This is a genomic window from Mesorhizobium sp. dw_380 (assembly GCF_018588885.1).
In the GTDB taxonomy this organism is placed as follows: Bacteria; Pseudomonadota; Alphaproteobacteria; order Rhizobiales; family Rhizobiaceae; genus Mesorhizobium.
The window spans coordinates 1-56,230 of record NZ_JAFFIW010000016.1; the positions used below are offsets into that span (position 1 = coordinate 1).

The window sequence follows — 56,230 nt, forward strand, 5'->3', positions numbered from 1 at the left end:
GCAGTAGGGCAGTAGGGCAGTAGGGCAGTAGGGCAGTCATTCGTAGCTGTCTTCCAGCACAAGACATCTTTCACCTACTGCCCTACTGCCCTACTCCCTTATTGCCTTCCTATTCGCCAGGTTTGCGCACCAGATAGGTGTCCATGATCCAGCCCTTTTTCCGGCGGGCTTCCTCTCGGACTTTTTCGATTTCGGCGCCGACATCACTGATGCGGCCGGAGATGGTGATCTCGTCCGGGGTCCCGAGATAGGCGCCCCAATGGATGGTGACATCCTGGTCGGCCAGCGTGTTGAAGGCGCATTTGCCGTCCAGCATGACGATCGCGCTGCCGGCATTGTCCGGCATGCCCTCCTCGGCAAGCCGGCGGCCGGTGGTGACGAGGACGGAATCGCCGATGCGATTCAGCGCCATTTTATGGCTGGCGGCCAACGCCTGGATGGCTGTGATGCCGGGGATGACCTCCAGTTCGAAGCTGACATTGCCTCTCAACCGCACACGCTCGAGGATGCGCAGGGCGCTGTCGTAGAGCGAGGGATCGCCCCAGATCAGGAAGGCGCCGCGGCCGTCTTCGGCAATCTCGTCGCGGATCAGGCCCTCGTAGATGGCGGCGATGGCTTCGTGCCAGTCATCGACGGTCGAGCGGTAGGAGGGCGCCGGCTCGGCGCGCACCGGCACGTCGAATTCGACGCGGCGCGATTTCGGGTTGGTGACGAAGCGGTCGCAGATCTCACGCCGCAATTCGGCAAGGTCGGTTTTCCCAGCGCCCTTGTCGGGGATGAACAGCACGTCGGCGCGGTTCAGGCCTGATATGGCCTGGACTGTCATGTGGTCGGGATTGCCGGCGCCGATGCCGATGACGAGAAGCTTGCGCATGGGGCGAACTCCTGCCCGATCGCAACCTGTTAGTCCAGACCGCTGCTGCGTGTCCAGACTGCTACTGCGTGTCCAGACCGCTACTGGGTGTCCGGACCGCTGCTGGGTGTCCGGACCAGTGTGGCGCACTCACGCTAGCGGAAGGGCTTTGAAACGCCACGTTGAAACGGCTAGGGTCATCAGGACATTCTCGCCGAGGGAGGGCTTTCATGTTGCGATATGTTCTGGCCGCGGTGCTGGCCTTCTCCGCCGCGCCCGCTTTTGCCAATGACTCGGTCGCCGAGCTCGGCACCGGCGGCCTGATCCTGTCGCGCAACGATGCGGTCGCGATGCAAAGCGAGGACCTCTTCATCTCGCCCGAAAAGGTGACGGTCGACTACGTCTTCCACAACAACACCGATAGGGATGTCGATGCGATCGTCGCCTTCCCGATGCCCGACATTTCGGGCGATCCCGAGGAGATGCCGGCGATCCCGGAAAACCAGAGCGACAATTTCCTCGGCTTCGAGGTGACGATCGACGGCGTCGCGGCAAAGCCTCAGCTCGAACAGAAGGTGTTCGCGCTCGGCATCGACATCGGCGCCGATCTCAAAGCGCAGAATGTGCCGTTCAACCCGTTCGGCGCCGCCGCCAAGGCGGCCCTGGCGAAGCTGCCGCAAGCGGTAGCCGAAGACTGGGCCAATCGCGGCATCATCATCGGGGACACCGCCGATGACGGCAGCGGCATGAAATCCACCTATACGCCGTTCTGGCAATTGCGCTCGACCTATTGGTGGCGCTCGACCTTTCCCGCCAACAAGGACGTTCATGTCTCGCACCGCTACAAGCCGAGCGTCGGCGGCACGTCATCGGTCAGTTTCTTCTATGAAGGCAAGTTCCAGGGCACCCAGTATGCCAACTACAAGACCCGCTACTGCATGGACGACGCTTTCGAGAATGCGGTGCGCAAGGCGGCGAAGGACAATCCCGACGGCTATCCGAAATACTACGAAAGCCGCATCGCCTATATCCTGACCACCGGCGGCAACTGGGCGGCGGGTACCATCGGCAAGTTCAAGCTGACCATCGACAAGGGCAACCCGAAGGCCCTGGTCTCATTCTGCGGTGACAATGTCAAAAAGGTCGGGCCGACGACCTTCGAGATGAGCGCGCAGGATTTCTATCCCGAGCATGACATCGACATCCTGTTGCTCGAACCGTCGGACAGCAATGGCGGAGATGCGAACTGATGCATGTCGCGATCTACGTTGCCATCGCCGAGAATGGCGTGATCGGCCGGGAGGGTGGACTGCCGTGGCGGCTCTCCACCGACCTGAAGCGCTTCAAGGCCGATACGATGGGCAAGCCCGTCATCATGGGCCGCAAGACCTATGAAGGCATTGGCCGCCCGCTGCCGGGCAGGCTGAACATCGTCGTCACGCGTGACAAGGCCTGGCGCGCCGAAGGTATAGAGGTGGCGCATACGCTGGAAGCGGCGATCCAGCTGGCGACGGTGCGCGGACGCTGCATGGCTGGCGTGGACGAGGTCTGCGTCATCGGCGGCGGTGAGATCTATGCGCAGGCGCTGCCGCTGGCCGACCGGCTGCACGTCACCCATGTGCTGGCCGCTGTCGAGGGCGACGCGCATTTCCCGCCGATCGACCCTCGGACATGGCGCGTGGTCAGCTCGCAGGATGTTCCGGCCGGGGAAAAGGACAGCCACGCGACGCGCTATTCGGTTTACGAGCGCCGCGCCGAGATACATTGAAAGACAAAAGGCGTATTGAAGGACGACAAAGGGTCGCGACCGGCCCAAATCGATGACGTTGGCAGCGCATCGCGTTGAAAGCGTGCCTTGGCGTCCCTATAGAAGAACGATACTGGATTTGCGCCGTAATGCCGGCGCTTGAGGGAATTCCAAGCGAAAGGACATTCATGCCCTGGAACGACAAAGGTGGCGGAGGCGGCGGCCCGTGGGGCGGCGGCAACAATCAGGGACCCTGGGGGCAGGGGCCGAAGGGACCGAGCGGCCCGCCGGGATCGCCTCCCGACCTCGAAGACATCATCCGCCGCGGCCAGGACAGGCTGCGGCGCGCGCTGCCCGGCGGTGGCGGTGCCAGTCCGGCCGTGTTCGGACTGATTGCGGCGGTGCTTGTCGTTCTGTGGGCGTTCCAGGCGGTCTACACCGTGCAGCCTGACGAGGTCGCGGTCGAACTGCGTTTCGGCAAGCCGAAGCCGCAGCTGTCGCAGCCGGGCCTGCATTTCCACTGGTGGCCGCTTGAAACCGTCGAGACGGCCAAGATTTCCGAGCAGCTCGTCGACATTGGCGGCGGCAACACCAGCGGCAATGGCCTGATGCTGTCGGGAGACCAGAACATCGTCAACGTGCAGTTTTCGGTGGCCTACCAGGTCTCGGATCCCCGGGCTTATCTGTTCGACGTCTCCGACCCGGATGGCATGCTGCGCCAGGTCGCCGAAAGCGCCATGCGCGAAGCCGTCGGCCGCAGGCCGGCACAGGACATCTTCCGTGACGACCGCCAGGGCATAGCGGCATCGGTGCGCGAGATCATCCAGACGACGCTCGACGGCTACAAGGCCGGCCTGCAGGTCAATGCCATTTCGATCGAGGATGCGGCACCGCCACGCGAAGTGGCCGACGCCTTCGACGAAGTGCAGCGCGCCGAACAGGACGAGGACAAGTTCGTCGAGCAGGCCAACCAGTACTCCAACCAGAAGCTCGGCCAGGCGCGCGGCGCGGCCGCACAGGTCCGCGAAGACGCGGCAGCCTACAAGAACCGTGTGGTGCAGGAGGCCGAAGGTGAGGCGCAGCGCTTCATCTCCGTCTACGACGAATACGCCAAGGCGCCCGATGTAACGCGCAAGCGCCTCTATCTGGAAACCATGGAGAAGGTTCTGAAGGACTCGAGCAAGGTCATCGTCGAGCAGGGCAACGGGCAAGGTGTCGTCCCCTATCTGCCGTTGCCGGCCCTGCAGCAGAAAGCGCCGGCTCCGGCTGCGCTTGGCGCGAACACGGGAGGCAGCCAGTGATGGGCAACCGTCTTCCCGTAATCGCCGTCATCGCGGCGGTCATCTTGTTCCTGATCTATTCGTCGGTTTTCGTGGTCAATGCGCGCCAGCAGGCGCTGGTGCTGCGCTTTGGCGAGATCGTCGACGTCAAAACCGCACCCGGCATCTACTTCAAGGCGCCGTTCTCGTTCTTCGATGCCGACACGGTGCAGCTGATCGAGAACCGGGTGCTGCGCTTCGACCTCGACAACATCCGCGTCCAGGTTTCGGGCGGCAAGTTCTATGAAGTCGATGCCTTCATCGCCTATCGCATTTCGGATCCGCGCGTGTTCCGTGCCGCGGTGTCGGGCCAGATCGAACTCGCCGAAGCGCGGCTCAGGACCCGTCTCGACGCTGCCTTGCGCCGCGTCTACGGTCTGCGCGACTTCGAGGCCGCGCTTTCGGAAGAGCGCGCGGTGATGATGCGCGAAGTGCGCGATCAGCTCCGGCCCGACGCCACATCGCTTGGCCTGCAGATCGAGGATGTCCGCATCCGCCGCACCGACCTCACGGCTGAGGTCTCGCAACAGACCTTTGACCGCATGAAGGCCGAGCGTCTGGCCGAGGCCGAAAGGCTCAGGGCACGCGGCAACGAGGCGGCGCAGCGCATCCGGGCACGCGCCGACCGCGAAGTCGTCGAGATCATCGCCGAAGCGCAGAAGGAGTCCGAAATCCTGCGCGGTGAGGGTGAGGCCCAGCGCAGCGCCACCTTCGCGCAAGCCTATCAGCGCGACCCGGCCTTCTTCGATTTCTACCGGTCGATGAACGCCTACGGTTCGGCGCTGGACAACACCGGCACGACCATGGTGCTGTCGCCAAGTTCGGAGTTCTTCCGCTACTTCCGCGACCCCGACGGCAAGGAAGGGCCGGCGAGACCGCCAGCGCCCGCACCGGCAACGGCACCCGCCGCGCCGACGACACAACCCAGCACCGGCCAGTAGCCGCCGGTGCAGGATTTCTTCGCGGCAATAGGCCTGGTCCTCGTCATAGAGGGCTTGGTCTATGGCGGCTTTCCCGGCTTCGCGAGGAAGCTCGCCGGCGAGGTGCTGTCGATGCCGGAGAATGCCTTGCGGATCGCCGGGCTGGTCGCGATCGTCATCGGTGTCGGCATCGTCTGGCTGGTGCGGGGCGGGTGAGGACGGCCGGTTTTCGTCCTCGGCATAACGGAGGATTTATCCATGGCCGTTAGTCCTAGCCGCAAACGTGCCGTATTTTTTGCCAACATGGCGCAACGCGGTATTTTCGCCGTTGCGCTTTCTCTTTCAGAATACCGGGAGGCTTCTCCATGACATCCACACTCCTTTTGCGCGCGGCACGGCGGACATTCATCGCTGGCACGGCAGCGCTTCTTGTCGGCGCCGTCGCCGTTCCGTCCTTCGTGACGCCGACATTGGCGGCCGACGGGCCGGCATCGGTGGCCGACCTGGCGCAGGGCCTGCTCGGCGCGGTTGTCAACATCTCGACCTCGCAGACGGTGAAGGGCACGGAAGGGCCGGGTGCCGTGCCGATGCCGCAGCTTCCCGAAGGCTCGCCGTTCCAGGACTTTTTCGACGATTTCTTCAAGAACCGCGGCGGTGACAAGGACAATAGCGCGCAGAAGGTGCAGTCGCTGGGATCCGGTTTCGTCATCGACGCCGAACAAGGCATCGTCGTCACCAACAACCACGTGATCGCCGATGCCGACGACATCGAGGTCAATTTCTCCGACGGCGTCACGCTGAAGGCGACGCTGGTCGGCACCGATACCAAGACCGACGTCGCGGTGCTGAAGGTCGATCCGAAAGGCCATAAGCTGACGGCGGTGAAGTTCGGCGACTCCACCAAGATGCGCGTCGGCGACTGGGTTATGGCGATCGGCAATCCTTTCGGTCTTGGCGGCACGGTTACGGTCGGCATCGTTTCGGCGCGCAACCGCGACATCAACTCCGGCCCTTATGACGATTTCATCCAGACCGACGCGGCGATCAATCGCGGCAATTCGGGCGGACCGCTGTTCAACAGCGCCGGCGAGGTCATCGGCATCAACACCGCGATCATTTCGCCGTCCGGCGGCTCGATCGGCATCGGCTTCTCCATCCCCTCGCAGCTCGCCGCCGGAGTTGTCGAGCAGCTGCGCCAGTATGGCGAGACGCGGCGCGGCTGGCTCGGCGTACGCATCCAGCCGGTGACGGATGACATCGCCGAGAGCCTCGGCATGGCGACAGCCAAGGGAGCGCTGGTGGCCGGCGTCATCAAGGGCGGTCCGGTCGACAACGGCACCATCCAGGCCGGCGACGTCATCCTCAAGTTCGACGGCAAGGACATCCACGAAATGCGCGACCTGCCGCGCGTCGTCGCCGAAAGCCCGGTCGGCAAGGCCGTCGACGTGCTGATCGTGCGCAAGGGCGTCGAGCAGACGGTGAAGGTGACGCTCGGCCGGCTCGAAGACGGCGAGAAGCTCGCCAGTGGCGAGAGTGGCAAGACCGACCAGGACAAGGGCGGCGACAAGGCTCCGGCCGTTTCGGCCGCCTCGGTGCTTGGCATGACCGTCGGCGAACTCAATGACGAGACGCGCAAGAAATTCGGCATTGCCGCCGATGTCTCCGGCGTCGTCGTCACCGACGTGGCCAAGAACTCCGCCGCCGCCGAACGCGGCATTCAGCCTGGCGAGGTGATCACGGAGATCGCGCAGGAATCGGTCGCCACGCCCAAGGACGTGATGGACCGGATCGGCGCCTTGAAGGAGCAGGGGCGCAAGAATGCGCTGCTGATGCTGGCGTCGAAGACCGGCGAACTCAGGTTCGTGACGATCCGGATGGATTGAGTTTTCAATCCGGCGATAAAAAAGGCGGCTAACCAGCCGCCTTTTTTATCGCCTGCCACTCGGCGCGCGTCAGCCTGTAGAACACATGCCGCTTGAGCGCGGGATGACTGTCGGGAATGCCGGGATGGTCGAAGTCGGCCGAGGGATCGGCGCTCATGCCGAGGCGTTCCATGACGGCAGTCGAGCGCCGGTTGTTCTCGACGGCGAAAGAGACGATCTCACCAAGTCCGAGCGTTTCGAAACCGTAGGCCAGCCAGGCTTCCGAGGCGTCGGTGACATAGCCCTTGCCCCAGAATTCCGGTGCCAGCCGCCAGCCGATCTCGACCGTGCCGGACGGCAGGAACGGCAGGTGATCGGTTCCGGTAATGCCGACAAAGCCGATGCATTGACCGGTGGCGATGATCTCGGCAACGGCGAAGCCGTAGCCGTCTCGTTCAATGGTGGCCCGCAATTCGTCCATCTTGGCGTCCGCCTGGGCGCGGTCGCGGCGGAACGGGAAGAATTCCATGACGCGCTCGTCGGAGTTGATGCGATGGAAAAGCTCACGGTCGCGATCTTCCCAGTTGCGTAGAATCAGGCGCTCGGTACGCATTGGTTTCATTGCACGAATTCTTCCTGGCGATAGCCCTGCAGATAGAGCAGTGCGGTCAGGTCACCATGGTCGATGCGAACCTTGGCTTGCGCCGCCACGCTTGGCTTGGCGTGCAGCGCCACACCGGTTCCGGCGAGGCGGATCATGTCGAGATCGTTGGCGCCGTCGCCAACGGCAATGGCATCAGCCGGCGTCAGGCCGAGACGGGCCGTGATTTCGAGCAGCGCATCGGCCTTGGCGGCGCGGCCAAGGATCGGCTCGCCGACCAGCCCGGTGAAGCATCCGTCCTGTTCAAGCAGGCGGTTGGCGCGGTTCTCCTGGAACCCAAGCATGGCCGCGATGCGCGTGGTGAAGACTTCGAAGCCGCCCGAGACGAGTGCCGTCCAGGCGCCGTTGGCGAGCATGGTCTGGACTAGTGCGCGGCCGCCCGAGGCCAGCGTCAGCCGATTGGCGACGATGCGGTCGACGACGGCGACTTCGAGCCCCTTCAGCAGCGCTACCCGCTCGCGCAGCGCCGGCTCGAAGGCGATCTCGCCGTTCATCGACCGCGCAGTGATGGCGGCGACATGATCCTTGAAGCCGATCTCGTCGGCCAGTTCGTCGATGCATTCCTGGTCGATCATGGTCGAATCCATGTCGGCGATGAGGATTTTCTTGCGACGCGTTTCACCCTGCTGGACGATCACATCGATCGGCTCAGCGGCCAATGCGGCGCGCAGGGCAGCCGTGATGCCGGCGGTGTCAGCTTCTTGTGGCAGGACAAGATCGCAGGCAATGCCTTCGGCCAGCCAGACGACAGCGCTTGCGCCCACCGACCGTGAGGCCATATTCGCAAGCGACGGGGACAGAGCGCGGTCAGCGGGACGGGAAACAAGCGTGGCAATGAGCGACATCGGGAATTCCGGCACGGATGCGGACCAAGGCCGCGTGAAGAACGCGATCCTGATAGCCGGGCCGACCGCCAGCGGCAAGTCGGCACTGGCGCTCGGCCTGGCCGAACGCACAGGCGGCGTCATCGTCAACACCGATTCCATGCAAGGCTATTCGGTTCTCGACGTGCTGACCGCCAGGCCTGAGCCGGCCGAGCTGGCACGAGCGCCGCATTTTCTCTACGGCCATGTCCATCCCGGCAGCGCCTATTCGACGGGCGCCTGGCTGCGCGATGTGATGAAACTCATCGACGACGGAACGCTGTCGCGGCGGCCAGTCTTCGTCGGTGGCACCGGCCTCTATTTCCGCGCGCTGGCCGAGGGTATTTCGGAAATGCCGGACATTCCGCCGCGCATCCGCGACCGCTGGCGCTACGAGCTGAAGGAGCAAGGCGCCGTCAAGCTCCACGCCCTGCTGCTGCGCGAGGATTCGAGAGCCGCCATGCAACTGAAGCCAACCGACAGCCAGCGCATCGTGCGGGCGCTCGAAGTGCTGGACGCCTCCGGCCGGTCGATCCTGGATTGGCAGGCCGAGCGCGGCCGGCCGCTTATCGACAGGCAGACGGCGCATTTCCTGGTCATCGAGCCGGATAGGGCGGCGCTGGTCGACCGCATCGAAAAGCGCTTCGACCAGATGCTGGACAAGGGCGCGCTGGAGGAAGTCAGGCAACTCGCGGCGCTTCATCTCGATCCGGACCTGCCGGCGATGAAGGCAATCGGGGTTCGCGAACTGCAGGCCGCGATGGCCGGACAGTTGAGCTTTCCCGAGGCGATCGAGCGCGCCAAGATCGCAACCCGGCAATATGCCAAGCGGCAGGCGACCTGGTTTCGGCATCAGCTGGGGCCGGAATGGCAAAGGCTGCGTCCGGGTGACGATCTCGAAACCACGATCCAAGCAATTGTTGCTAATGCAACTTAAAAAGTAGACACGATGGGAAGTATTCCCGCCGAAGTTGTCTAAATTAACCCTCCGTAAGGCGGCCCGTGCCATAAGGTCTGTGGGCACTTTTCCATTGGGGAGCAGATGCGTTTCCATAAGGCGGAATCCGCTTTTTTCGTCTTTATTTTCGTGATCCTGGCCGCTGGCCTGGTGACGCTGCACGCCTATGGGCTCTTGCAATCCTTCGCCACCGAACTCCATACGCAGTCAGGCATGGACAAGGTCATCTACCTCAACAAGCTGCTGTTCGCGACGGGCGTGCTGCTTGCGACCGCGCTGTTTTTCGGCATCTTCTTCATCTATCCCCTGATCCGCAAACAGGCGACGGAAGAAGGCAAGCTGCGCGCCATGACGGTTTCGCTCAGCGCCCGCTCCGAAACCCTCGAACACGCCGCCCTGACAGATGGCCTGACCGGCATGCAGAACCGGCGCTATTTCGACGATGCGCTGAAGGAATATCTCGAGGAGTTCCGGCGCATCGAGAAGCCGGTCGGGCTGATGATCCTCGATCTCGACCACTTCAAGCAGGTCAACGACACACACGGCCACGACGTCGGCGATGAGGTGCTCAGGGCCGTCGCCAGCTGCCTCAAGGACATGACACGCTACCACGATGTGGTGGCACGGCTGGGCGGCGAGGAGTTTGCCGTGGTCACGCCCAACATGGAGGCTGAGCTGCTGGCCAAATTCGCCGAGCGCATCCGCAGGGCGATCGCCAACATGTCGATCCTCTCGGGCAATGTCCGGCTCAAGATCACGACCAGCGTCGGACTTGCCGTCTGGGACCGCAAGGAAACGGCCGAGGAGTTTTATCGCCGCGCCGACCGCCAGCTCTACGAGGCAAAGAGGCAAGGCCGCAACCGCGTCTGCGCCTAAAATCCCGAAGAAGAATTCATGAGGCCGGTTGCCTGACGCGGCTTTCTCGACTTCCGGCCTTCGCCGGCCGAAGCACTTATGGGAGGGTGTGGCCAGTTAAGGCTACGGCCGGCGTAGGCCGGTGCTCACGGACTGAATGTCCGCTCCGCTCCGGCTTCTCGAAAACCCCGCCATTCAATCCGGCCTGATGAATTCCCTTTCGGGATTTACCCAAGCTGGTTTGACGATGCGGAGTCCGGGAAGCTTGGTGCGGCTTCCGGATCGGTCGTTAGAGAGCTTGCAGGCTCAATCGTTCTGGGGACGCATGCCGAAGGTGGCGGGCTTCAGGCCGTAGCGCATGTCGAAATCGTCGTCCGATTGCACGCTGGCGGCTGGCGGCTTGCGGTAGTCGGGGTCGCCGGCCTGCCGGCCGGCATCGACCACCTCGGCGAAGGCCATCGCCTGCTGCTGCGGTTTGGGCACGTTGCGCAGCCGCTCGACGATCGCCACCAGGTCGACATCGTCGCCGCTTGTCGACGAAACGGTCTCTTCGCGCTTGGATGTGCCGGGAAGCAGGTGGCTGGGCAGTCTTTCGAACTTCAGCCGCATGGTCGTGGCCACCCCTTCACCGAAGGCGATGGCTTCGCGCTGGCCCATGGACGACAGGAACGCAAGCGTGGAGGCGGACGAGTCGGCAATGGCCGAGCGGATGATCGCCTGGTCCTGCTCATTGGCGAGCCGCATGGCGAAGAAGGTCGAGCATTGCGACAGGATGGTCGGGTCAAGCTCGCCCGGACGCTGCGTGACGACGCCGAGATAGCAGCCATATTTGCGGCCTTCCTTGGCGATGCGCGACAGGGCGTGCCGGGTCGGCGCGAAGCCGAGACGCGGATCTGCCGGCATGTAGCGATGCGCTTCCTCGCACAGAAACAGCAGTTGCAGCTTGCCCTCGCTCCACAGAGCGAGATCGAAGGCCAGGCGCGCCAGCACCGAACAGACGGAATTGACCACTTCGGAGGGCATGCCGGCCATTTCGAAGCAGGTCACCGGCCGGCCGTGATGCGGCACGCGGAAGATGTTGCCGATCGTCTCGTGGATTGTGTCTTCGATCAGGCGAGAATTGAACATGAAGCGATAGCGCGGATCGGCGGCCGCCGATTCGATACGGGTCTTCAGCGATTTGAGCGTCGGGCGCTCGTTCTTGCTTTCGAGCATGCCCGTGCGCTCGTCGATCTGCTTGAGCAGGTCCGCGATGCGATAAGGTACTGGCGTATCGGCGGTCAGCGCATCATTGCCGCGCCTGAGGTAGGCACCCGAATTCGGGTTGCGGTAGAGGTTCTTGGCGAGCGGGATGAGGTCGCGAAGAGCGTCGATCTCTTCCGGCACCGTTTCACGCCCGCGAAACAGCACCTCGGCGAATTCCTCGAGCTTGAACATCCAGAACGGCAGGTCGAGCGTCTTGGAATCGACCCTGACGCAGTATTCGGGCAACGAGCCCGCGAACTCGTTGTGCGGGTCGAGGATCAGGATGCGCAGGTCGGGCCGCGCGGCGATCGATTTGCGCAACAGCAGCGAGACAGCGGTGGACTTGCCGACGCCCGTGGTGCCGACAATGGCGAAATGGCGCGCCAGCGTGTCGTCAATGGCGATGTTGGCGGCAATCGCCTCGTCCTGCGACAGCGAGCCGATGGTGATGGAATGGCGGCCGGCCAGATCATAGACGGCCTGCAGGTCGCGGCTGCGGATGCGGTGGGCGACGGCGCCGATATGCGGATAGGTGGTGATGCCGCGGTCGAAGATCGGCCTGGCGCCGGGCTCGGCTGGGTCGCGAACTTCGCCAATCAGCTCGATGCTGACCTCGATGGCGTTCTGGCCCTCGTTGCTCCAGGCGCGGTCCGATTTGCCGATGGCGTAGACTAGGCCAACGGTCCGCGTCGTGCCCAGATTGATCGAAATCATCTTGCCGACCGTCCACAGGCCGGTGACGGCGCCGTCGACGTCGTCGGCATAGGCGCTGATGGTGGCGCGCGCGCCGTCGCATTGCACGACATTGCCCAGGATGCGCCGGTCGTTCTGTTCCGCGTTGCGGCGCTCCTGCGATGTCGGTTCTCCGACGGAAGCTTCGCGTTCGACAAACATGGACAGGCCAATCCCCATTTCTCTGGAACATCGAGCCTACCGGAACGGGGTTAAGGTCGGATGAGGTCGGATGGTGTAGAGACGATTAAGGGCCTGTTGAAAATTGTCGCAAAAGGGCTCTTCTCTCACGCCTGCGTTTCGCTATAATGGACGAATGGATGATATAGCGAACGACATTTCCTCAACCATTGGCAAGCGGATCCACGCCGAAAGGATCATGCGGGACTGGTCGCTGGCCGAGCTGGCCGAGCGGTCCGGTGTTTCCAAGGCGATGCTGAGCACGATCGAGCGCGGCATGACCAGCCCGACAGCCGCCCTTCTGGTGCGCATTGCGGCGGCCTTCGGCATGACGCTGTCGACCCTCATCGCCCGGGCGGAATTGCAAGGCGGCGGGCTGCTGCGCGAGGCCGACCAGCCGGTGTGGCGCGATCCCGATACAGGCTATGTCAGGCGGCATTTGTCGCCAGCGGGCGACATGCCGCTCGAACTGATCAAGGTCCATCTGCCTGCCGGCGCCAAGGTCAGCTTGCCCGCGGCTTCCTACGCCTTCATCAAGCAGCAGATCTGGCTGATTTCCGGGCGGCTCGAATTCACCGAGGGCGATGTGGTGCACAGGCTCGCCCCCGGCGACTGCCTGGCGCTCGGCGCGCCATCGGATTGCACCTTCCATGCCCTTGAGGGGGGCGCCGACTATCTCGTCGCGCTGGTCAGGGGCTGAGATCATGGCGCGACGGCCAAAGCGCTCCCACAATGGGGGGCCGCCTCTTGATGACTATAAGGGACCGCCTTGGGGCAAGGGTGATCCCTATATCTTCCTGGCCTGGCAGGCCGCCCACGCCAAGGCATGGAAGGCGCCGAGCCGCGACGTCATGCTGATGCGCATGGACAAGGCCGAACGGCTGGGCCTGACCTATGAGGAGTACACGCTCGAAATCCTCGAGCGCGGACGCCATCTCGGGCAAGAAAACACCGAGCGCATCAGCGCCATCAAAGCCGCGCGCAAACGACGGCGCGTGCGCCATCTCGACTGACGCCAGCACGTTCACGACCCCATTCACCATTTCCTGAGGAACAGGCATGAATTCCATCGAAGTTGGAGCCCTGAGCGCAAGCGCGGAAACGCTGGCGATGCTGACCGATCTGCTGGTCGAGACAGTCGCCGCCGGCGGTTCGGTCAGCTTCATGCATCCGCTGGCACCGGAAGCGGCAAGCGCATTCTGGGAGCGATCGCTGGCCGCGGCGGCAAAGGGTGAAAGGGTGGTGCTCGGGGCCTGGGACGGCAAGGTCCTGGTCGGCACCGTCACCTTGCTGCTCGACTGCCCACCGAACCAGCCGCACCGGGCCGAGATCGCCAAGCTGATGACGCGCCTCGACCAGCGGGGCAGGGGCGTCGGAACGCGCCTGATGCGGGCCGCCGAACGTCTCGCCGTCGAGCAGGGGCGCACGCTGCTGGTTCTGGACACGGCGACAGAGGAGGGCGCTTCAGGCCTTTACGAAAAACTCGGCTTCACGCTGGCCGGCGAAATTCCGGATTATGCGCTGAAGCCGCATGGTGGGCTGACCGGCACACTGATCTACTGGAAGCGCATCGGCGCCGCGTCGCGATAGCCCGCCCCGGTCAGGCCAGATCGGCGAGGCGCCTCAGCAGCCACTGGCGAAAATCCTGCTCGGCACTGGTCAGGCGCGCGGCCGGTGCCCTGGTCAAAAAATGGCCTGACGTGCTGGAAAGCTCGAAATTGGAAAGCGGCACCAAGGTCTTGCGCCTGAGCGCTGCGTCGACCAGCGGCCGCGATCCCAGGAGCACACCGGCGCCGGCGGTCGCTGCTTCCATCGCCGCGACGAAACTGTCGAAGCGGTGCGACCGTTGGGGGTGGCCGGCCAAGCCGGCAGCCGCGAACCATTCCGCCCACATCTCGCGCGCGCCGGCGACCAGAAGCAGCGGCAGGGATGTCCAGTCGGCCGCACCGGCCAGGGCCGGACTGGACACAGGTACAAGCCGCTCGGCCGTCAGCCTGTCGGCCTCGCGTCCGGGAAAGGACCCGTTGCCGAAACGGATGTCGAGCGCGGAGCCGGGTAGATCATAATCGGTCGGCCGGTGGATCGTCACAAGGTCGAGCTGGACGCGCGGCAGCGCCTCGGCGAGATCGGGCAATGCCGGGACCAGCACCAGCAGGGCGAAGGAGATCGGCACCCGGATCGAGACGGTCTGGACGGCGCGCGGCTCGAACAGTTCCGCCGTGCTGTTGCCGATGGTGGCGAAGGCCGACTGGATGTGGGGCAGGTAGGCCGCGCCCTCCGGCGACAAGGTGACGCCGCGCGCCAGCCGTGAGAACAGACGTGTCTTCAGCCGCTCTTCCAATAGGCGGATATGCTGGCTGACGGCGGCCTGGGTCAAGCCGAGTTCACCGGCTGCCGCCGTGAAATTCGACAGCCGTGCCGCGGCCTCGAAACTGCGCAGCCAGTCAAGCGGAGGCAAAGCGGGGGTGGGTCTCCGAGCCATTAGCAATTCGCGGTCATTGGCCAAAAAATGATAATTTGAGTTATGCCTTCCGCAGGACCAACATGCAATCGAAACCCACGGATCTAGCCGTGGGCAGCAAGCGGACAGGAATGGATCCATGCTCACCCACGCGCTGATCGGCGACGAAGGCAGAACAATCGAACTTGGCTGGCAGGGCGGGAGGCGCACCCGTTTTCACGCCATGTGGCTGCGCGACAATGCGCTGGACGAAAAGACGCGCAGTGCCGGCAACGGCCAGCGGCTCATCACCATCCTCGACATTCCCGCCGAGACGAGGATCGGCGCGGCCGCGATCAAAGGGGGTGGGCTGGAGGTCAGCTTCGTGCCGGAAGGAAAAACGGTCAGTTTCCCCGCGCAATGGCTGAGCGCCAACGCCTATGATCGCGATGAACGCCGCCAACCCGGTTGGACGGGCGATGTCATCCAGCGCTGGACGAAAGCGACGATGCAGAATTCGGTGCCGCGCGCCAGCTACGCGGCGGCCAGCCATGGCCGCAGCGTCCTGCGCGAGTGGCTGTCGGCGGTGAGGACCTATGGCTTTGCGGTGATGGACGGCCTGCCGGCCGAATCCGGCGCCTTGTGCAAGGTCTCCGACCTGTTCGGCTATATCAGGGAAACCAATTACGGGCGCTGGTTCGAAGTGCGTGCCGAGGTCAACCCGAACAATCTCGCCTACACCAATCTCGGCCTCCAGGCGCACACTGACAATCCCTATCGCGATCCGGTGCCGACGCTGCAGATCCTGTCCTGCATCGAGAATACGGTGGAGGGCGGCGAGTCCAGCGTCGTCGACGGTTTTGCCGTTGCGGCCGCGCTGCAGGCGGAGAACCCCGAAGGTTTTCGGCTGTTGAGCTCCTGTCCGGCACGCTTCGAATATGCCGGGACGTCTGGCGTGCGGCTGCAGGCCAAGCGTCCGATGATCGAGCTCGGACCGGATGGCGAGCTCATCTGCATCCGTTTCAACAACCGCTCGCTGGCGCCTGTCGTCGATGTGCCGTTCGCCGATATGGATGCCTACTATAGCGCCTACCGCCGTTTTGCGGAGCTGATCGAAGATCCGTCCTTCGAGGTGACGTTCAAGCTCGAAGCGGGCCAGGCGTTCATCGTCGACAATACCCGCGTCATGCATGCGCGCAAGGCGTTTTCCGGCACCGGCAAGCGCTGGCTGCAGGGCTGCTACGCCGACAAGGACGGCCTGCTGTCGACGCTCGCGGCGATCGAACACAGCTTCAAGGAGGCCGCGGAATGAGCGGCCAGGATTTGAACGCGGACAACATCGTCGAGTTCATCGCCGATATCTTCGAGCGCCGGGGCGCGGAATCCTATCTCGGCGAGCCGGTGACGATGTCCGAGCACATGCTGCAGGGGGCTTGGCTGGCGGAGCAGGACGGGGCGCCCGAGGTGCTGGTGGCGGCCGCGCTGCTGCACGACATCGGCCATTACACCAGCGAGTTCGGCACCTATTCACCCGACGATGTCGAGGACAAGCACCATGACGAGGCCGGCGGCGAGGTGCTGGCGCCGTTCTTTCCGCCTGTCATCGTCGAATGCGTCAGGCTGCATGTCGCGGCCAAGCGCTATCTCTGCGCCACCGACCCGACCTATTTCTCCAAGCTGTCGCCGGCTTCGGTCCACACGCTTTCGCTGCAGGGCGGACCGATGAGCGCAGACGAGGTGGCCAAGTTCCGCAAGAACCCGTTCCATGAGGAAGCGGTGCGGGTCCGCATCTGGGACGAGGGCGGCAAGGTCGCCAATATGAAGACGCGGGCGTTTCGCGACTATGTGCCGTTGCTGCAGCGCGTCGTGCGCGACTTCGCCAACCGCGCCTGACAGCGGAAAACCGGAGGCAACAGATGTGTTTCTGTTTCGACGGGCAAGGTGCGGTAGCGTCAAACAGACCCGACAAATGCCGGGAACGCGGGCACGCCGCCGGTTCTGAAGTGCCGGTAAACACCCCTCGTGGAGCATCGGACACCGCCAGCGCGGCTGAAACGGTGGAAGCCGTGCACATTCGCGATTGACTGGGCGCGGGTTAGAGGTGCGGCGTTGGCCGCACCTCGCCCAGCACTCCTCCGGCTCAGCTAACCCTTGTGATGCACCTGCTGCAGCCCGTAGACCGGCGTCGCGATGCCTTCGTGCCTGGCTTTCAGCTGCAGCGCCAGGAACTGGGAATAGTGGCGCGACTGGTGCAAATTGCCGCCGTGGAACCACAGCGCTTCCTGTTGCGTCGGCTTCCACATGTTGCGCAACTCGCCTTCCCAAGGGCCGGGATCCTTGGTGGTGTTCGAGCCGAGCCCCCAGCATTTGCCGACCTTGTCGGCGGTTTCGCGCGATATCAGATCGGCGGCCCAGCCGTTCATCGAGCCGTAGCCGGTGGCGTAGACGATGAGGTCCGCGGGCAGTTCCGATCCGTCGCTGAGCAGAACCGAATGCTGCTTGATCTCTTCGACGTCAACGCCGCTCTTCAGCTTGATCGAACCATCGATGATCAGCTGGGAGGCGCCGACATCGATATAATAGCCGGAGCCGCGCCTGAGGTACTTCATGAACAGGCCGGACTCGTCGTCGCCCCAGTCGAGCATGAATCCGGCCTGTTCCAGTCCCTTGTAGAACGCCGCGTCGCGTTTCTTCATCTCGGCATAGGCCGGGATCTGGAACTCGTGCAGGATCTTGTAGGGCAGCGAAGCAAAGATGAGGTCGGCCTTGGCCGTGGTGATGCCATTGCGCACCGCCTGCTCCGAATAGAGCGACCCCAGCCCGATTTCCATCAGCGTGTCGGATCTGGAAATATGGGTGCTCGAGCGCTGCACCATCGTGACGTCGGCCCCGGCTTCCCAAAGTGCGGCTGCGATGTCGTGAGCGGAATTGTTGGAGCCGATGACAACGGCTTTTTTCCCCGCATAATTGTCGGGGCCAGGGTGCTTCGAGGAGTGATGCTGGTCGCCTAGGAAATTCTCCATGCCCTTGAATTTCGGCAGATTGGCCTTGCCGGACTGTCCGGTGGCCAGCACCAGTTGCTTGGGCTTCAAGGTGATGTCCTTGCCGTCGCGGTGGACGACGACCGTCCATTCCTTCTTCTCCTCGTCATAGGAAGCGCTTTTGGCCTCGGTCGACGACCAGTAGTTCAGCTCCATCACCTTGGCGTACATTTCCAGCCAGTCGCCGATCTTGTCCTTGGGCGAGAAGACCGGCCAGTTCTTCGGGAAATCGATATAGGGCAGATGGTCGTACCAGACCGGATCGTGCAGGCAGAGCGACTTGTAGCGCTTGCGCCAGCTGTCGCCGGCCCGCTCGTTCTTCTCGACGATGATGGTCGGAACGCCCAGTTGCCGCAGCCGCGCGCCAAGCGCGATGCCGCCCTGGCCGCCGCCGATGATCAGCGTATGGGGTTGCGTCTTGAAGCCGAGTTCGGCGGCTTCCTTCTCGCGCTCTTCCTTCCATGTCGGACGGTTCTTGCCCGAGCCGTGCTTGGCGCCCATCGGCCGCGCAAAGCCCGCCTGTTCCTCGTGGCCCTTCAATTCGACCATGGTGGTCAGCAGCGTCCAGATCTTGCCGTCCTTCAGCCTGACATGGCCAAAGCCGCGCGCCACCTCGGTCTCGAAACGGATCCAGCCCTCGATCAGTCCATCGCTCTCGGTCGCGTCCTCGCCCTCGGCGATGGCAAAGTGTGACGGCCTGGTCTTCGACAACTGGCTCTTCAGCATGTCGCGGACCTGGTCTTTGCCTTCCATGGTCCTGATGTTCCAGGTGAAGGTGACGAGGTCGCGCCAGTAGCAGTCGTCCTGAAAGCAGGCGACCGCTTTCTCGATGTCATTGGCGGCCAGGGCGCCGCCGAACTGGTCGAGCAGGTCGGAGAGTTTCTTGTTTGGGGTCTTGTCGAGCATGAGGTTTCCTCCCGTGAAATCCAGATCGTCGTGGTTGCTTCGCCGCACTTGTCAGCCGGACGACCAAGTATCGGCAGAGAGGGCGGTCTTCGTCACGCCCCACCATAGTTTCGCGTGGCTTCAAGGACTTATCCGGAAACCATCGCTTCCGGGCGACTTGACAGCGCATCGCGGAGGGACGACGCGGCGTCGGTCGCAAATCGTGACGGTCATCTGTCGAATTGGAAGCGCCTTCATCGCCGGCGCGATTTTTGCCGTTGACAGGCTGCCTTGCCCACCCGTAGTGTCCGCCACCATGAAAAAGGCACTCATTCTCGTAGGAAAGCGCGTGGGCAAGGCGGTGTAACCGCCGGGCGAAAACCTCCCATGCGCACACACAGGCTCCCTCGGGGGCCTTTTTTATTGCCTGAAACACGATTAAACGACCAGCAACGCCGAAATGGCGACAGTACGGGACCAGACCGATGAGCAATGGACAAAGCGAGCGGCGCGAAATGACGGGCGCCGAAATGGTGGTGCAGGCGCTGAAGGACAATGGCGTCAAGCATGTCTTCGGTTATCCGGGCGGCGCGGTTCTCCCGATCTATGACGAGATCTTCCAGCAGGACGAGGTCGAGCACATTCTGGTGCGCCACGAGCAGGGCGCTGGCCATGCGGCCGAGGGCTATGCGCGCTCGACCGGCAAGGCCGGCGTCATGCTGGTGACCTCTGGTCCCGGCGCCACCAATGCGGTGACGCCGCTGCAGGACGCGCTGATGGATTCGATCCCGCTGGTCTGCCTGACCGGGCAGGTGCCGACCTCGCTCATCGGCTCCGACGCCTTCCAGGAATGCGACACGGTCGGCATTACGCGACCCTGCACCAAGCACAACTGGCTGGTGAAGGACGTCAACCAACTCGCCGCGACCATCCACGAAGCCTTCCATGTCGCGACGACCGGCCGTCCCGGTCCCGTGGTGGTCGACATCCCGAAGGACGTGCAGTTCGCCAGGGGCTTCTACGTCCCGCCGCAGATCGCGCCGCGCACCAGCTACCAGCCCAAGGTCCAGGGCGACCTGGAAAAGGTGAAGGCGGCGGTCGAACTGATGGCCAGCGCCAAGAAGCCGATCATCTATTCGGGCGGCGGCGTCATCAATTCCGGCCCGGAAGCGAGCCATCTGCTGCGCGAGCTGGTCGATCTCACCGGTTTCCCGATCACCTCGACGCTGATGGGCCTCGGCGCCTATCCGGCGTCGGGCAAGAACTGGCTGGGCATGCTGGGCATGCACGGCACCTATGAAGCCAATATGGCGATGCATGACTGCGATGTGATGATCTGCATCGGCGCCCGCTTTGACGACCGTATCACCGGGCGGCTCAATGCGTTCTCGCCGACCTCGAAGAAGATCCACATCGATATCGATCCGTCCTCGATCAACAAGAACGTCCACACCGACGTGCCGATCATTGGTGATGTCGGCCGGGTGCTGGAGGATCTCGTGCGGCTGTGGCGGGCAACCGCCAAGGCCGACAAGAAGGCGCTCTATCCCTGGTGGGAGCAGATCGCCAAATGGCGCGCGCGCGATTCACTCGCATACAAGATGAACAACGATGTGATCATGCCGCAATACGCCATCCAGCGGCTCTACGAACTGACCAAACACATGGACACCTACATCACCACCGAGGTCGGCCAGCACCAGATGTGGGCGGCGCAGCATTATCATTTCGAGAAGCCGAACCGCTGGATGACATCGGGCGGGCTGGGCACGATGGGTTACGGCCTGCCGGCGGCTCTCGGCGTGCAGATCGCACACCCGGATGCGCTGGTCGTCGACATCGCCGGCGACGCTTCGGTGCAGATGACGATGCAGGAGATGAGTACCGCGGTGCAGTACAACGCGCCGATCAAGATCTTCATCCTCAACAACCAGTATATGGGCATGGTGCGGCAGTGGCAGCAATTGCTGCACGGCAACCGGCTGTCGCATTCCTACACCGAGGCGATGCCGGACTTCGTCAAGCTGGCGGAGGCCTATGGCGGCCACGGCATACGCTGCGAAAAGCCCGATGAGCTGGACGACGCCATCAAGGAGATGATCTCGGTCCGGAAACCGGTGCTGTTCGACTGCCGCGTGGCGACGCTTGCCAACTGTTTCCCGATGATCCCGTCGGGCAAGGCGCACAACGAGATGCTGCTGCCGGACGAGGCAACCGACGAGGCTGTGGCGAATGCCATCGACGCCAAGGGCAGGGAACTGGTGTAGGGCCCTAGCCAAGGCAGGGCTCTCGCGAGAAGCCGTGCGGAAACAGAGAGTTAGATCAAGAATTCGAAATCGAGATTCATGTCATGAACGCACAGCACCTCCAACCCACCGGCTCCGCCTACTTCATCGCCAAGGAAACGGAGCGGCCGGAAAACCACACGCTTTCCGTCCTGGTCGACAACGAACCGGGCGTGCTCGCCCGGGTCATCGGCCTGTTTTCAGGGCGGGGCTACAACATCGAGAGCCTGACCGTCTCGGAGACCGAGCATGAAAAGCACCTGTCGCGCATCACCATCGTGACGCGCGGCACACCGCATGTGCTGGAGCAGATCAAGCATCAGCTCGAGCGCATCGTGCCGGTCCACCGCGTGGTCGATCTCACCGTGCGCTCGCACGAATTCGGACAGGAGCGGCCGCTGGAGCGGGAGCTGGCGCTGGTCAAGGTTGCCGGCACCGGCGAGGCCCGGGTCGAGGCGCTGCGGCTGGCCGATGCCTTCCGCGCCAGCGTCATCGACGCCAACACCGAGCATTTCATCTTCGAGATCACCGGCAAGGGCTCCAAGCTCGACCAGTTCATCGCCATCATGAAGCCGCTCGGCCTGGTCGAAATCTGCCGCACCGGCGTGGCGGCGATGAACCGCGGCCCGCAGGGGATGTAGACGCGGTCCCATCCAGACAATCGCTGAGGGGCTGGAACTTGGCCCGACCACCGGCCGATCCTGGCCTTTGTGCGGCCTCCGGAAAGCGACAATAATACTGACGTATCTGGGAGGATATCATGTCGTCCGACGCATTCCTCGCACTGCTCGTCTATGCCCTCGTGACCTCGATCACGCCGGGGCCGAACAATCTCATGCTGCTGGCCTCCGGGGTCAATTTCGGCATCGCCAGGACGGTGCCGCACATGCTGGGCATCAGCATCGGCTTTCTTGTCCTGCTGCTGGCGGTTGGGCTGGGTCTGGGTGCGGTGCTGACCGCGTTTCCGGCGCTGCACACCGCGCTCAAGATCGCCGGTGCGGCCTATCTGCTCTACCTCGCCTGGAAGATCGCCATGTCGCGCTCGCTGAGCGGCAAGGGGGAGGCGGAAGCGCGGCCGATGAGCTTCATCGATGCGGCGGCGTTCCAGTGGGTCAATCCCAAGGCCTGGGTGATGGCGATCACCGCCATGGCGGTCTACAGCAATCCGGAGCACCCGTTCCTGTCGGTCGTGCTGGTCTCGGTAGCCTTCACCATCGTCAACCTGCCGAGCGTCTCGGTGTGGGCTGGATTCGGCACGGCGCTGCGCGGATTCCTGTCGGATCCGGTGCGGCTGAAATGGTTCAACATCGCCATGGGCGTGTTGCTGGCGGCGACGCTGTGGCCGATGTTGAAATAGGGTTTCCCCTGAGCTCGCAGCGGCTTCGGCCGGCGGCCACGGCGGGGTGCACATTCATTGTGCAGTGCACATTAAATCTTCGTAATGCCGTGTTTTGGCCCTTTTCCGACAAAGGCGTGTCCTATCTATTCAGCGAAATCGCGGCAGGGTGCCGTGAAATGAGCTAGAATACGACCACCTGGCTATGGCGTGTCGGACGAGAGGGCCTTTTGTCGATGCGTGGAAAAGTCATCCTTTCATTGCTTGCGCTCGCCTGTATCGGCGCGGTCTGGCTCTATCTGTCGCCCGACGCGCTGAGCCGGGCTCAGCAACTCATCGGCGCAAAGCAGGTCGCGTCGGCGGACAAATCGTCAACCGACAAGCCGGCAACGGGCGACAAGCCGGCAGCAGGGGACAAGCCGGCCGCCGGCGGCAATGGCCCTCGCTCGGCCTCGATCGTTTCGGCGACGGCAACGACGGCCGACTTCCCGATCCGGCGCTATGCCATCGGCTTCGTCTCCTCGCCGGCGGTGGTCAACATCAATGCGCGGGTTTCCAGCCAGATCGTATCGATCGACGTCAAGGACGGGCAGATGGTGAAGGAGGGCGACGTTCTGTTCTCGCTCGACGACCGCGCGCTGAAGGCGCAACTCGCCAAGGACCAGGCAACGCTCGCCAAGGACCAGGCGCTGCTTGCCAGTTCAAATTCCGATCTTCAGCGCGCCAAGGACCTCGTTGCCAAGCAGGCCGGCACGCAGCAGACCTATGATCAGGCGCTGGCGGCGCAGAAGGGGGCGGCCGCGACCGTCGATGCGGACAAGGCAACAATCGACGCCGACAATGTCCAGCTTGGTTTTGCCACCATAACGGCGCCGATTGCCGGCAGGCTGGGTGTCGTCAATGTCGCCGTCGGCGATCTCGTCACCGTCAGCAATGGCAACAGCAGCTCGGCAACCCCGCTGGTGACCATCACCCAGATCGACCCGTTGCAGGTCAACTTCAATCTGCCGGAAAGCAACCTTGCGCTGCTCCACAAGGCGCTTGCCAATCCGCAGCAAGGGGCCGTGACGCTGACCAAGGACGGCGACCCGACGCCGATCGGCAAGGGCACGCTCGATTTCGTCGATTCCAGCGTCGACACCGCTTCGGGCACGATCGCGACGCGGGCGAGCATACCGAATGCCGATCTTTCGCTGTGGCCCGGCCAGTATGTGAATGTCGTGCTCGACGCCGGCATCATGCCGCAGATGACCTCCGTTCCCACCGTCGCGGTCCAGCCCAGCCAGAAGGGGCCGTTCGTCTATGTGGTCAAGCCGGACAGCACGGTCGAGATGCGACCGGTTCAGGTGGCGCTGACCGAAGGCGAGAACAGCGCCATCAGCCAGGGGCTGAAAAGCGGCGAGAAGGTCGTCATCGAGGGCCAGACAAGGCTGAAGGACGGTGCCGCCGTGCATGAAGGCAAGGCTGCGGCCGCCGCGCCGAAAGTGGCCGAGGCGACCGGCGCCGGCGAGGCGGCCCAATGATCTCCGAATTCTGCATTCGCAGGCCCGTCGCCACCCTTTTGATGTCGTTCGCCCTGGTGCTGGGCGGACTGTTCGCCTACAAGTTCCTGCCGGTCGCAGCGCTGCCCAGCGCGGAATTTCCGGTCGTCAACGTCTCGGCCTCGCTACCCGGCGCCTCGCCGGAAACCATGGCCACATCAGTGGCGACACCGCTGATCAAGCAGTTCGCCACCATCGCCGGCATCGATTCGATCTCGACCACGAACTCGCTTGGCCAAACGTCGATCGCCATCCAGTTCGTGCTCAACCGCGACATCGACGCGGCAGCGGCCGACGTGCAGGCCGCCATTGCGCGCACTCAAAAATCGCTGCCGCCGCAGATGACGTCGCCGCCGAGCTACCGCAAGGTCAATCCGGCCGATGCGCCGATCCTGCTGATGTCGCTGGTCAGCGACACGGTTCCGCTGACCGATCTCGATGCTTTTGCGGAAAACGTCATCTCGCCGTCGCTGTCGACCATCGATGGAGTGGCGCAGGTCTCGATCTTTGGCCAGCAGAAATACGCGGTGCGCATCCAGATCGATCCCACCGCGCTTGCCGCGCGCGGCATCTCGATCGATCAGCTGCAGGCGGCGATCTCGTCGGCGAACAGCAACACGCCGCTTGGCGTGCTGCAGAACAACAAGCAGCAGCTCACCATCACCGCCAATACCCAGCTCACAAACGCCGCCGGTTTCTCCAACCTCATCATCGCCACCAAGAACGGTCATCCGGTACGGCTGGGCGAGGTGACCCGCGTGGTCGATTCGGTGCAGACCACGACGACGGCGAGCTGGTATGACGGTACCCGCGCGATCATCATGGCGGTGCAGCGCCAGCCCGACGCCAACACGGTCGACGTCGTCGACAAGGTCAAGGCGATGTTGCCGTCCTTCCACGACCAGATGCCGGGCGCGGCCTCGATCAAGTTGCTCAACGACCGTTCGACCTCGATCCGCCAGGCCGTCGATGACGTGCAGTTCACGCTGCTGTTGACCATCGCCCTGGTGGTCATGGTGATCTTCGTCTTCCTGCGCCGGGTGACGGCGACCATCATCCCGGCCGTGGCGGTGCCGATCTCGCTGATCGCCACGCTCGGCGCGATGTTCCTGTTCGGCTTTTCCATCGACAATATATCACTGATGGGCCTGACGCTTGCGGTCGGCCTCGTCGTCGACGACGCCATCGTGATGCTGGAAAACATCTTCCGCCATATGGAGGAGGATGGGTTGTCAGCCTTCGACGCATCGCTGAAGGGCGCGCGCGAAATCGGCTTCACCATCATCTCGATCTCAATCTCGCTGGTGGCCGTGTTCATCCCGGTGCTGCTGATGGGCGGCGTGATCGGGCGCATCTTCAACGAGTTCGCGGTCGTGGTGACGGTCGCCATCCTGGCGTCGATGTTCGTGTCGCTGACGCTGACACCAATGCTGTGCTCGCGGCTGCTGTCGGTGACCAAGGCCGACCGCGAGGCGCACGGCGAGGGCCACAAGCGCGATTTCATCACGCGCGGCTACGACCGGATCCTGAGCTTCTGCCTGCGGCACACCTTCCTGGTGTTCCTCGTCTTCATCGGCACCGCGGCAGCGTCGGTCTGGCTGATCCAGATATCGCCGAAGGGCTTCTTCCCGCAGGAGGATATCGGCCAGGTCTCGGTGACCACCATCGCGCGCCAGGACATCTCGTTCGACGCCATGGCCAAGCTGCAAGGGCAGGTGGCCAGCGTGTTCTCGCATTCGCCCTATGTCGACCATGTGGCGTGGTCGGCGGGCAGCGGCAACAATGCGCTCAACCAGGGGCAGCTCTTCGTCCAGCTCAAGGGCAAGGACCAGCGTCCCGATATCGAGAAGGTGCTTTCGGACCTGCGCAAGCAACTGGCAGGCGTGGCGGGCATCGAGACCTACATGCAGCCGGTGCAGAACCTGAGACTGGGTTCGCGCTCGTCGGCCAGCGCCTACCAGCTCGTCGTCCAGGGCCTCGATACCGGCCAGACCGATATCTGGGCGCAGAAACTGAACGACGCGATGGCGGCCGACCATACGACCTTCACCGACGTCACCAGCGATCTGCAGAACAATGCGCTGCAGGCATCGCTGGTGGTGGATCGCGACAAGGCCGCCCAGCTCGGCATCGATACCGACACGCTGCGCACCGCTCTCTATGGCGGGTTCGGCACCGACCAGGTTTCGACGATCTTCGGTTCGGCCGACAGCTACGAAGTCATCACCGAGCTCGATCCCGAGATCGAGTGGTCGCCCGAGCGGATGCTCGCCATCCAGATGAGGACGGCGAGCGGCAGTCTGGTTCCGCTTGGCGCCTTCGCCCGGGTCGACCGCACGGCCGGCGCCTTGACCGTCAACCAGCTCGGCCAGCTTCCGGCGGTGACCATCTCCTACAATCTGCCGCAAGGCGTGGCGCTGGGCGACAGCGTCACCCGCATCAACGCGCTCAAGGAGCAGATCGGCATGCCGACGGCGATCTCGACTTCCTTCGCCGGCACAGCCAAGACTTTCCAGGATTCGCTCGCCAACCAGGGCCTGCTGATCGGCGGCGCGATCTTGACCATCTATATCGTGCTCGGCATTCTCTATGAGAGCTTCATCCACCCGCTCACCATTCTCACTGGCCTGCCTTCGGCAGTGCTGGGCGCCCTCGTTGCCTTGCGCTTCGCCGGCATGGATCTGTCGGTGATCGCGGTGATCGGCATCCTGATGCTGATCGGCATCGTCAAGAAGAACGGCATCATGATGGTCGACGTCGCGCTGGAACTGCGACGAGAAGGCATGTCGGCCACCGATTCCATCCACAAGGCCTGCCTGATGCGTTTCAGGCCGATCATGATGACGACATTGGCGGCGCTGATGGGCACGTTCCCGATCGCGCTCGGCACCGGCGCCAGCGCGGAACTGCGCCAGCCGCTGGGTGTTGCCGTTGTCGGCGGCCTGCTGGCGTCGCAGGCGCTGACCCTGTTCGTGACACCGGTGATCTATGTCTACATGGAGAACTTCTCGGGCTGGCTGATCCGGCTGATGCCGAAGCGCGAAGCCGAGCTGCACCTGGTCGAATCGGGGGATCAGCCGTCGCTGTTCGACGCCGAAGACGAGACCCAGATCGAGCCCCAAAAGGCGGCCGCGGAATAGAAACCCGCGCCACGCCTGCTGGCCCAAGCCGTCATGCTTGCGGCCGGCGGATCGGAGCCATAGTTTGTGGCCATGTCCCATGATCATGACCATGACAACGAACTCGATCCGTTTGCGGCGCGGGTGCGCGCGCTGGAGACCATTCTTACCCGCAAGGGATTGATCGATCCGGCGGCGATCGACGTCATCGTCGATACCTACGAGACCAAGATCGGTCCGCGCAACGGCGCCAGGGTGGTGGCGAAGGCCTGGAGCGATCCTGCGTATGCCGACTGGCTGAGGCGCGATGCGACGGCTGCGATCGAATCACTGAGTTATACGGGCAGGCAGGGCGAGCATATGCAGGCGGTGTTCAACACCGCCTACACCCACAACCTCGTCGTCTGCACGCTGTGCTCCTGCTATCCGTGGTCGGTGCTCGGCCTGCCGCCGGTCTGGTACAAGGCGCCGCCCTATCGTTCGCGAGCTGTCATTGATCCGCGTGGCGTGCTCGAGGAGTTCGGGCTGACGCTGCCGGCCGCGACAAGGATACGCGTCTGGGATTCGACGGCGGAACTGCGCTATCTCGTCGTGCCGATGCGGCCGGACGGCACCGAAGGCTGGAGCGAGGAGCGGCTGGCCGAACTGGTGAGCCGCGATGCCATGATCGGCACCGCGCTGGCCAAAGAACCGGAACCAACGGGAGGGCCTGTATGAACGGCCCCCAGGATCTCGGCGGGCAGATGGGGTTCGGGCCCGTGGCGCCTGAAAGGGACGAGCCGTATTTCCATGCCGAGTGGGAAAAGCGGGCGCTGGGTGTGACACTGTGCGCCGGCGCCATGGGCGCCTGGAATATTGATGAGAGCCGGCATGCGCGGGAATCGCTGCATCCCGCAGACTATTATTCCTCGAGCTATTACCAGATCTGGATCAAGGCGCTGGAAACCTTGCTCAAGCGCCATGGTTTCCTCAGCGAACGCGATCTCAAGGCGGGCGAGGCGATCGATCCGGCGGCGGCACCGAAAAGGATGCTGAAGGCAGAAAACGTTCCGGCCGTGCTGGCCAAGGGCGGCCCATGCAACCGGCCGGTCGAGACAGCGCCGCGCTTCAAGGCAGGCGATCCGGTGCGGACCAAGAACTTCAATCCGACCGGCCACACGAGGTTGCCCCGCTATGCGCGCGGCAAGCAAGGCATGATCGAGGCGGTGCATGACGGCTTCGTCTTTCCCGACACCAACGCGCATGGGCAAGGAGAGAACCCTCAATGGGTCTACACGGTGGTTTTCGATGGCCCCGAGATCTGGGGCGAGGGCGCCGATCCGACACTGAGCGTCTCGATCGACGCCTGGGAGAGCTATCTTGAACCGGCCTGACGGGATCGCCGCCGATTTACCGCCGGGGGTCGATGCGCCGGTGTTTGCCGAGCCATGGCAGGCCGAAGCCTTCGCCATGACGGTGGCACTGCACGACAAGGGCCTGTTCTCGTGGAGCGAATGGGCTGATGCGCTGTCGGCTGAGGTGAAAAAACCGGGTGCCGCGGCTGAGGGCCATGACTATTACGAGCACTGGCTGGCAGCACTGGAGGGACTGCTGGCGTCGAAGGGGCTCGCCGCCAGGTCCGACATCGACGCGATGGCGCAGGCGTGGGAACGCGCCGCACATGCCACCCCGCACGGCAAGCCGATCCTGCTGGAGAACGATCCCCGCGCCACCAGATGATCGCGCTTGCGGCTGGTGCCTGTTCCCTTTACGTTCTTATCCGCGCCTGATAACCTGAAGAGGAGGAGTTTGCCACCGGCAACGTCGATGGTGACGGCTATCTTGTCTTTCCCTCGCGAATCCGGTCACACGATCAGATGGAATTTTCACCCCAACAGGACGAGGCGCTGCAAGCGGTTGCCCGCTGGCTGAAGGACGGCAAGCCGCAGCTGTTCCGGCTGTTCGGCTATGCCGGCACCGGCAAGACGACGCTGGCGCGCTATTTTGCCGAACATGTCGACGGGCAGGTGCAGTTCGCCGCCTTCACCGGCAAGGCAGCCCAAGTGCTGCGCTCCAAGGGCGCGGTCAATGCCCGCACCATCCATTCGCTGATCTACAGGCCCAAGGGCGAGGAATCGGTGGAGGACGAGGTCACCGGCAAGACCTCGATGTCGCCGACCTTTTCACTCAACCGGCAGAGCCCGATCTCGCGCGCCAAGCTGGTCATCATCGACGAATGCTCGATGGTCGACGAGCAGCTTGGCCGTGACCTCTTGAGTTTCGGCACGCCGATCCTGGTGCTGGGGGATCCCGGCCAGCTGCCGCCGATTTCAGGCGGCGGTTTCTTCACCGATCACGAACCGGACTTCCTGCTCACCGAAATCCACCGGCAGGCGCGCGACAATCCGATCCTGAGGCTGGCGCTCGACGTGCGCGAAGGCCGCGAATTCATGCGCGGCGACTATGGCACGGCGCAGGTGATCGGCAAGGAAGATGTCAATCAGGAACTGGTGCTGAAGGCCGATCAGGTGCTGGTCGGCACCAACCGCACGCGCCGCCGCTATAACCAGCGTCTGCGCGAACTCAAGGGCTTCAATGCCGACTATCCGCAGGCCGGCGACAAGCTGGTGTGCCTGCGCAACGATCCCGCCAAGGGACTGCTCAACGGTTCGCTGTGGAAGGTGATGACCTCGTCGCGCGAGACGGTGAAGCCCGGCATCAACCTGCTGGTGTCTCCGGAAGAGGACGATCCGGACCGCGGCGTCGCCAAGATCAAGCTGCTCAAGGCGGCGTTCGAGGATCCCGACGCCGACATTCCCTGGCAGCAGAAGAAGCGCTTTGACGATTTCGACTATGGTTATGCCTTGACCGTGCACAAGGCACAGGGCTCGCAGTGGAACGAGATCGTCCTGTTCGACGAAAGCTGGGCTTTCAAGGAAACGCGCCAGCGCTGGCTTTATACCGCGATCACGCGGGCCGCCGAACGGCTGACCATCGTCAGGTAGAGTTACGATGATGGCTTTTCTCGCGCACCGACCCGCTGGACCCCGAGCCATTCCCAGGCCTCGGCTTCGTCCTCGGCCTTGAAATGCCTGAATTCGATGGGTGACGACGCGGGCAGGGCGTGTCGTGCGTCCGCCGTCCAGTCCGGCGTACCGATTGCCGCGCACCTGCCTATATGCTCCAGTGCGTGGACGGCACCCTGTTTGAGTGTTTCGTCGGAGATATCGGCCCAATCGACGCCCTCGTGATCGACCATGCGCACGGCCACGTCGATGCGCTGGTGGAGCGCATATGCCGCCTCCAGCAGGCCGAACAGGTTTTCCGCATCGGCCGCCGCGATATGCCCGACCACATCGATGGCGAACAGGTCGTCGCGATCGGTGTCGATGCGACGGATCGCCGGCACGGATTGCAGGAAATTCACGGGCGGAGCCTCCTTTGGCGGAATACCGTTGGTCTTCTGGAACACCGGAAACCCCCTATCTGTTCCCATCAAAGACGCTATAGATGCCCGGTCTCCGCGCGCCGCGCCGGAATGCATGACCATGGCGCGCCTCAACCGCCTGTTCCACGGACGCCAGCCGATGCCCGCAAAGCTTTCCGTCAACCTCAATGCCATCGCCATGCTGCGCAACCGGCGCGACCTGCCTTGGCCAAGCGTGATCGGTATCGGCCGGATTGCGCTTGCCGCCGGAGCGCATGGGCTGACGGTCCATCCGCGTCCCGACGAACGTCATACACGGCATTCCGACCTGCCCGAGATCAGGGCGCTGATCGACGACGAGTTTCCACAGGCGGAATTCAACATCGAAGGTTACCCAAGCGAGGATTTCCTGGCGCTTGTGGAAAAGCATCAGCCCGAACAGGTGACGCTGGTTCCAGATGATCCGGCACAGGCAACCTCCGACCATGGCTGGAATTTCGCCGCTGATGCCGCGTTCCTGACGCCGATCGTCAGGCGACTGAAGAAGGGCGGTTTCAGGGTGTCGCTGTTTTCCGATGCCGATCCCGCCGGCGTTGCGGCCGCGCGCGATACCGGCGCCGACCGGATCGAGCTTTATACAGGCCCTTATGGCAGCTACCATTCCGATTCCGCAAAAGCGGCCAAGGAGCTGGAAAGATTGGGGAAAACAGCCGATGCTGCACTGGCCGCCGGCCTTCAGGTCAACGCCGGACACGATCTGACGGTGGATAATTTGCCTGAGCTGGCAAGGCGCATTCCGGCATTGGCCGAAGTGTCGATCGGCCATGGGTTGACAGCCGACGCGTTGGAGTATGGCATGGCCGGCACGGTGGGGCGGTTCCTGAAGGCTTGCGGCTGGTAAGGTGTAGAGCTTCGCATTGCAGGTATGGCAGCCATCGCGTGCAATTGATATCGTATCGCAGCATGGATAGAGCACCGCGCGCTTATCGGAGAGTGGTCGATGACCCTTGCCAGTAGCGGTAGCGAGGCTGACACCGTCGAACAATCCAGCCATTCCGCGGTCGAGCAGCATAGCACCAAGGTTTTGATGCTGGGAGCGCTTGGTGTCGTCTATGGCGACATCGGCACCAGTCCGATCTACGCTTTCCGTGAGGCGCTTCATGCTTCGCCCGGCACCGATACGCGCGCCGACGTGCTGGGTGTGCTGTCGCTGATCGTCTGGGCGCTGACGATCATTGTGACCATAAAATATGTCGCCTTCGTGCTGCGCGCCGACAACAAGGGCGAGGGCGGCACGCTGTCGCTGATGTCGCTTGCCCGCAGCGCCTACCCGAAAGGCGCGCGGCTGATTCTGGCGATCGGGCTTTGCGGCGCGGCGCTGTTCTTCGGCGATTCGATCATAACGCCGGCCATATCCGTGCTGTCGGCCGTCGAGGGCCTCAGGGTGGTGACCCCGACATTGGATGCCTACGTCGTGCCCATCACGCTGGTCATCCTGGCCATATTGTTCTCGGTGCAACGGTTCGGCACCGGCAAGGTGGCGGCGGTGTTCGGGCCAGTGACGGCGCTGTGGTTCCTGGCCATAGGCGTCGCCGGGCTCTACCACCTGATGGACGATCCATCGATCCTGATGGCCATCAATCCCTATTACGCGCTTGCCTATCTCGCCGGCACACCCACCGCTGCTTTCGTCACCGTCGGCGCCGTGTTCCTGGCGGTGACCGGTGCCGAGGCGCTCTATGTCGATCTCGGCCATTTCGGGCGCAAACCAATCGTGCTGGCGTGGTTCTCGGTGGTTTTTCCATGCCTGCTGCTCAACTATTTCGGACAGGGCGCCTTTGTGCTTGCCAATGGCGGCAGGCCGACCAACCCATTCTTCCAGATGCTGCCGGAATGGGCGCTGATGCCGATGGTCGGCCTGGCGACGGCAGCTACCGTCATTGCCAGCCAGGCGGTCATCTCCGGCGCTTTTTCACTGACCGGGCAGGCGGTACAGCTCAATCTTCTGCCCCGCATCGAGGTGCAGCACACATCCGAAATGCAGCTCGGTCAGATCTATATGCCGCGCGTGAACCTGCTCATCGCGCTGGGGGTGATGCTGCTGGTCGTCGGTTTCGGCAGTTCGAGTTCGCTGGCTTCCGCTTATGGTATCTCGGTCACCGGCGAAATGCTGATGACGACCATCCTGCTGTTCGTGGTGATGCGCAAGCTGTGGAAATGGAAGCTGGCGCTTGCCCTGGCCCTGACCTTGTTGTTCGGCGTCATCGACAGCGGCTTCTTCCTGGCCAATGTCGTGAAGATCGTCGAAGGCGGATGGGTATCGATCACCGTGGCGTGCGTGATGGGGTTGATCATGTCGACATGGATACGCGGCACCCGCTATTTGTTCGACAAGACCCGCCGCAACGAAATCCCGCTCGATTTCCTGGCCGGCAATCTGTTGAAGAAAAAGCCGCAGCTGGTGTCCGGCACCGCCGTGTTCCTGACCAGCGATCCGCTCAGCGCGCCGACCGCGCTGATGCACAGCCTTAAGCACTACAAGGTTCTGCATGAGCAGAACGTCATCCTTTCGGTGGTGACGGCGCCGCAGCCGGTGGTCTCGGACCGCGACCGCGCCAAGCTGGAAACGGTCAACGAGCTGTTCATGCGGGTGACCTTGACCTTCGGCTACATGGAGCAGCCCAACATCCCGCGCGCGCTGACGATCTGCCGCAAGCAGGGCTGGAAGTTCGACATCATGACGACGTCCTTTTTCCTGTCGCGGCGCTCGCTCAAGGCGTCGCCCAATTCCGGCATGCCGGTGTGGCAGGACCGTTTGTTCATCGGCCTGGCGCGCACCGCGGCCGACGCGACCGAATATTTCCAGATCCCGACCGGGCGTGTGGTGGAAATCGGTACGCAGGTTGCTATCTGACGGATGTACGCGCGAGGCGTTGCGTGGCAAGCGGTGATTTTCGCCGGCAGCCGAGCGTTGGCGGCATGGGAGCCATCACGCGACGGCACTTGATATTGCAGCGCAGCAAGCGTAGAGCACCGCGCGCTTATCGGAGTGTCGCCCATGGCCCTTGCCAATGCTGGTAATGAGGCAGAACCCGTCGAACCATCGAGCCATCCTGAAATCGAGCACCACAGCACCAAGGTGCTGATGCTGGGCGCGCTGGGTATTGTCTATGGCGATATCGGCACCAGTCCGATCTATGCCTTTCGCGAGGCGCTGGTGGCGTCGTCCCACGGCCGCGTCGCGGACCGCGGCGATATCCTTGGCGTGCTGTCGCTGATCATTTGGTCGCTAACGATCACGGTCACGATAAAATACATCATGTTCGTGCTTCGCGCCGACAATCGCGGCGAGGGCGGCGTGCTGTCGCTGATGGCGCTGGCGCGCGGCAGCTTTCCGAAACGGTCGGCGGTGATTCTCGGCATCGGCATCGTTGGAGCCTCGTTGTTTTTCGGCGACGCGGTCATCACACCGGCGATTTCGGTGCTGTCGGCGGTCGAGGGCATGAATGTCGTTACGCCCGCTTTCCAACCCTATGTCGTGCCGTTGACATTGGTCATTCTCGCCATGGTGTTTGCGGTGCAACGCTTCGGCACGGGCGGTGTCGGACTGGTCTTCGGTCCGGTAACCGCGGTGTGGTTCCTGGCGATCGGCCTTTCAGGCCTCAACCACATAGTCGCCGATCCGGAAATCCTGCTGGCGATCAGTCCGCACTATATCGTTGCCTTCCTGATCCATTCGCCCGACGTGGCTTTCGTCACGGTCGGGGCCGTCTTCCTCGCCGTCACCGGCGCTGAGGCGCTCTATGCCGACCTCGGCCATTTCGGACGCAAGCCTATCGTGCTGGCCTGGCTGGCGATCGTGTTCCCTTGCCTGCTGCTGAACTATGCCGGGCAGGGCGCCTTCGTGCTGGCTAAGAATGGCGTCGTCGGCCACCCGTTCTTCGAGATGAACGAGGGTTGGGCTCTGATTCCCATGGTCGTGCTGGCGACTGCGGCGACGGTCATCGCCAGCCAGGCGGTGATTTCGGGTGCCTTCTCGCTGACCCGGCAAGCGGTGCAGCTCAACATGCTGCCGCGGCTCGAAATCCTGCACACGTCGGAGAAACAGTCCGGCCAGATCTACATGCCGCGCGTCAACCTCTTGCTGGCGCTGGTGGTGATGATGCTGGTGGTTGGCTTCGGCGAGTCCAGCAAGCTCGCCTCGGCCTATGGCATCTCGGTGACCGGCAACATGCTGGTGACGACCGTGCTGCTCTATGTCGTCATGACCCGGATCTGGAAATGGCGTTTGTCGGTGACGATCGCGCTGACCGCTCTGTTCGCTTTCATCGATATCGGATTCTTTGCCTCCAACATCGTCAAGGTGTTCGAGGGCGGCTGGTCGTCGCTGGCGGTGGCTTTCACCATCGTGCTGGGTATGTGGACCTGGGTGCGCGGCAGCCGCTATCTCTTCGACAAGACCCGCCGCAACGAAATCCCGCTCGATTTCCTCGCCGGCAATCTGTTGAAGAAGAAGCCGCAGCTGGTGTCCGGCACCGCGGTGTTCCTGACCAGCGATCCGCTCAGCGCGCCGACCGCGCTGATGCACAGCCTTAAGCACTACAAGGTGCTGCATGAGCAGAACGTCATCCTGTCGGTGGTGACGGCGCCGCAGCCGGTGGTGGCCGACAGCGACCGGGTCAAGATGGAGACGGTCAACGAGTTGTTCATGCGGGTGACGCTGACCTTCGGCTATATGGAGCAGCCAAACATCCCGCGCGCGCTGGCGATCTGCCGCAAGCAGGGCTGGAAGTTCGACATCATGACGACCTCGTTCTTCCTGTCGCGTCGCTCGCTCAAGGCCTCGCCCAATTCCGGCATGCCGGTGTGGCAGGACAAGCTGTTCATCGGCCTGGCGCGCACCGCGGCCGACGCGACCGAATATTTCCAGATCCCGACCGGACGTGTGGTAGAAATCGGCACGCAGGTGGCGATCTGAAGCGTTCGAACGCTTGACCTGACGAGTTGCGAGGGCGCGCATGAGCGGCGAATTGGTGCTTGTCACCGGCGGATCGGGCTTCCTCGGCGGCCACTGTATCCTCGGACTGCTGAAGGCGGGCTACCGCGTGCGCACGACCGTGCGCTCCGCCGAGCGGCAAGCCGATGTCCTGGCCATGCTCAAGGCCGGCGGCATCGAGCCGGGTCATTCGCTGTCTTTTGCCATCGCCGACCTCATGAACGACGCCGGCTGGCCGCAAGCCGTCGTCGGCTGTGATTACGTCCTGCATGTCGCCTCGCCATTTCCGGCCGGTGTGCCGAAGCACGAGAATGAGCTGATCATCCCGGCTCGCGAGGGTGCATTGCGGGTGCTGCGGGCCGCACGAGACGCCGGCGTCAAACGCGTTGTGCTTACCTCGTCATTCGCGGCCATCGGCTGCGGCAAGATGCCATCAGACGGATGGCCGCTCACCGAGGAGAGCTGGACCGATCCGGCAGGCAAGGTCAGCGCCTATGTGAAGTCGAAGACCTTGGCCGAGCGCGCGGCCTGGGATTTTATTGCCGCCGAGGGCGGGGCGCTTGAACTTTCGGTGGTCAATCCGGTCGGTATTTTCGGGCCTGTGCTCGGGTCCGACCACTCGACCTCGACCGAATTTGTCCAGCGCATGATGAACGGTGCCATGCCGGGGCTGCCGCGCCTGTCTTTCGGCGTGGTCGATGCACGCGACGTGGCGGATCTGCATGTGCGCGCCATGACCAGTCCGGTGGCAAAAGGCGAGCGCTTCCTGGCGGTTGCCGGCGATTTCATGACTGTGCGGGAGATCGCGCAGACCTTGAAAACGCGGCTGGGCGATGCCGCGGCGCGCGTCTCGACCAGGCAGCTTCCCGATTGGCTGTTGCGGGTGGTGGGGCCGTTCAACCCGGAAGCCGCGCAGCTGGTGACAGAGCTCGGCAAGGTCAAGAATGCCACCAGCGCCAAGGCGGTGCGCATGCTCGGCTGGAAACCGCGTTCGCGCGAAGACGCGCTGGCGGCGACCGGAGAGAGCCTTATCCGGCTCGGCCTGGTCAAGGCATCGAAGTAGGCGCGGCGGAAAGCCGGGAACAGGCTCCCCGCCGCGCGGATTTCAACCGGCCAATGCGGCCTTGTTCGCCTCGAGGAATTGCTTCAACGTCTTTGGCGTCCTGCCGGACAGCGTCTCGATCGCGTCCGTCACCATTGAGATGCGGCCGGAGCGCGTGTTCGCGTCGAAGGACACGACGACCTCGGCAAAGTCCTCGGGAATGCCCGATGCCTTCACTCCTTCCGTCAAAGCTTCATCCGGAACCTGCACGACATCGAGCGGCTTGCCGGTGACCTCGCTTACCAGGGCGGCAATCTCGGCCGTGGTGTAGGCGTGCGGACCGGTCAACGTGTAGGTCTTGCTTTCGTTTGAGGCGCCAGCGAGGCCGGCGGCGATCGCCGCTGCCATGTCATCGCGTGCGCCGTGCGCAATGCGGCCTTCGCCGGCGGACGTATACCAGCGTCCCGACGCGATCGCGTGCGGCAGTGCCATGAACAGGTTCTCCTGATACCAGCCGTTGCGGAAGATCGTGTACGGGATGCCGCTCGCCTTGATCGCCTGCTCGGTGCTGTAGTGGTCATCGGCGAACAGGACCGGCGATACCGGCTCCGGATTGGGCATCGAGGTGTAGAGCAGATGCGAAATGCCGGCATTTTTGGCCGCGGCGACGGCATTTTCGTGCTGCTTCAGGCGCCTGCCGCTTTTGAGATCGAGATCGCCGGTCGAAATGATCAGCAACTTGTCGGCGCCCTCGAATGCGGTTTCCAGCGAGGCCGCGTCGTTGAAGTCGGCGGCCCTGACAACGATGCCGCGCAGCGCCAGATCGGCCACGCTTTCTGGATTGCGTGTGGTGGCGATGATCTTTGCCGGCGGAACTTTGTGCGTGTCCAGGAGATAGTGGATGACGCCGCGGCCGAGCTGGCCGGAGGCGCCGGTGATGAGAAAGGTTTTGGTCATGATGGATCCTGACATTGCGCCGCAAGGGCGGGTCGAGTGGTAGTCTCAGAAAGAGACCAGCACTAAAATAGGAATTGACCCGGTGCCGTAAAGAAGGCAGTTTTTCGGGAGGTAGGCACAGGCAGGGAACCAGCCATGGACGGCAAGGTCATCAATCTGAAATCGAAGATGGAGATCTACAAAGCGATAAGCGGGGGCGGCAATATTGCCAATTGTCCGGTTCGTGAAGTCATCCAGGGCGTCAGCGGCAAATGGAGATCGCTGCTGATGATGGCGCTGGCTGAAAGACCCTACCGCTTCGGCGAGTTGAGGCGCCTTGTGCCCGACATTTCGCAGCGCATGCTGACCCAGACGCTGTACGATCTTCAGCGCGATGGCTATGTGCATCGTGAGGTGTTCCCGACCAAACCACCGAGCGTCGAATACAGCCTGACCGGTCTCGGGCGCTCGATGTTCGGCGCCTTTCATCAATTGATTCTGTGGGCCGAACTCAACCATGATGCGGTGCGCGCAGCGCGCGCCGATTTTGATGCCGCTCAAGCGTAAGCCTCTGGACGGCGCCGCGGCTTGATTTTCTTGCGTCGATGGTGGTCGGGACAGTGATCGATACGTTCAGGCGGGCAGGGCTTGCCGAGGCGCGGTGGCTGGATCGTTTCGGCGGATGAGGCTCGACAGGAAAGACCCTTTCGCCTGGAGGAAGGCATGCAGGCGCTGCGGATAATCCGGCGCCACGGCGACCCTGATGGAGGGGCGTCCACTCAAGGCTTGGCGCCAGGCCTGGACAAACGGCTTGCCGTCCATGATGCCGAAATCGCCGATCCGGTCGAAAGCGTCGAGATATCTGAAAACAGGGCCGTAAACGGCGTCGACGAGCGAGAAGCGCTCTCCGGCGAACCACGGTCCACGCCGCAGGGCATTGTCCGCCAGCTCGGCCTCGATGCGGCCAAATAGGACCGCCAGCGTGCTGGACTCGGCAAGGAATCCGGCCCCCGTCGGCGCTGAATAGAAACGGCCGATTGCATTGAGGGTGGCCGATCCGAACTCGATCCAGGCCCGATGCCGGGCTCGGTCGTAGGGATCGATGGGGTGAAGGGCGTTGGGCTGTGTCTCCTCGAGGAATTCGAGAATGACGGCCGACTCGAAGATTACCGTCTCCTCGCCATTTCGCCGCACGCGCAGCAGCGGCACCTTGCCGAGCGGCGAGATCGCCTTGAACCAGTCCGGCTTGTCAGCGAGGTCGATGTCGACGCGCTCGAACGGCACGCCTTTCTCGGTCAGCGAGATCGCCGCGCGCTGGACATAAGGGCAGAGAGGATGACTGACGAGAATGAGCTTGTCGGCCATTTCACTCTCCCCAGACATAGATCTTGCAGGTTTTATGTTTCACTGAGATGTGCCTTTCGGAAGTTGACGCAATTGCATCTATATAGATGCATATGCATTGATCGTCAAGCTTGATGCATCTGCATCTATCTTCTATGGTGCGGCCGTGACAGAGAAAGCCACGCCTTCGCCGCAAGCCATCAAGGCCTGGGCCCGCCTGATGCGCGTTTCGCGCCAGCTGGTGGAGAGTGCCGAAGACGCGCTGAAGGCGGGCGGCCTGCCGCCGCTTGCTTGGTACGATGTGCTGCACGAACTTGCCGAGGCTGGCGAGGCCGGCCTGCGGCCGTTCCAATTGACCGAGCGCACTCTGTTTGCGCAGTACAACATCTCGCGGCTGCTGGCCCGGCTCGAAGCCGACGGGCTGGTCGAGAAGCTGCCGGTGGCCGATGACGGTCGCGGCCAGACCATCCGCATCACGGCCAAGGGGCTGGAGATGCGCCGCCGGATGTGGGACGTCTATGGCCGGTCGATCGCCGAGCTGGTCGGCGTCAGGCTCTCGCCGGATGAGCTGAACACGGTGTCGGCACTGCTTGGCCGACTGCGCCATCCTCCTGCCAGCGATTGAACTTGGACCCGGCACGATCGGAGCGATGTCAGCCCAGATGGTTGCCCCAGAAAAAGGCCAGCGTCGCCAGCACGCCAAGTGCAACGCGAACCAGGTGCAGATTGCCCCACTTGACGATCAGGGATCTGGCTTGCGGATTGTCGGTACCGACATCCATCGCTTCCAGCAGCCTGTTGGTGGGCATCATCGCGATCAGCGTCCACGGCCAGGGCAGGATGATCGACACCGCGCCGATTGCAAAGGCAAGGCCGCCGGTCTGCCACCAAGCAACCAGACCGAGAACGCAGGCGACAATGGCGATCGACGCCTGCATGGCGGCGCCGCGCTTGTAGGACGGTTGCCATTCCTGCAGTAGCGCTCTGTCGCCAAGGCGGAGCCGCGCCGGCTGCTCGGCGACGCTGACATAGATCGCGGCACCAGCGAATACGGCAGCCACGGTTAAGGCAAGCAATCCGATCACCATCTTCTTTCCCAGCGAGGCCCGTCTGGCAGCCTGGCCGTCCGGGAAGAAATAGGGCTTGCATGTTTCAGAACAATACGCGATAGAAATGCCGAACCGTAACGTACGGTACGGCTCGCCGGAACTGCCGGCTTGCCTTGCCGCCGAGGAACGATCGTGTTGCTGGCAAACGCCGACATCGACACCAGCGAGGCGCTGACGGAGCGGCAGAAGGCCGTCCTGGATGCGGCGTTGCGGCTGCTGGTCGAGGAAGGCGATCATCTGACCATGACCGCCGTGGCGGGCCGCGCGAGCTGTTCCAAGGAAACGCTCTACAAATGGTTCGGTGACCGCGACGGGCTGCTGACGGCGACGGTGCAATGGCAGGCCTCGAAGGTGCGGGTGGCGCAGGTCGATGGCAAGGGGCTCGATCTCGCCTCGCTGGCGGCAAGTCTCGAACGCTTCGCTTCGGACTGGCTCAAGGTGATTTCGAGCGACACCTCGATCGCGCTCAACCGGGTGGCGGTTGGCCATGCGGGGTCAGGAAAGGACAACCTTGGCGCCGTCGTGCTGGAGAATGGCCGCTTCGCGCTCGCCAAGCGGCTGAAGCCGGTGCTCGAGGCTGGCCGGCACGCCGGACTGCTGGACTTTGCGGATGCCGAGACGGCATTCCGCACCTTTTTCGGGCTGGTCGCCCGTGACGTGCAGATCCGTCTGCTGTTGGGCGACCGGCTGGAATTGACTGAGGCGACGATCGGTGGCGATGCCGCGCGGGCGACGCAGCAGTTTCTCGCTCTTTACGGAGCAAAACCGGGCCGCGGCCTCTAATATAAAACGGGAAGGAAGTAAAATGCGCGTCTATTACGATCGTGATGCCGATCTCAACCTGATCAAGGGCAAGAAGGTCGCCATCATCGGCTATGGCAGCCAGGGCAGGGCGCATGCGCTCAACCTCAAGGATTCCGGCGCCAAGGAGATCGCCATCGGCCTCAAGGCCGGCTCGGCGACCGCCAAGAAGGTCGAGGCCGACGGCCTGAAGGTCATGACCGTGGCGGACGCCGCCAAGTGGGCCGACCTGATGATGATGGCGACGCCCGACGAATTGCAGGCCGACATCTACAAGAACGAGATCGCGCCGAACATCCGCGACGGCGCGGCGATCGCCTTCGCCCACGGCCTCAACGTGCATTTCGGCCTGATCGAGCCGAAGTCGACCGTCGACGTCGTGATGATCGCGCCGAAGGGCCCCGGCCACACGGTGCGCGGCGAATACCAGAAGGGCGGCGGCGTGCCGTGCCTGGTCGCCGTCAACCAGGACGCGTCGGGCAATGCGCTCGACCTGGCGCTCTCCTACGCCTGCGGCGTCGGCGGCGGCCGTTCGGGCATCATCGAGACCAATTTCCGCGAGGAATGCGAGACCGACCTGTTCGGCGAGCAGGTCGTGCTGTGCGGCGGCCTGGTCGAATTGATCCGCGCCGGCTTCGAGACGCTGGTGGAAGCCGGCTACGCGCCTGAAATGGCCTATTTCGAGTGCCTGCACGAGGTCAAGCTGATCGTCGACCTGATCTATGAAGGCGGCATCGCCAACATGAACTACTCGATCTCGAACACCGCCGAATGGGGCGAATATGTCTCGGGTCCGCGCATCATCACCGCCGAGACCAAGGCCGAGATGAAGCGCGTGCTCAAGGACATCCAGACCGGCAAGTTCACGTCGGAATGGATGCAGGAATACCGTGCCGGCCTGTCGCGCTTCAAGGGCATCCGCCGTATGAACGACAGCCATCAGATCGAGGAAGTCGGCGCCAAGCTGCGCGCCATGATGCCGTGGATCTCCAAGAACAAGCTGGTCGACAAGGCCAAGAACTGAGCGGGTCCGCTCTCCATTGCCAAAACCAAAACGGCGCCGAGAGGCGCCGTTTTCCAATTTTCCATGTTCGGCTTGGCCTAAAGCTCAGCTATAGGGCGACAAGCACTGCCGACGCGGGCCGTAATTGGGCTGGAAGGTGTTATCCCACGCACGATAGGACCGATAGCGGTTGTAGCACCACTGCACATGGGCGCTCGAAAGCCGGCCCGCGCGGTAGTAGCGGCGCGGCGGCGCCTCGTAGTAATTGTAGTTGTTGTACAAGCTGCTGAGGCCGAGCCCCAGGCCAAGGCCCAGGATCGCGGCGCCGGCGCCATCATCATCATAGTAGCGGCCGCCATAGTGGCGATGGCGCCAGCGCCAATTGTCGCCGTCACCCCAATGGCGTCCGGCCCAATGGCCACGACCCCAGTCGCCGCGACCCCAGTGGCCGCGATCCCAATTGCCACGACCCCAGTGGCCACGATCCCAATTACCGCGGTTCCAATTGCCCGACCGGCGCCACCGCCACTCGTTGTTGAACCCCCCGTTGTTGTTGCCGCCGGCCCAGCCTTCACGCACCGGGATGACTGTCGGTGCAGCGGTGCTTGTGGGAATCGACAGGTTCGGCTGCAGGATCGGACCGGCGGCGGACGGTGCCGTGATGCCGGAGACGATACCGAGCGCTATCAGCCCGGATTTGACGGTGGAAGAAAAGAGCGAATTCATAACACTCTCCGAGAGTTACAGGCCCCACGCCTACCCTGGGAATGGGCCTAATGTGGATCTTTGCGTCTGAACGGCGGATGAACGGAAAGGTTCCGTCAACCATGGCGTGAACGCCGCCAGGATCAAACGATCCCCGCTTGTGGCCCGCGATCTTGTTTTCTCCAGCGCTTGCAGGCAAAGGTCAGGGCATGTCGCTGCGCCTTGCAACCTTCAATGTCGAGAACCTGATGAACAGGTTCGATTTTTCCGGCTTTCGCAACCAGCTCAACGAGGATCGGACGCTGGCGCTGTTCGATATCCAGAGCGAGGCCGAGTACAAGATGCTGGAGCAGGCCCGCGCCATCGCGCAGTCCGACGACACGCGGCAGCTGACGGCGCTGGCGATCGCCGCCACCCGCGCCGACATCATCTGCATGCAGGAGGTCGACAACATCGAGGCGCTGAAGGCCTTCGAATACGGCTATCTGTTCAAGATGGTCGGGCAGGGCTACCGGCAGAAATACACCACATCGGGCAATGATTCGCGCGGCATCGACGTCGCCGTGATGATGCGCAACGAGACCGCGCAGGGACAGCCGATCGAATTCGTGCGCATGACCAGCCACGCCTATGTCACTTACGAGCAGTTCGGGCTGCACACGCCGGAACTCGAGGCGCTTGGCAACCAGGCCAACGAGCGCATTTTCCGGCGCGACTGCCTGGAAGTCGACATCACCGTGGGCGGCGCGCGAATGACACTCTACCTCGTGCACTTCAAGTCGATGGGCTCGCCCCGCAACGGGTTCGACGGGCGCGAGGCGACGATGCCGGTGCGCATCGCCGAGGCTCAGGCCGTTCGGCGGATCATCGAGGAGCGCTTCGGCGGGGATCATGCCGCCGACAAGCGCTGGGCGATCTGCGGCGACATGAACGATTACCGCCAGCGGGTGAAGATCGCCGGCGATGAATTCGACGGCTATCGTTTCGAGGTGGTCGACGAGGCCAAGTCCTGCATCAACGTGCTGACGGCAGGCGGCTTCTGCGAAAACGTCATCGAGCGGCGGCCGGAAATGAACCGCTGGACCTTCTATCACACACGCGGGCCGGAAGAGCGGCATCTCTGCCAGCTCGACTACATCCTGCTGTCCAGGGGACTGGCGGCAAAGAATGCCACCGCCGTTCCCGACATCATCCGCAACGGCCAGCCCTGGCGCACGATCTTCCCGGCGGGCCAGGAAGTCGAGCGATTCCCGCGCGCCGGCTGGGACCGGCCGAAAGCGTCGGACCATTGCCCGGTGGCGATCACGCTGGACATGGCGTGACAGGCCCATGAGCTTCGACCTGCCGCGCAATGTCATCCTGCCGGTCGACGCCGTCGACGTCCGGCTCGATCCTGGCCCGCACCCCTTCGCCAGGGATAATGCAGAGGCGATCGCCGAAAACTGGCAGCACGAGATAGCAGCCAATCCGGCGCTGTTCGACGGCATTGTGGTGCTGCTCTCGCAGCTTGCCTGGCGCGGCAATCGGCTCGTCGGCCGCTGCCATGCGATCAATTATTCGACGTTCATGCTTTGGCGCCGGCGGCGTGAGAATTCCGGCGCCGGGCATGCCTATGGCCACGCCATGCTGGTGGCCGGCGACAATGCGCTGGTAGCGATCCGCATGGGACGACACACGGTGGGTGCCGGCAGCGTCTATTTCGCCGCCGGCTCATTCGAGCCGATCGATTTTCGCGACGGGCTGGTTGATGTCGATTTCAACATGATCCGCGAAGTGCGCGAAGAGACCGGCCTCGACCTGTCGAATGCCAGGCGCGGCAAGCGCTATCACGCCCTGTCGACGGATAGCGGGACGGTCATCTTCCGCCGCTATCACGTTGATGAGCCGGCCGATGATGTCGCGCGCCGGATCTCAGCCTTTGTCGCGACCGAAACCGATCCGGAGATCGAAGGGCCGGTGATCATCCGCCACGCCGCCGACCTGCCGGAGGGGCTGTCGCCGCACATGAAGCCGCTGATCGAATGGCATTTTGCCGGCGGCAACTAGAGCAATTCCAGGAAAAGTGTGAAGCGGTTTTCCGTCCGGAATTGCGTCAAAACAAAGATAGAGGACAGCCCTGGCTCTGTTGCCCTTTATTCGTGCCTTAGCGCGTCGATCGGGTCGAGCCGTGCGCCGCGCAGGGCCGGGAAGAAGCCGAACACCATGCCGATCAGCGCGGAGAAGCCGACGGCGAGCAGGATGACCGCAGGGCTTGGCGCGAACGGGATGGTCAGCGTTGCCGAGGCGAGGCCGGCCAGCGCCAGGCCGATGAGGATGCCGATGATGCCGCCGAGTAGCGACAGCACCGTCGCCTCGACCAGGAACTGGATGAGGATGTGCTTTTCATGCGCGCCAATGGCGAGCCTGATGCCGATCTCGCGGGTGCGTTCGGTGACCGACACCAGCATGATGTTCATGATGCCGATGCCGCCGACCAAAAGGCTGACGCCGGCGACCGCGCCCAGCATGCCGGTCATGGTGGTGGTCGCGCTGGCCATCGCGTCGGCGATCTGGGTCATGTCGCGGATGCCAAAATCGCTTTCGCGGTCGGGCGTGATGCGCCTGATATCGCGAAGGATGTCTTCGACGCGCGGCTGCAATTCGCTGGTCGGCGTGCGGTCGTCGGCGGCGATGTAGATGTTGTCGATGTCGCGGTTGCCGGCGATGCGGCGCTGATAGGCATGCAGCGGCATCAGCACCACGTTGTCCTGGTCCTGGCCGAAGCCGGTGTAGCCCTTGGGTTCGAGCAGGCCGATGATCTTGCAGGAGGTTCGGTTGACGCGGATGATCTCGCCTTCGGGATCGCCAGCGCCGAAGAATTGCTGGCGCACGGTCTCGCCGATCAGGCACACGCCGGTGCCCGAGCGGGTTTCGGAATCGCTGAACGGACGGCCCGACACCAGCTTCCAGTCGCGCGCGTCGAGATAGGCGCTGTCGGTGCCGGTGACGCCCGAGGTCAGGCTCTCTGTGCCGAAGATGACACGGACCTGCTTCTGCGAGGCCGGCGAAATGGCGCGCGCGCCGGTGAGATGCGCGACCAGCGCCGCCAGGTCCTTCTCAGCCAGCGGACGCACCGCCTGGTCGAGCCCGCCAGGGGCGCCGGGACCGGCGGGCCGCCCGGCACGAACGACCAGCAGATTGCTGCCGAGTTTGGAGATGTCGGCCTTGACCTTCTGCGTGGTGCCCGAACCGATGGTCAGCATGGCAATGACGGCGGCGACACCGATGACGATGCCGAGCAGCGTCAGGAACGAGCGCAGCACGTTGCGGCGGATCGAACGCAGCGAAAGGCGGATGGTTTCCCAGATCATGATATAGAGCCTGATCCATTCCGACAGAGCCGGGATGGGGCTCTATCTCTCTGTTTGGCCATGATCTCCAGCGAAAACCGGTTTCCACTTCTCGGTATCATGGCTAAGCCGTCTCCAGAACCACGGTGTCGGACGCGACGTGACCGTCGAGGAAGCGAATGGTGCGCTCGGCGTATCCGGCGACATCGGCCTCGTGCGTGACCATAGCGATGGTCAGGCCAAGCTCCTTGTTGAGCCGCGTCAGCAACTCCATGATCTCGTGCGTGCGTGCGGTGTCTAGATTGCCGGTCGGTTCGTCGGCGACGAGCAGGGTCGGCCTGGTGACGATGGCGCGCGCGATCGCCACGCGCTGCTGCTGGCCGCCCGACAATTCGGCCGGCGTGTGATGCTCGCGGCCGACCAGGCCGACCTCGGCTAGCGCCTGCATGGCGAGGTCGCGGCGCTCGCGGGCGGCGACGCCGCGATAGATCAGCGGCAGTTCGACATTTTCGGCCGCCGTGGTGCGCGCCAAGAGATTATAGCCCTGGAAGACGAAGCCGACATAGAGGTTGCGCAGCATGGCGCGGCGGTTGCGGTCGAGCCGGCCGGCATCGACGCCCATGAAGGAGTAGGTTCCGGCCGTCGGCGTGTCGAGGCAGCCGATGATGTTCATCGCGGTCGACTTGCCGGAGCCGGACGGGCCCATGATGGCGACGAATTCGCCGCGCCGGATCCCAAGATCGACGCCGGCCAGCGCATGGACCTTGGCTTCGCCCTGGCCATAGCTCTTCCAGACCTTGTCGAAGGTGATGAGGGCAGCACCGGTGGCCACGGATCAGCTCCGCTGCTGCGACGCGGTGATGACCTGCGCGCCTTCCTCCAGGCCGGACGTGATCTCGGTCAGTTCACCGTCGGTCGAGCCGATCTTGACGCTGACCGGATGCGGCCGGCCGTTCTCCAGCACATAGAGCGCGCGCGAGCCATCGGTGGGTGCCGTCGCGGCCTGGCGCTGGCGATTGCCGCCAGGACGGCCCATGCGGCCGGTGAACAGGTCGCTGAGGCTCCACGCGCGCGCCGCCGGCTGCGCCGGGCGATAGCGGAAAGCGCTGGCGGGCACTGTAAGGACATCCTTGGCCTGCCGGGTGACGACCGAAACAGTGGCGGTCATGCCGGGGCGCAGCAACAGTTCGGAATTGTCGACCTCGAGCCGCGCATTGTAGGTGACGACCCCGTCTGTCGTGACCGAGGCATAGGAGATGTCGCGGATCTCGGCATCGAACGGCCGGTCGGGGAAGGCGTCGACCGTGAAACGCGCATGCTGGCCTGGCTTGACGGCGCCGATGTCGGCTTCGTCGACCGCCGCCACCAGTTCCATGTTCCTCAAATCCGCGGCGATGATGAACAGCACCGGCGCCTGCAGCGAGGAGGCGACCGTCTGGCCGGGATCGACCGAACGCGTCAGCACGATGCCGTCGATCGGCGCGTAGATGGTGCTGTTGGCAAGGTCGGTCTGCTGCGATTTCAGGTCGGCATTGGCGATGGCGAGATTGGCCTCGGCGCTGTCGAGCGCCGCCTTGGAGCGGTCACGCGTCGCGGTCGCCGCCTCGAGCGACTGGTCGGTCGCCATGCCGCGCTTGGTCAAGGCCGCTGCGCGAACCAGCGCGCTCTCGTTCTCGGCAAGCGTCACCCTGGCGTCCTCGACATTGGCCGCCGCCGCCTTGGCGGACGCCTGCGCCCGTTCGATCTGGACCTGGAGTTTCGTGGTATCGAGGGCCGCCAACACGTCGCCCTTCTTCACCTGCTGGTTCTCGTTGACCGAGACCGAGCGTATGATGCCGGAGAGCTGGCTGGAAATGTCGACCTGGGTGAGCGGCTGCAGGGTGCCGGTCGCCGACACCTGGACGGTCAGGTCGGCCCTGGCTGCCGGCACCGTGGTGTAATCAACCTTGGCGGGTGTGCCCGCATACCACTGATAAAGGCCAAGAGCGGCTGCAAGCACGATCAGCGTGAGCAACGCATAGAGCCAGCCACGCCGGCGCGTCTTGCGCAGACCTTGTCTGTCAAGCCCAAGCGCCGTCTCGATGGCGGAATCCGATTCCGTCTTTGGCAGATTGACAATCTGGTCCACTCTGGACCCCTATTGAAGCGTAATGTCCCTATCTGTGCACAGATCAGGCTTGCTGGTTCAAATATCAAATTAAATTTCGCCCATGTTGGGATTGAGGCAGGAATGCAAACCCGGAATTACTTGCTTTACGATGTGTTCACGACCGAGCGACTGGCCGGCAATCCGCTGGCCGTGGTGTTGGATTGCAAAGGTCTGGATACGGCGGCGATGCAGGCCATCGCGCGCGAGTTCAACCTGTCCGAATCGGTCTTTGTGCTGCCGCCGGACAATCCCAAGCACAAAAACCGCATCCGCATCTTCACGCCCGACTATGAAATGCCGTTCGCCGGCCATCCGACCGTCGGTTCGGCAATCGCGCTGGCCGAACTGGCCGGCGAGGGCGAGGCCGGCATCTTCGTGCTGGAAGAAAACATCGGCCTGGTGCGTTGCGCCGTGAGCAAACACGACGGCGCCATCTTCGCCGAGTTCGACCTGGCGAAATTGCCGGAGCCGCTGAAGCTCGAGGCCGATCCGGAGGCGATAGGTGCTGCCCTTGGCCTTGCCCCGCATGAGATCGGCTTCGAGAATCACCGCGTCGCGTTCTGGTCGGCGGGCGTGCCCTATGTGACCATTCCGGTCGCCAACCTCGAAGCGGCGGGCCGCATCCGGCTGGACAACCAGGCGTGGTCGGAACTGGCGCCGCGCAAGAGCGACTGGGCCTTCGCCAGCCCCTATGTCTATTGCCGCGAGACGGTGAACCACGAAAGCGCTTTCCATGTGCGCATGATCGTGCCCGGCACGCCTACCTATGAAGATCCGGCGACCGGCTCGGCGGCCGCCGCGTTCGCCGGCGCCATCATGCATTTCGATGGCCCGACGGATGGCGTTTCGCAACTGTGGATCGAGCAGGGGCTGGAGATGGGCCGGCCGTCGCGCATACGCCTGGAACTCAATGTCGAGGGCGGAAAACTGGCCTCCGCGCGCATCGGCGGTCATGCGATCAAGGTGGCGGAAGGCAGACTGTTCGTCTGATCGCCGCCAGGCCTGGTCGATTTGTCGGGAAATGATTCCGGCAGGGCTAGACATGACCGATGGTGGCGGCTATATGCCCGCCAACGCCGGTTTTTGCCGGCCGAGTGGGTGCGTAGCTCAGTTGGTAGAGCAGCTGACTCTTAATCAGCGGGTCCACAGTTCAATCCTGTGCGCACCCACCAAACGTCTAACAAAATCAAGTTGTTGGACGAGGTGAGGGACCTGACGGATACGACGGAGCCCGTTTCCGTACATGTCCGAAACGCCGAACTGCTCTATCCCTTTGCTCTGACATAATTCCGGACGGAAAAGCGTTCCTGAAATGTGCTAGCCGCGCGTCATGTCGTTCTCCCGGCTGCCAAAATGTCGCGCTGGCGGCGGCTGATCAGCGCTCGGGTCTTGGTCTGATTCACGGCTGGCCTCAATGATTCCGACCAGTGCGCGAACAAACTCAACCATATCGTTTGCCGTGATGGCTGCCTTGTCGGGATCTTGCCCTATGTGCTCGGCGGCTTCGCAACATGACCGGCGGATGAGATCGTAGTGTAAATCCCGTTCATCCTCCGGCAACGCCGCTAGCTTCATGGCTCGGCTATGAATCAACCGCAGCAATTGTTCGAGAGCTGCTCCGACACTCATGCGTTTGCTCCGCATTGGTCGAGCGTCCCGGCGCTTCGGCGCGCGTTTGGAACGTCCGATGAGGAGGTGTTTCCCATCCCCGTACGGAAGGCTGCATCACAGCCGTTAATATATTCTTTATTGCTAATATAAGACGCTTCGCAGGAGCGACCCTGCACAAGCGCGGCCGCCTGCTGCCTCCTCGGAAATCGTGCTCAGTAGCGATGACATCAAAAGAGCCCGCCACCTGAGTAACGTTGGCTTTTGCCCAGGGCCCGGATGCTGGCCAATCGACAGAAGGGCTTCATATAGTGACATCGATCGTGGCTTGCGATCAGTCGCTTCGGCGAAGGAAGGAGAACCATGTCGTCTGTCTTGAATTCGGAACGCTGGCCGGGTCTGCCCTACGCAGCCTGGAAAGATACCTACGAGACGCTCCACCTGTGGACCCAGATCGCTGGCAAGATCCGCTTGATGCGCGAGCCCTGGCTGAACCATTCCTGGCATGTCCCGTTCTACCTGACAGCGCGCGGTCTTACGACCTCGCCGATCCCCGCTGGCGGCGGGCGGGTCTTCCAGATGGATTTCGACTTCATAGACCATCTGCTGTGGGTGAGGACGAGCGACGGTCACATCCGCCACGTCATGCTTGCACCGAAAACCGTGGCGGAATTCTATGGCGAAGTGACCTCTGCGCTTGCCGAACTAGGACTCGCGACACCGATCCTCACGCAGCCCTCCGAAATCGCCGACGGCATCCTGTTCGAGCAAGACCGTGCTCATGCTTCTTATGATCGCGACTACGCCCACCGCTTCTGGCGCATCCTGCTATCGACACACGAGGTCCTTTCGCGATTCCGGACAGGATTTCTGGGCAAGGTCAGTCCCGTCCATTTCTTCTGGGGCGGCTTTGATCTGGCAGTGACGCGCTTTTCAGGCAGGCGGGCGCCGCCGCATCCAGGCGGCATTCCGCATCTGTCCGACGCGGTCACCCGCGAAGCCTATTCGCATGAGGTGAGCAGTGCCGGGTTCTGGCCGGGTGGCGGCCCGATCGACTATCCAGCCTTCTATTCCTATGCCTATCCGTCACCAGAAGGCTTTGCGTCAGCGAGGGTCGAGCCGCAGCAGGCATTCTTCTCCCGGGAGCTCGGTGAATTCCTTTTGCCCTATGAGGCAATATGTCGGGCGCAAGACCCGGAAGCGATGCTCACGGCATTTCTGCAGAGTACTTACGAGGCTGCCGCCGAACTCGGCAAATGGGATCGCGGAGCCCTCGAATGCCCCGTTGGTGTCCCTTGCCGGCCACGCGCACCATAGGCCGCACGGCTGAACTGAACTCGAGACGCTGCGCCCGACATTCTGCCAAGGCGGGCGACAGGATCGGGCCGGCCAGAGCAATGCAGACGGTGTCATGGGCTTTGCCAGCATCCACGGCGAACTGCATCTCAGCCCGGCAAAAGCTCCGCTCCTGCCATCGAAATCTCTGATAGTCCCTGCAAGAATATCGCGATGCCGCCGTTTGGGAGCTTCGAAGCCATCCGCGCTTGGGCCTGCATTATTTCTCCGAAACGCCAGCCTCGGCAAAACTTGCCATGCGGGCATGGCATTCCAGTGCCGAGCGGACGATGTTGACGGCGAGGCAAGCGCCGGAACCTTCGCCGAGCCGCATGCCGAGATCGAGCAGCGGCGGCAGGCCGAGGGCTTCGAGCAGGCCACGGTGGCCCGATTCAGCCGAAACGTGGGCGGCGATCGTGTGTGCGAGACCGGCCGGATGCAGTCTTGCCAGCGGAGCCGCGGCAGCCGTGCAGACGAAGCCGTCGAGCAGCACGGGTATGCCGAGATGGCGGGCGGCGAGCGTGGCGCCGAAGATGGCGGCGAGTTCGCGCCCGCCAAGTGCCGCAGCAATGCCGAGCGGATCGGCGAGGGCCGCGGCGTGGCGCTTCAGGCCAGCTTCGATGGCGACCACCTTGCGCTTCAAGCCTGCATCGTCGACGCCGGTGCCGCGTCCGGTCCATTTTTCGGCACCGCCACCAAACAGGGCGGCTGAAATGGCGGCGGCCGGCGTGGTGTTGCCGATGCCCATTTCGCCGAAGCAGATCAGGTCGAGGTCTTTCGTCACCGCATCATGGCCGGCCGAGACGGCGGCTAGGAACGCCTTCTCATCCAGTGCCGGCACTTGCGTGAAATCGCCCGTCGGATGGTCGAGATCGAGCGGGATGACATCGAGTTCGGCGCCGGCGATGCGGGCGAGCTGGTTGATGGCGGCGCCGCCGCCAGCGAAATTCGCCACCATCTGCACGGTGACTTCCGAAGGGTAGGCCGACACGCCCTGCGCGGTGACGCCGTGATTGCCGGCGAAGACGAAGACCTTCACCCGGTCGAGTTTCGGCATGTCGCGGCCCTGCCAGCGCGCCAGCCATGCGGCGATGCTTTCCAGCCGGCCGAGGCTACCTTGCGGCTTGGTCAGCGTGTCCTGGCGGCGGGCGACCGCGTTGGCGGCCGCATCGCTGCCGGCGGGCAGGTCGAGGCAGGCTGCGCGCAATTCATCGAGGGATTTGAAGGACATGGGGGAAAAATCTCCGAAAGGGAATCAGGTCAAAAGGGAATCAAGAAAGGGCGACGGAAGCGACGAGCAGCACCGCGATTTCGCTCACCTGCTGCAAGGCGCCGATCGTGTCGCCGGTCTGGCCACCGATCTGGTTGAGGCAAAGCGCGTGGAAGCCGACAAACAGCAGGCCAAGCAGGATGAGCGCGGCGATGGCGCCGCCGGGGCCAAGCAGGAGGAGCGGGATCGCGCCGAGCACCGCACTGGCTATGGCGATCTGCCGCGAGACGGTGCCGGCGCCAACCGAGAGGCCGTCGGACCGCGCCGGCGGCAAGAGATGCATGAGGGCGCCCAGCACGCCGCGCGAGGCGGCGTGGGCAGCCACGAGGGCGAAGAGCGCCTGCGTGGGGTCGACGAACTCCGAGAGCGCACTCCAGCGGATCAGCAGCGACAGGACCAGCGCCATGGCGCCATAAGCGCCGATGCGGCTGTCGCGCATGATCTCGAGTTTGCGGCCGCGCGACTTGCCGCCGCCAAACCCGTCGGCGACATCGGACAGCCCGTCCTCGTGCAGGCAGCCGGTGGTGAGCACCGTTGCCACAAGGGCAAGAGCTGCCGCCGGGCCCATGGCAAGGCCAAACCGTTCCGCCGTGGCAAAGACGATCGCGCCGATCAGGCCGACCACAACGCCGGCGACAGGTGCCGCCCAGATCGCGGCGGCAAGGCCGCGGCCGCGAAAATCGAACACGGGCAGCGGCAGCCTGGTGAAGAAGACCAGGCAGAGCGCGATGTCATCGAGGATTTGCCGGGCTGAGAAGGTCAAGTTGGGGAACTTCTTTTTCATGGCCTAGCCCCTCGCAATGGCGTGGAAGAAGGTGCCGCTGACATGGCCGCGCCGATAGCCCGAAGCGCCGATCGGATTGCCCTGGCCGTCGGCGAGGTCGGCCAGCGGCTCGTCATTGCCGGTGGCCGTCATCTGCGCATAGTGGAATTCGTGGCCTCGGATCAGCGCGCCTCGTGTCCCCAACGGGCAGGCCGCACGCAGCCGCGCCTCGCGGTAACCAAGGTTCATCTTGCGTTTGGCGAAGCTGGTGGAATGACCGAGCAGGCCGAGCATGCGATGCGTTTCGCCCGAGGCATCCTCCAGGGCTTCGCCGAGCACCATGAAGCCACCGCACTCGCCATGGACGGGCTTAGTCGCTGCAAACCTTGCCATGCCGGTTTTGAAGGTCTCCGCCGCCGCGAGGCGGGCGGGGTGAAGCTCGGGATAGCCGCCGGGCAGCCAGCAGACATCGCAATCCGGGTGAGGCGCTTCGTCGGCGAGGGGTGAGAACGGAACGATCTCGGCGCCGGCCTTGCGCCAATAGGCGGCGACGTGCGGGTAGAGGAAGGTGAAGGCGGCATCTTCGGCCAGCGCGATGCGTTGGCCGGGCGGCTGCAGCGCGTCGGCGAAGCCGCCTTCTGCCGGGGTAAGCGGCGTTGCCAGCGCCATGATGGCGTCGAGGTCGAGTGATTTCTCCGCCATGTCGGCGAGCCGGTCGAGATGCGCCATCAGGTCATCATATTCGCCGGCCTGGACCAGGCCGAGATGGCGTTCGGGCAGGTTCAGCGTGGGATCGCGCAGGATGGCGCCAACGACGGGCAGTCCAATCGCCTCGATGGCATCGCCGGAGAGCCGCCGGTGGCGCTCGCTGCCCAGCCGGTTGAGCACGACTCCAGCCATGCGTACCTCAGGATCATAGGTGGCAAATCCCTTGGCGACGGCGGCCGCCGTGGTCGATTGGCCCGACACATCGAGCACCAGCAGCACCGGCAGGCTGTAGAGCCGGGCGAGATCGGCGGCAGACCCGGTGCGGCCCGGCGCGGCCGGAATGCCGTCGAACAGGCCCATGGCGCTTTCGAGGATGACGAAATCGGCATCGTCGGCGGCTCGCGCGGCGAGCGCGTTGAGCAGCGACGGAGGCATCGCCCAGCTGTCGAGATTGACGCCGGAAAGCCCCGTGGCTGCGGTGTGGAAACCGGGATCGATATAGTCGGGGCCGGATTTGGCGCCGCGCACTTTCAGCCCGCGCCGGGTGAGTGCGCGCAGGATGCCGATGGTGACGCTGGTCTTGCCGGAGCCCGAGCGCGGCGCACCGATGATGATGGCCCGAGCCGTCATGTCTTGCCCGCCAGTGCCGCGCGCATGGCGACGATGCCGCCGACGACGATCAGCGCGGGTGAGGTGAGCCCAGCCGCGGCCGCCGCCTCGGCGATGGTGGCGAGCGTGGCGACGACGGTTCGCTCCTGCGGTGTCGTGGCGGCGACGATCACCGCCGCCGGTGTCGACGGCGCCAGTCCGCCGTCGAGCAGGGCGGCGGCGATCAGGGGCAAATTGGCCATGCCCATGTAGACGACGACAGGCTGGCCGGTGCGGGCAATCGCCGCCCAGTCGATGTCGTCATCGGTGCCGGCGGCGTGGCCGGTCGCCAGGATAACCGCCTTGTTGATGCCGCGCATGGTGGCCGGGATGCCGGTGGCGGCCAGTGCGCTCAGCCCCGAGGTCAGGCCGGGCAGGACGCGGAACGGGATATCTTCCCGTGCCAGCGCCAGCGCCTCTTCACCGCCACGGCCGAAAATATAGGGGTCGCCACCCTTCAGCCTGACGACGCGGCGGCCGTCACGCGCCAGCCGGACCAGCAAAGCGGTGATGTCATCCTGCTTCATCGACGGTTTCCCGCCGCGCTTGCCGGCAAAGAAAAGCTCGGCATTTTCCGCAACCGCGACGACATCCGGCGAAACCAGCGCGTCATAGACCAGCGCATCCGCCTCGGCCAGCGCGGCCAGCACTTCCAGCGTCAGGCAGCCGGGGTCGCCGGGACCGGCGCCGGCCAGCCAGACATGGCCCGGCTCAAGCGGGCGCGGCTTGAAGTTCAGCCGGGACAAGGCCTGTTCGAGCGTGGCGTTTTCGCCCTTGTTTTTGCTGCTGCCGCTCACAATCCGTCCCGTCCGCGAAACCGCCGCTGGTAATGGGCATCATACAAAGAACTCTCGCCAAACCCTTCCGCAGCGAGAGAGCGGCCGACGAAGATGATCGCCGTGCGCTCCATCGGATCGGCGGCGAGCTGTGCCTCGATCGTTGCCAGCGTGCCGGTCAGCACGCGCTCATCCGGCCAGGAGGCACGGAAGACGATCGCCACCGGGCAATCACCGCCATAGTGCGGCGTCAGTTCGGCGACGACGCGGTCGATGGCATGGATGGCAAGATGGATGGCCAGCGTGGCGCCGGTGCGGCCGAAGCCGGCCAGCGTTTCGCCGGGCGGCATTTTTGATGCACGTCCGGAGACGCGGGTCAGCACCAGGCTTTGCGCGACTTCGGGAATGGTCAGTTCGCGACGCAGTGCTGCGGCCGCGGCGGCGAAGGAGGGGACGCCCGGCGTCAGCGTGTAGGGAATACCGTGCTTTTCCAGTCGACGGATCTGCTCGGCAACCGCGCTCCACACCGACAGGTCGCCGGAATGCAGGCGCGCCACATCCTGGCCGGCTCTGTGGGCATCGAGATATGCGGCCTCGATCTCGTCGAGCGACATCGGCGCAGTGTCGATCAGCTTTGTCCCCGGCACGCAGTGCTGGAGCAATTCGGGCGCGACGATCGAGCCGGCATGGAGGCAGACCGGGCAGCTTGCCAGCAGTCTGGCGCCCCGCAGGGTGATCAGGTCGGGGGCACCGGGACCGGCGCCGATGAAATGAACGGTCATGGCGCGTCTCCGCTGATGGCGATGGCGCAGGTGACGGGCCCGAGCACCGTGCGGGGGCCGAGCAGCCTGGCGCCCTTGCCCGCAACCGCAAGGGCCGATGCTTCGGAAACCGATGGCGTGCCGGCAAGGTCCTGCGACAAATCGGAATGGCTGAGCGTGTCCGGCGAGGCGGCCTGAAGTGCTGTGTCATCGACGATGATGACCGGAAGGTCCAGCGCGCGGCCCGCGGCGGCGATCGCGTCTTCATCTTTCTTGAGCGCGGCGGTTGCCAATGCCGAAAGAGCCGTCATCGCCAGCCCATGCGCTTCGAGGGCGGTCTCGATCGCCGCGAGCACGTCCTCGACCCCAACGCCTTTTCGGCTGCCGATGCCCGCGACGATCATGGCTTCACCCAACTCCATTGTGTGACCGGCATGGCCGGCCGCCATGCCTGCATCGAGCCGACCGGCGAGGCGCGGGAGATGTTAATCCGGGTGAGATCGCCGCCCAGTTTCGTATGTTGGGCGAGAAGCAGGGCTTCCATCTCAAGGGTCACGGCATTGGCGACGAGCCGGCCGCCAGGGCGCAGCGCCTTGATGGCGGCGTTCAACACGCCGGTATCGCTGCCGCCGCCGCCGATGAAGATCGCATCCGGCATATCCAGCTTTGCAAGCGCCTTGGGCGCGATGCCTTCCACCA

General features: G+C 63.7%; 56 protein-coding genes and 1 tRNA gene (1 of these 57 cut by a window edge). 35 read left to right on the forward strand and 22 right to left on the reverse strand.

The features are described 5' to 3' along the window. Positions 1-109: 109 nt before the first annotated feature. Positions 110-874 carry a precorrin-6A synthase (deacetylating) gene (cobF, locus tag JT360_RS17100; protein ID WP_214472835.1) on the reverse strand — a complete coding sequence of 255 codons (765 nt, stop codon included), beginning with the start codon at positions 872-874 and terminating at the stop codon, positions 110-112. A 209-nt stretch (positions 875-1,083) separates the two neighbouring features. Here cobF and JT360_RS17105 point away from each other — a divergent pair, with 209 nt between their 5' ends. The 6 genes from JT360_RS17105 (at position 1,084) to JT360_RS17130 (ending at position 6,722) form a co-directional block, all read left to right on the forward strand. Continuing rightward, on the forward strand, positions 1,084-2,103 hold the full coding sequence (locus JT360_RS17105) for a DUF4424 domain-containing protein (protein ID WP_214472836.1): 1,020 nt from the start codon (positions 1,084-1,086) through the stop codon (positions 2,101-2,103). Then, a complete protein-coding gene (locus tag JT360_RS17110) occupies positions 2,103-2,621 on the forward strand; it encodes a dihydrofolate reductase (protein ID WP_214472837.1) in 519 nt (172 codons plus the stop codon). Before JT360_RS17105 ends, JT360_RS17110 begins: the two co-directional genes overlap by 1 nt. A gap of 167 nt (positions 2,622-2,788) precedes the next feature. Continuing rightward, positions 2,789-3,901: an FtsH protease activity modulator HflK gene (hflK, locus tag JT360_RS17115; RefSeq protein ID WP_214472838.1), complete on the forward strand. Its 1,113-nt coding sequence runs from the start codon at positions 2,789-2,791 to the stop codon at positions 3,899-3,901. Beyond that, complete coding sequence (gene hflC, locus JT360_RS17120; protein ID WP_214472839.1) at positions 3,901-4,860, forward strand: protease modulator HflC; 960 nt, start codon at positions 3,901-3,903, stop codon at positions 4,858-4,860. Before hflK ends, hflC begins: the two co-directional genes overlap by 1 nt. Positions 4,861-4,866: 6 nt before the next feature. After that, complete coding sequence (locus tag JT360_RS17125) at positions 4,867-5,055, forward strand: DUF2065 domain-containing protein (RefSeq protein WP_214472840.1); 189 nt, start codon at positions 4,867-4,869, stop codon at positions 5,053-5,055. A 149-nt stretch (positions 5,056-5,204) separates the two neighbouring features. After that, positions 5,205-6,722, forward strand: a complete 1,518-nt coding sequence (locus JT360_RS17130) for a DegQ family serine endoprotease (RefSeq protein ID WP_214472841.1) — start codon at positions 5,205-5,207, stop codon at positions 6,720-6,722. 28 nt (positions 6,723-6,750) lie between these two features. Here JT360_RS17130 and JT360_RS17135 read toward each other — a convergent pair whose 3' ends face one another. After that, complete coding sequence (locus tag JT360_RS17135) at positions 6,751-7,323, reverse strand: GNAT family N-acetyltransferase (protein ID WP_214472842.1); 573 nt, start codon at positions 7,321-7,323, stop codon at positions 6,751-6,753. Then, entirely contained in the window at positions 7,320-8,207 is an 888-nt protein-coding gene (serB, locus tag JT360_RS17140) for a phosphoserine phosphatase SerB (protein WP_214472843.1), read from the reverse strand. The genes JT360_RS17135 and serB overlap by 4 nt, the downstream gene beginning before the upstream one ends. Between serB and miaA the strand changes: the two genes are divergently transcribed. Continuing rightward, a complete protein-coding gene (gene miaA, locus JT360_RS17145; protein WP_214472844.1) occupies positions 8,197-9,162 on the forward strand; it encodes a tRNA (adenosine(37)-N6)-dimethylallyltransferase MiaA in 966 nt (321 codons plus the stop codon). The genes serB and miaA overlap by 11 nt on opposite strands. Positions 9,163-9,267: 105 nt before the next feature. Beyond that, complete coding sequence (locus JT360_RS17150) at positions 9,268-10,059, forward strand: GGDEF domain-containing protein (protein WP_214472845.1); 792 nt, start codon at positions 9,268-9,270, stop codon at positions 10,057-10,059. Positions 10,060-10,344: 285 nt separating this feature from the next. On the opposite strand, the gene JT360_RS17155 is transcribed toward JT360_RS17150, so the two are convergent. After that, positions 10,345-12,177, reverse strand: a complete 1,833-nt coding sequence (locus JT360_RS17155; protein WP_214472846.1) for an ATP-binding protein — start codon at positions 12,175-12,177, stop codon at positions 10,345-10,347. Positions 12,178-12,331: 154 nt separating this feature from the next. On the opposite strand from JT360_RS17155, the gene JT360_RS17160 reads away from it, so the two are divergent. The 3 genes from JT360_RS17160 to JT360_RS17170 are packed head-to-tail and all read left to right on the forward strand — an operon-like array spanning position 12,332 to position 13,785. After that, positions 12,332-12,895, forward strand: a complete 564-nt coding sequence (locus tag JT360_RS17160) for an XRE family transcriptional regulator (RefSeq protein ID WP_214472847.1) — start codon at positions 12,332-12,334, stop codon at positions 12,893-12,895. 4 nt (positions 12,896-12,899) lie between these two features. Continuing rightward, complete coding sequence (locus JT360_RS17165; RefSeq protein ID WP_214472848.1) at positions 12,900-13,208, forward strand: hypothetical protein; 309 nt, start codon at positions 12,900-12,902, stop codon at positions 13,206-13,208. A gap of 46 nt (positions 13,209-13,254) precedes the next feature. Continuing rightward, positions 13,255-13,785 (forward strand): GNAT family N-acetyltransferase, encoded by a 531-nt coding sequence (locus JT360_RS17170; RefSeq protein WP_214472849.1) that lies wholly within the window; start codon positions 13,255-13,257, stop codon positions 13,783-13,785. A gap of 10 nt (positions 13,786-13,795) precedes the next feature. On the opposite strand, the gene JT360_RS17175 is transcribed toward JT360_RS17170, so the two are convergent. Continuing rightward, positions 13,796-14,677 carry a LysR family transcriptional regulator gene (locus JT360_RS17175; protein ID WP_214472850.1) on the reverse strand — a complete coding sequence of 294 codons (882 nt, stop codon included), beginning with the start codon at positions 14,675-14,677 and terminating at the stop codon, positions 13,796-13,798. Between the two features lie 118 nt (positions 14,678-14,795). Here JT360_RS17175 and tmpA point away from each other — a divergent pair, with 118 nt between their 5' ends. After that, on the forward strand, positions 14,796-15,947 hold the full coding sequence (gene tmpA / locus JT360_RS17180) for a 2-trimethylaminoethylphosphonate dioxygenase (RefSeq protein ID WP_214472851.1): 1,152 nt from the start codon (positions 14,796-14,798) through the stop codon (positions 15,945-15,947). Continuing rightward, the gene (tmpB, locus tag JT360_RS17185; RefSeq protein WP_214472852.1) at positions 15,944-16,528 is read left to right on the forward strand and encodes a (R)-1-hydroxy-2-trimethylaminoethylphosphonate oxygenase; all 585 of its coding nucleotides are present in this window, start codon (positions 15,944-15,946) and stop codon (positions 16,526-16,528) included. Before tmpA ends, tmpB begins: the two co-directional genes overlap by 4 nt. 251 nt (positions 16,529-16,779) lie before the next feature. Here the strand turns inward: tmpB and JT360_RS17190 are convergent, their stop codons facing one another. Next, positions 16,780-18,582 (reverse strand): NAD(P)/FAD-dependent oxidoreductase, encoded by a 1,803-nt coding sequence (locus JT360_RS17190; protein WP_214472853.1) that lies wholly within the window; start codon positions 18,580-18,582, stop codon positions 16,780-16,782. Positions 18,583-19,046: 464 nt separating this feature from the next. Here JT360_RS17190 and JT360_RS17195 point away from each other — a divergent pair, with 464 nt between their 5' ends. From JT360_RS17195 to JT360_RS17235, 9 genes are all read left to right on the forward strand, one after another. Beyond that, positions 19,047-20,828 (forward strand): acetolactate synthase 3 large subunit, encoded by a 1,782-nt coding sequence (locus JT360_RS17195; RefSeq protein ID WP_214472854.1) that lies wholly within the window; start codon positions 19,047-19,049, stop codon positions 20,826-20,828. Positions 20,829-20,911: 83 nt separating this feature from the next. Continuing rightward, entirely contained in the window at positions 20,912-21,487 is a 576-nt protein-coding gene (ilvN, locus tag JT360_RS17200) for an acetolactate synthase small subunit (protein WP_013894763.1), read from the forward strand. Positions 21,488-21,606: 119 nt separating this feature from the next. Further along, positions 21,607-22,203, forward strand: coding sequence for a LysE family translocator (locus JT360_RS17205; RefSeq protein WP_214472855.1), 597 nt, complete (start codon positions 21,607-21,609; stop codon positions 22,201-22,203). A gap of 215 nt (positions 22,204-22,418) precedes the next feature. Further along, positions 22,419-23,705, forward strand: a complete 1,287-nt coding sequence (locus JT360_RS17210; protein ID WP_214472857.1) for an efflux RND transporter periplasmic adaptor subunit — start codon at positions 22,419-22,421, stop codon at positions 23,703-23,705. After that, positions 23,702-26,863 carry an efflux RND transporter permease subunit gene (locus JT360_RS17215; RefSeq protein ID WP_214472858.1) on the forward strand — a complete coding sequence of 1,054 codons (3,162 nt, stop codon included), beginning with the start codon at positions 23,702-23,704 and terminating at the stop codon, positions 26,861-26,863. Before JT360_RS17210 ends, JT360_RS17215 begins: the two co-directional genes overlap by 4 nt. 72 nt (positions 26,864-26,935) lie before the next feature. Further along, entirely contained in the window at positions 26,936-27,559 is a 624-nt protein-coding gene (nthA, locus tag JT360_RS17220; RefSeq protein WP_214472861.1) for a nitrile hydratase subunit alpha, read from the forward strand. After that, entirely contained in the window at positions 27,556-28,215 is a 660-nt protein-coding gene (gene nthB, locus JT360_RS17225) for a nitrile hydratase subunit beta (RefSeq protein WP_214472863.1), read from the forward strand. The genes nthA and nthB overlap by 4 nt, the downstream gene beginning before the upstream one ends. Continuing rightward, entirely contained in the window at positions 28,202-28,561 is a 360-nt protein-coding gene (locus tag JT360_RS17230) for a nitrile hydratase accessory protein (RefSeq protein ID WP_214472865.1), read from the forward strand. Before nthB ends, JT360_RS17230 begins: the two co-directional genes overlap by 14 nt. 137 nt (positions 28,562-28,698) lie before the next feature. Beyond that, positions 28,699-29,826 (forward strand): ATP-dependent DNA helicase, encoded by a 1,128-nt coding sequence (locus JT360_RS17235; protein ID WP_214472866.1) that lies wholly within the window; start codon positions 28,699-28,701, stop codon positions 29,824-29,826. 2 nt (positions 29,827-29,828) lie between these two features. On the opposite strand, the gene JT360_RS17240 is transcribed toward JT360_RS17235, so the two are convergent. Beyond that, entirely contained in the window at positions 29,829-30,248 is a 420-nt protein-coding gene (locus tag JT360_RS17240; RefSeq protein WP_214472959.1) for a SpoIIAA family protein, read from the reverse strand. 160 nt (positions 30,249-30,408) lie between these two features. Here JT360_RS17240 and JT360_RS17245 point away from each other — a divergent pair, with 160 nt between their 5' ends. The 4 genes from JT360_RS17245 to JT360_RS17260 all read left to right on the forward strand — a co-directional run bounded on the left by JT360_RS17245 (position 30,409) and on the right by JT360_RS17260 (position 36,307). Then, the gene (locus JT360_RS17245; protein ID WP_214472960.1) at positions 30,409-31,149 is read left to right on the forward strand and encodes a pyridoxine 5'-phosphate synthase; all 741 of its coding nucleotides are present in this window, start codon (positions 30,409-30,411) and stop codon (positions 31,147-31,149) included. A gap of 99 nt (positions 31,150-31,248) precedes the next feature. Next, entirely contained in the window at positions 31,249-33,162 is a 1,914-nt protein-coding gene (locus tag JT360_RS17250) for a potassium transporter Kup (protein ID WP_214472867.1), read from the forward strand. A gap of 144 nt (positions 33,163-33,306) precedes the next feature. Further along, positions 33,307-35,226 (forward strand): potassium transporter Kup, encoded by a 1,920-nt coding sequence (locus JT360_RS17255; RefSeq protein WP_214472868.1) that lies wholly within the window; start codon positions 33,307-33,309, stop codon positions 35,224-35,226. 40 nt (positions 35,227-35,266) lie between these two features. Next, positions 35,267-36,307 carry an SDR family oxidoreductase gene (locus JT360_RS17260; protein WP_214472869.1) on the forward strand — a complete coding sequence of 347 codons (1,041 nt, stop codon included), beginning with the start codon at positions 35,267-35,269 and terminating at the stop codon, positions 36,305-36,307. A 42-nt stretch (positions 36,308-36,349) separates the two neighbouring features. On the opposite strand, the gene JT360_RS17265 is transcribed toward JT360_RS17260, so the two are convergent. Next, the gene (locus JT360_RS17265; RefSeq protein WP_214472870.1) at positions 36,350-37,243 is read right to left on the reverse strand and encodes an SDR family oxidoreductase; all 894 of its coding nucleotides are present in this window, start codon (positions 37,241-37,243) and stop codon (positions 36,350-36,352) included. Positions 37,244-37,378: 135 nt separating this feature from the next. Here JT360_RS17265 and JT360_RS17270 point away from each other — a divergent pair, with 135 nt between their 5' ends. Next, positions 37,379-37,789: a winged helix-turn-helix transcriptional regulator gene (locus tag JT360_RS17270; protein ID WP_214472871.1), complete on the forward strand. Its 411-nt coding sequence runs from the start codon at positions 37,379-37,381 to the stop codon at positions 37,787-37,789. 66 nt (positions 37,790-37,855) lie between these two features. Here JT360_RS17270 and JT360_RS17275 read toward each other — a convergent pair whose 3' ends face one another. After that, positions 37,856-38,587, reverse strand: coding sequence for a glutathione S-transferase family protein (locus JT360_RS17275; protein WP_214472872.1), 732 nt, complete (start codon positions 38,585-38,587; stop codon positions 37,856-37,858). A gap of 145 nt (positions 38,588-38,732) precedes the next feature. Between JT360_RS17275 and JT360_RS17280 the strand changes: the two genes are divergently transcribed. After that, positions 38,733-39,191, forward strand: a complete 459-nt coding sequence (locus JT360_RS17280; protein WP_214472873.1) for a MarR family winged helix-turn-helix transcriptional regulator — start codon at positions 38,733-38,735, stop codon at positions 39,189-39,191. 28 nt (positions 39,192-39,219) lie between these two features. Here JT360_RS17280 and JT360_RS17285 read toward each other — a convergent pair whose 3' ends face one another. After that, positions 39,220-39,651, reverse strand: coding sequence for an anthrone oxygenase family protein (locus JT360_RS17285; protein ID WP_214472961.1), 432 nt, complete (start codon positions 39,649-39,651; stop codon positions 39,220-39,222). Between the two features lie 159 nt (positions 39,652-39,810). Between JT360_RS17285 and JT360_RS17290 the strand changes: the two genes are divergently transcribed. Both JT360_RS17290 and ilvC read left to right on the forward strand, forming a co-directional pair. Beyond that, a complete protein-coding gene (locus JT360_RS17290) occupies positions 39,811-40,458 on the forward strand; it encodes a TetR/AcrR family transcriptional regulator (RefSeq protein ID WP_250888875.1) in 648 nt (215 codons plus the stop codon). 22 nt (positions 40,459-40,480) lie between these two features. Then, positions 40,481-41,500, forward strand: coding sequence for a ketol-acid reductoisomerase (gene ilvC, locus JT360_RS17295; RefSeq protein ID WP_214472875.1), 1,020 nt, complete (start codon positions 40,481-40,483; stop codon positions 41,498-41,500). Positions 41,501-41,584: 84 nt separating this feature from the next. Here ilvC and JT360_RS17300 read toward each other — a convergent pair whose 3' ends face one another. Then, entirely contained in the window at positions 41,585-42,205 is a 621-nt protein-coding gene (locus JT360_RS17300; protein ID WP_214472876.1) for a BA14K family protein, read from the reverse strand. A 188-nt stretch (positions 42,206-42,393) separates the two neighbouring features. Here JT360_RS17300 and JT360_RS17305 point away from each other — a divergent pair, with 188 nt between their 5' ends. Continuing rightward, entirely contained in the window at positions 42,394-43,506 is a 1,113-nt protein-coding gene (locus tag JT360_RS17305; protein ID WP_214472877.1) for an endonuclease/exonuclease/phosphatase family protein, read from the forward strand. Between the two features lie 7 nt (positions 43,507-43,513). Beyond that, entirely contained in the window at positions 43,514-44,230 is a 717-nt protein-coding gene (locus JT360_RS17310) for a hypothetical protein (protein ID WP_214472878.1), read from the forward strand. Between the two features lie 86 nt (positions 44,231-44,316). On the opposite strand, the gene JT360_RS17315 is transcribed toward JT360_RS17310, so the two are convergent. From JT360_RS17315 to JT360_RS17325, 3 genes are all read right to left on the reverse strand, one after another. Then, positions 44,317-45,534 carry an ABC transporter permease gene (locus tag JT360_RS17315; RefSeq protein ID WP_214472879.1) on the reverse strand — a complete coding sequence of 406 codons (1,218 nt, stop codon included), beginning with the start codon at positions 45,532-45,534 and terminating at the stop codon, positions 44,317-44,319. Between the two features lie 103 nt (positions 45,535-45,637). Continuing rightward, positions 45,638-46,345, reverse strand: a complete 708-nt coding sequence (locus JT360_RS17320) for an ABC transporter ATP-binding protein (protein ID WP_214472880.1) — start codon at positions 46,343-46,345, stop codon at positions 45,638-45,640. 3 nt (positions 46,346-46,348) lie between these two features. Further along, the gene (locus JT360_RS17325) at positions 46,349-47,641 is read right to left on the reverse strand and encodes an efflux RND transporter periplasmic adaptor subunit (protein ID WP_214472881.1); all 1,293 of its coding nucleotides are present in this window, start codon (positions 47,639-47,641) and stop codon (positions 46,349-46,351) included. Between the two features lie 102 nt (positions 47,642-47,743). Here JT360_RS17325 and JT360_RS17330 point away from each other — a divergent pair, with 102 nt between their 5' ends. Beyond that, positions 47,744-48,652 (forward strand): PhzF family phenazine biosynthesis protein, encoded by a 909-nt coding sequence (locus JT360_RS17330; RefSeq protein WP_214472882.1) that lies wholly within the window; start codon positions 47,744-47,746, stop codon positions 48,650-48,652. A 106-nt stretch (positions 48,653-48,758) separates the two neighbouring features. Then, positions 48,759-48,834: transfer RNA gene (locus JT360_RS17335), tRNA-Lys, on the forward strand. 145 nt (positions 48,835-48,979) lie between these two features. Here JT360_RS17335 and JT360_RS17340 read toward each other — a convergent pair. Further along, a complete protein-coding gene (locus JT360_RS17340) occupies positions 48,980-49,291 on the reverse strand; it encodes a hypothetical protein (protein ID WP_214472883.1) in 312 nt (103 codons plus the stop codon). Between the two features lie 342 nt (positions 49,292-49,633). Between JT360_RS17340 and JT360_RS17345 the strand changes: the two genes are divergently transcribed. Then, positions 49,634-50,587, forward strand: coding sequence for a DUF5996 family protein (locus JT360_RS17345; RefSeq protein ID WP_214472884.1), 954 nt, complete (start codon positions 49,634-49,636; stop codon positions 50,585-50,587). Positions 50,588-50,825: 238 nt separating this feature from the next. On the opposite strand, the gene cobT is transcribed toward JT360_RS17345, so the two are convergent. The 7 genes in view from cobT to cbiE are tightly spaced (at most 40 nt apart) and all read right to left on the reverse strand, a layout consistent with a single transcriptional unit that may run on beyond the window. After that, positions 50,826-51,836: a nicotinate-nucleotide--dimethylbenzimidazole phosphoribosyltransferase gene (gene cobT / locus JT360_RS17350; RefSeq protein WP_214472885.1), complete on the reverse strand. Its 1,011-nt coding sequence runs from the start codon at positions 51,834-51,836 to the stop codon at positions 50,826-50,828. Between the two features lie 40 nt (positions 51,837-51,876). After that, positions 51,877-52,659 (reverse strand): adenosylcobinamide-GDP ribazoletransferase, encoded by a 783-nt coding sequence (gene cobS / locus JT360_RS17355; protein ID WP_214472886.1) that lies wholly within the window; start codon positions 52,657-52,659, stop codon positions 51,877-51,879. Between the two features lie 3 nt (positions 52,660-52,662). After that, positions 52,663-53,976 (reverse strand): cobyrinic acid a,c-diamide synthase CobB, encoded by a 1,314-nt coding sequence (locus tag JT360_RS17360; RefSeq protein WP_214472887.1) that lies wholly within the window; start codon positions 53,974-53,976, stop codon positions 52,663-52,665. After that, entirely contained in the window at positions 53,973-54,791 is an 819-nt protein-coding gene (gene cobA, locus JT360_RS17365; RefSeq protein ID WP_214472888.1) for a uroporphyrinogen-III C-methyltransferase, read from the reverse strand. Before cobA ends, JT360_RS17360 begins: the two co-directional genes overlap by 4 nt. Then, a complete protein-coding gene (cobM, locus tag JT360_RS17370) occupies positions 54,788-55,552 on the reverse strand; it encodes a precorrin-4 C(11)-methyltransferase (RefSeq protein WP_214472889.1) in 765 nt (254 codons plus the stop codon). The genes cobA and cobM overlap by 4 nt, the downstream gene beginning before the upstream one ends. Continuing rightward, positions 55,549-55,935, reverse strand: coding sequence for a cobalamin biosynthesis protein (locus JT360_RS17375; RefSeq protein WP_214472890.1), 387 nt, complete (start codon positions 55,933-55,935; stop codon positions 55,549-55,551). Before JT360_RS17375 ends, cobM begins: the two co-directional genes overlap by 4 nt. Further along, positions 55,932-56,230, reverse strand: the 3' end of a protein-coding gene (cbiE, locus tag JT360_RS17380) for a precorrin-6y C5,15-methyltransferase (decarboxylating) subunit CbiE (RefSeq protein ID WP_214472891.1). Its footprint extends 928 nt past the window's final position; the window shows 299 of its 1,227 coding nt (coding positions 929-1,227); the start codon falls outside the window, past its right edge; it ends in the stop codon at positions 55,932-55,934. Before cbiE ends, JT360_RS17375 begins: the two co-directional genes overlap by 4 nt.

Coding starts and splice junctions, on each gene's coding strand:
- cobF (WP_214472835.1), bottom strand. CDS start 874: ATGCGCAAGCTTCTCGTCATCGGCATCGGCGCCGGCAATCCCGACCAC.
- JT360_RS17105 (WP_214472836.1), top strand. CDS start 1,084: ATGTTGCGATATGTTCTGGCCGCGGTGCTGGCCTTCTCCGCCGCGCCC.
- JT360_RS17110 (WP_214472837.1), top strand. CDS start 2,103: ATGCATGTCGCGATCTACGTTGCCATCGCCGAGAATGGCGTGATCGGC.
- hflK (WP_214472838.1), top strand. CDS start 2,789: ATGCCCTGGAACGACAAAGGTGGCGGAGGCGGCGGCCCGTGGGGCGGC.
- hflC (WP_214472839.1), top strand. CDS start 3,901: ATGGGCAACCGTCTTCCCGTAATCGCCGTCATCGCGGCGGTCATCTTG.
- JT360_RS17130 (WP_214472841.1), top strand. CDS start 5,205: ATGACATCCACACTCCTTTTGCGCGCGGCACGGCGGACATTCATCGCT.
- JT360_RS17135 (WP_214472842.1), bottom strand. CDS start 7,323: ATGAAACCAATGCGTACCGAGCGCCTGATTCTACGCAACTGGGAAGAT.
- miaA (WP_214472844.1), top strand. CDS start 8,197: ATGAGCGACATCGGGAATTCCGGCACGGATGCGGACCAAGGCCGCGTG.
- serB (WP_214472843.1), bottom strand. CDS start 8,207: ATGTCGCTCATTGCCACGCTTGTTTCCCGTCCCGCTGACCGCGCTCTG.
- JT360_RS17150 (WP_214472845.1), top strand. CDS start 9,268: ATGCGTTTCCATAAGGCGGAATCCGCTTTTTTCGTCTTTATTTTCGTG.
- JT360_RS17155 (WP_214472846.1), bottom strand. CDS start 12,177: ATGTTTGTCGAACGCGAAGCTTCCGTCGGAGAACCGACATCGCAGGAG.
- JT360_RS17160 (WP_214472847.1), top strand. CDS start 12,332: ATGGATGATATAGCGAACGACATTTCCTCAACCATTGGCAAGCGGATC.
- JT360_RS17165 (WP_214472848.1), top strand. CDS start 12,900: ATGGCGCGACGGCCAAAGCGCTCCCACAATGGGGGGCCGCCTCTTGAT.
- JT360_RS17170 (WP_214472849.1), top strand. CDS start 13,255: ATGAATTCCATCGAAGTTGGAGCCCTGAGCGCAAGCGCGGAAACGCTG.
- JT360_RS17175 (WP_214472850.1), bottom strand. CDS start 14,677: ATGGCTCGGAGACCCACCCCCGCTTTGCCTCCGCTTGACTGGCTGCGC.
- tmpA (WP_214472851.1), top strand. CDS start 14,796: ATGCTCACCCACGCGCTGATCGGCGACGAAGGCAGAACAATCGAACTT.
- tmpB (WP_214472852.1), top strand. CDS start 15,944: ATGAGCGGCCAGGATTTGAACGCGGACAACATCGTCGAGTTCATCGCC.
- JT360_RS17190 (WP_214472853.1), bottom strand. CDS start 18,582: ATGCTCGACAAGACCCCAAACAAGAAACTCTCCGACCTGCTCGACCAG.
- JT360_RS17195 (WP_214472854.1), top strand. CDS start 19,047: ATGAGCAATGGACAAAGCGAGCGGCGCGAAATGACGGGCGCCGAAATG.
- ilvN (WP_013894763.1), top strand. CDS start 20,912: ATGAACGCACAGCACCTCCAACCCACCGGCTCCGCCTACTTCATCGCC.
- JT360_RS17205 (WP_214472855.1), top strand. CDS start 21,607: ATGTCGTCCGACGCATTCCTCGCACTGCTCGTCTATGCCCTCGTGACC.
- JT360_RS17210 (WP_214472857.1), top strand. CDS start 22,419: ATGCGTGGAAAAGTCATCCTTTCATTGCTTGCGCTCGCCTGTATCGGC.
- JT360_RS17215 (WP_214472858.1), top strand. CDS start 23,702: ATGATCTCCGAATTCTGCATTCGCAGGCCCGTCGCCACCCTTTTGATG.
- nthA (WP_214472861.1), top strand. CDS start 26,936: ATGTCCCATGATCATGACCATGACAACGAACTCGATCCGTTTGCGGCG.
- nthB (WP_214472863.1), top strand. CDS start 27,556: ATGAACGGCCCCCAGGATCTCGGCGGGCAGATGGGGTTCGGGCCCGTG.
- JT360_RS17235 (WP_214472866.1), top strand. CDS start 28,699: ATGGAATTTTCACCCCAACAGGACGAGGCGCTGCAAGCGGTTGCCCGC.
- JT360_RS17245 (WP_214472960.1), top strand. CDS start 30,409: ATGCCCGCAAAGCTTTCCGTCAACCTCAATGCCATCGCCATGCTGCGC.
- JT360_RS17250 (WP_214472867.1), top strand. CDS start 31,249: ATGACCCTTGCCAGTAGCGGTAGCGAGGCTGACACCGTCGAACAATCC.
- JT360_RS17255 (WP_214472868.1), top strand. CDS start 33,307: ATGGCCCTTGCCAATGCTGGTAATGAGGCAGAACCCGTCGAACCATCG.
- JT360_RS17260 (WP_214472869.1), top strand. CDS start 35,267: ATGAGCGGCGAATTGGTGCTTGTCACCGGCGGATCGGGCTTCCTCGGC.
- JT360_RS17265 (WP_214472870.1), bottom strand. CDS start 37,243: ATGACCAAAACCTTTCTCATCACCGGCGCCTCCGGCCAGCTCGGCCGC.
- JT360_RS17270 (WP_214472871.1), top strand. CDS start 37,379: ATGGACGGCAAGGTCATCAATCTGAAATCGAAGATGGAGATCTACAAA.
- JT360_RS17275 (WP_214472872.1), bottom strand. CDS start 38,587: ATGGCCGACAAGCTCATTCTCGTCAGTCATCCTCTCTGCCCTTATGTC.
- ilvC (WP_214472875.1), top strand. CDS start 40,481: ATGCGCGTCTATTACGATCGTGATGCCGATCTCAACCTGATCAAGGGC.
- JT360_RS17300 (WP_214472876.1), bottom strand. CDS start 42,205: ATGAATTCGCTCTTTTCTTCCACCGTCAAATCCGGGCTGATAGCGCTC.
- JT360_RS17305 (WP_214472877.1), top strand. CDS start 42,394: ATGTCGCTGCGCCTTGCAACCTTCAATGTCGAGAACCTGATGAACAGG.
- JT360_RS17310 (WP_214472878.1), top strand. CDS start 43,514: ATGAGCTTCGACCTGCCGCGCAATGTCATCCTGCCGGTCGACGCCGTC.
- JT360_RS17315 (WP_214472879.1), bottom strand. CDS start 45,534: ATGATCTGGGAAACCATCCGCCTTTCGCTGCGTTCGATCCGCCGCAAC.
- JT360_RS17330 (WP_214472882.1), top strand. CDS start 47,744: ATGCAAACCCGGAATTACTTGCTTTACGATGTGTTCACGACCGAGCGA.
- JT360_RS17340 (WP_214472883.1), bottom strand. CDS start 49,291: ATGAGTGTCGGAGCAGCTCTCGAACAATTGCTGCGGTTGATTCATAGC.
- JT360_RS17345 (WP_214472884.1), top strand. CDS start 49,634: ATGTCGTCTGTCTTGAATTCGGAACGCTGGCCGGGTCTGCCCTACGCA.
- cobT (WP_214472885.1), bottom strand. CDS start 51,836: ATGTCCTTCAAATCCCTCGATGAATTGCGCGCAGCCTGCCTCGACCTG.
- cobS (WP_214472886.1), bottom strand. CDS start 52,659: ATGAAAAAGAAGTTCCCCAACTTGACCTTCTCAGCCCGGCAAATCCTC.
- JT360_RS17360 (WP_214472887.1), bottom strand. CDS start 53,976: ATGACGGCTCGGGCCATCATCATCGGTGCGCCGCGCTCGGGCTCCGGC.
- cobM (WP_214472889.1), bottom strand. CDS start 55,552: ATGACCGTTCATTTCATCGGCGCCGGTCCCGGTGCCCCCGACCTGATC.
- JT360_RS17375 (WP_214472890.1), bottom strand. CDS start 55,935: ATGATCGTCGCGGGCATCGGCAGCCGAAAAGGCGTTGGGGTCGAGGAC.